Origin of the sequence: Povalibacter uvarum (genome assembly GCF_014202975.1) — a bacterium.
In the GTDB taxonomy this organism is placed as follows: Bacteria; Pseudomonadota; Gammaproteobacteria; order Steroidobacterales; family Steroidobacteraceae; genus Steroidobacter; species Steroidobacter uvarum.
Map to the genome: position 1 here is coordinate 572,927 of NZ_JACHHZ010000005.1, position 57,671 is coordinate 630,597.

Annotated in this window: 46 protein-coding genes and 1 pseudogene (1 of these 47 cut by a window edge); 23 read left to right on the forward strand and 24 right to left on the reverse strand. The window is 63.0% G+C overall.

Annotated elements, in window-relative coordinates:
* The 4 genes in view from xdhC to uraH are tightly spaced (each overlapping or abutting the next) and all read right to left on the reverse strand, a layout consistent with a single transcriptional unit that may run on beyond the window.
* Positions 1–151, reverse strand: the 5' end (the start) of a protein-coding gene (xdhC, locus tag HNQ60_RS21870; protein ID WP_184334889.1) for a xanthine dehydrogenase accessory protein XdhC. It extends 971 nt beyond the left edge of the window; the window shows 151 of its 1,122 coding nt (coding positions 1–151); its start codon is at positions 149–151; its stop codon lies off the left edge, out of view.
* Positions 148–2,463: a xanthine dehydrogenase molybdopterin binding subunit gene (gene xdhB, locus HNQ60_RS21875; RefSeq protein ID WP_246433743.1), complete on the reverse strand. Its 2,316-nt coding sequence runs from the start codon at positions 2,461–2,463 to the stop codon at positions 148–150. Before xdhB ends, xdhC begins: the two co-directional genes overlap by 4 nt.
* The gene (gene xdhA, locus HNQ60_RS21880) at positions 2,460–3,893 is read right to left on the reverse strand and encodes a xanthine dehydrogenase small subunit (RefSeq protein WP_184334891.1); all 1,434 of its coding nucleotides are present in this window, start codon (positions 3,891–3,893) and stop codon (positions 2,460–2,462) included. The genes xdhB and xdhA overlap by 4 nt, the downstream gene beginning before the upstream one ends.
* Positions 3,883–4,236: a hydroxyisourate hydrolase gene (gene uraH / locus HNQ60_RS21885; RefSeq protein ID WP_184334892.1), complete on the reverse strand. Its 354-nt coding sequence runs from the start codon at positions 4,234–4,236 to the stop codon at positions 3,883–3,885. The genes xdhA and uraH overlap by 11 nt, the downstream gene beginning before the upstream one ends.
* A gap of 220 nt (positions 4,237–4,456) precedes the next feature.
* On the opposite strand from uraH, the gene HNQ60_RS21890 reads away from it, so the two are divergent.
* The 8 genes from HNQ60_RS21890 to HNQ60_RS21925 all read left to right on the forward strand — a co-directional run bounded on the left by HNQ60_RS21890 (position 4,457) and on the right by HNQ60_RS21925 (position 15,219).
* Positions 4,457–5,545 carry a BMP family ABC transporter substrate-binding protein gene (locus tag HNQ60_RS21890; RefSeq protein WP_184334893.1) on the forward strand — a complete coding sequence of 363 codons (1,089 nt, stop codon included), beginning with the start codon at positions 4,457–4,459 and terminating at the stop codon, positions 5,543–5,545.
* A 28-nt stretch (positions 5,546–5,573) separates the two neighbouring features.
* Positions 5,574–6,269 (forward strand): TetR/AcrR family transcriptional regulator, encoded by a 696-nt coding sequence (locus HNQ60_RS21895; protein ID WP_184334894.1) that lies wholly within the window; start codon positions 5,574–5,576, stop codon positions 6,267–6,269.
* A gap of 134 nt (positions 6,270–6,403) precedes the next feature.
* On the forward strand, positions 6,404–7,828 hold the full coding sequence (locus HNQ60_RS21900) for an adenosine deaminase family protein (protein WP_184334895.1): 1,425 nt from the start codon (positions 6,404–6,406) through the stop codon (positions 7,826–7,828).
* A 249-nt stretch (positions 7,829–8,077) separates the two neighbouring features.
* Positions 8,078–10,471 (forward strand): TonB-dependent siderophore receptor, encoded by a 2,394-nt coding sequence (locus HNQ60_RS21905; RefSeq protein ID WP_184334896.1) that lies wholly within the window; start codon positions 8,078–8,080, stop codon positions 10,469–10,471.
* Positions 10,472–10,670: 199 nt separating this feature from the next.
* Complete coding sequence (locus tag HNQ60_RS21910; protein ID WP_184334897.1) at positions 10,671–11,588, forward strand: phosphorylase family protein; 918 nt, start codon at positions 10,671–10,673, stop codon at positions 11,586–11,588.
* A 112-nt stretch (positions 11,589–11,700) separates the two neighbouring features.
* Positions 11,701–12,762 (forward strand): purine nucleoside permease, encoded by a 1,062-nt coding sequence (locus HNQ60_RS21915; RefSeq protein ID WP_184334898.1) that lies wholly within the window; start codon positions 11,701–11,703, stop codon positions 12,760–12,762.
* A gap of 7 nt (positions 12,763–12,769) precedes the next feature.
* Positions 12,770–13,828 (forward strand): purine-nucleoside phosphorylase, encoded by a 1,059-nt coding sequence (locus HNQ60_RS21920; protein WP_184334899.1) that lies wholly within the window; start codon positions 12,770–12,772, stop codon positions 13,826–13,828.
* 29 nt (positions 13,829–13,857) lie between these two features.
* Positions 13,858–15,219, forward strand: a complete 1,362-nt coding sequence (locus tag HNQ60_RS21925; protein ID WP_184334900.1) for an 8-oxoguanine deaminase — start codon at positions 13,858–13,860, stop codon at positions 15,217–15,219.
* A 31-nt stretch (positions 15,220–15,250) separates the two neighbouring features.
* On the opposite strand, the gene mtnN is transcribed toward HNQ60_RS21925, so the two are convergent.
* The 4 genes from mtnN to HNQ60_RS21945 all read right to left on the reverse strand — a co-directional run bounded on the left by mtnN (position 15,251) and on the right by HNQ60_RS21945 (position 18,433).
* Positions 15,251–16,087: a 5'-methylthioadenosine/S-adenosylhomocysteine nucleosidase gene (gene mtnN / locus HNQ60_RS21930; protein ID WP_184334901.1), complete on the reverse strand. Its 837-nt coding sequence runs from the start codon at positions 16,085–16,087 to the stop codon at positions 15,251–15,253.
* A gap of 327 nt (positions 16,088–16,414) precedes the next feature.
* Positions 16,415–16,894 carry a pilin gene (locus HNQ60_RS27700; RefSeq protein WP_184334902.1) on the reverse strand — a complete coding sequence of 160 codons (480 nt, stop codon included), beginning with the start codon at positions 16,892–16,894 and terminating at the stop codon, positions 16,415–16,417.
* A 12-nt stretch (positions 16,895–16,906) separates the two neighbouring features.
* The gene (locus tag HNQ60_RS21940) at positions 16,907–17,899 is read right to left on the reverse strand and encodes a type II secretion system F family protein (protein WP_184334903.1); all 993 of its coding nucleotides are present in this window, start codon (positions 17,897–17,899) and stop codon (positions 16,907–16,909) included.
* 15 nt (positions 17,900–17,914) lie between these two features.
* On the reverse strand, positions 17,915–18,433 hold the full coding sequence (locus HNQ60_RS21945) for a pilin (RefSeq protein ID WP_184334904.1): 519 nt from the start codon (positions 18,431–18,433) through the stop codon (positions 17,915–17,917).
* Positions 18,434–18,554: 121 nt separating this feature from the next.
* Here HNQ60_RS21945 and HNQ60_RS21950 point away from each other — a divergent pair, with 121 nt between their 5' ends.
* Entirely contained in the window at positions 18,555–19,559 is a 1,005-nt protein-coding gene (locus HNQ60_RS21950) for a cupin domain-containing protein (RefSeq protein ID WP_184334905.1), read from the forward strand.
* On the opposite strand, the gene HNQ60_RS21955 is transcribed toward HNQ60_RS21950, so the two are convergent.
* The 3 genes from HNQ60_RS21955 to HNQ60_RS21965 form a co-directional block, all read right to left on the reverse strand.
* Positions 19,549–20,514, reverse strand: coding sequence for an MBL fold metallo-hydrolase (locus HNQ60_RS21955; RefSeq protein ID WP_221304381.1), 966 nt, complete (start codon positions 20,512–20,514; stop codon positions 19,549–19,551). The genes HNQ60_RS21950 and HNQ60_RS21955 overlap by 11 nt on opposite strands.
* Positions 20,515–20,605: 91 nt before the next feature.
* Positions 20,606–21,211: a hypothetical protein gene (locus HNQ60_RS21960; RefSeq protein WP_184334906.1), complete on the reverse strand. Its 606-nt coding sequence runs from the start codon at positions 21,209–21,211 to the stop codon at positions 20,606–20,608.
* Positions 21,212–21,219: 8 nt separating this feature from the next.
* On the reverse strand, positions 21,220–22,194 hold the full coding sequence (locus tag HNQ60_RS21965; protein WP_184334907.1) for an alpha/beta hydrolase: 975 nt from the start codon (positions 22,192–22,194) through the stop codon (positions 21,220–21,222).
* A 176-nt stretch (positions 22,195–22,370) separates the two neighbouring features.
* Here HNQ60_RS21965 and HNQ60_RS21970 point away from each other — a divergent pair, with 176 nt between their 5' ends.
* Positions 22,371–22,529 carry a DUF3309 family protein gene (locus tag HNQ60_RS21970; RefSeq protein ID WP_184334908.1) on the forward strand — a complete coding sequence of 53 codons (159 nt, stop codon included), beginning with the start codon at positions 22,371–22,373 and terminating at the stop codon, positions 22,527–22,529.
* A 22-nt stretch (positions 22,530–22,551) separates the two neighbouring features.
* On the opposite strand, the gene HNQ60_RS21975 is transcribed toward HNQ60_RS21970, so the two are convergent.
* From HNQ60_RS21975 to HNQ60_RS22010, 8 genes are all read right to left on the reverse strand, one after another.
* Positions 22,552–23,442 (reverse strand): phosphatase PAP2 family protein, encoded by an 891-nt coding sequence (locus tag HNQ60_RS21975; RefSeq protein ID WP_184334909.1) that lies wholly within the window; start codon positions 23,440–23,442, stop codon positions 22,552–22,554.
* Positions 23,443–23,461: 19 nt separating this feature from the next.
* Entirely contained in the window at positions 23,462–24,928 is a 1,467-nt protein-coding gene (locus HNQ60_RS21980) for a PepSY-associated TM helix domain-containing protein (RefSeq protein ID WP_184334910.1), read from the reverse strand.
* Positions 24,929–24,934: 6 nt separating this feature from the next.
* The gene (locus HNQ60_RS21985) at positions 24,935–25,492 is read right to left on the reverse strand and encodes a hypothetical protein (protein ID WP_184334911.1); all 558 of its coding nucleotides are present in this window, start codon (positions 25,490–25,492) and stop codon (positions 24,935–24,937) included.
* 53 nt (positions 25,493–25,545) lie between these two features.
* Positions 25,546–26,550, reverse strand: coding sequence for a hypothetical protein (locus HNQ60_RS21990; protein ID WP_184334912.1), 1,005 nt, complete (start codon positions 26,548–26,550; stop codon positions 25,546–25,548).
* 91 nt (positions 26,551–26,641) lie between these two features.
* Positions 26,642–34,921, reverse strand: coding sequence for a two-partner secretion domain-containing protein (locus tag HNQ60_RS21995; RefSeq protein WP_184334913.1), 8,280 nt, complete (start codon positions 34,919–34,921; stop codon positions 26,642–26,644).
* A 17-nt stretch (positions 34,922–34,938) separates the two neighbouring features.
* Complete coding sequence (locus tag HNQ60_RS22000; protein ID WP_184334914.1) at positions 34,939–36,711, reverse strand: ShlB/FhaC/HecB family hemolysin secretion/activation protein; 1,773 nt, start codon at positions 36,709–36,711, stop codon at positions 34,939–34,941.
* 329 nt (positions 36,712–37,040) lie between these two features.
* A complete protein-coding gene (locus tag HNQ60_RS22005) occupies positions 37,041–40,772 on the reverse strand; it encodes a protein kinase domain-containing protein (RefSeq protein WP_184334915.1) in 3,732 nt (1,243 codons plus the stop codon).
* Positions 40,773–41,069: 297 nt separating this feature from the next.
* Positions 41,070–41,945 (reverse strand): dienelactone hydrolase family protein, encoded by an 876-nt coding sequence (locus tag HNQ60_RS22010; protein ID WP_184334916.1) that lies wholly within the window; start codon positions 41,943–41,945, stop codon positions 41,070–41,072.
* Positions 41,946–42,285: 340 nt separating this feature from the next.
* On the opposite strand from HNQ60_RS22010, the gene HNQ60_RS22015 reads away from it, so the two are divergent.
* The gene (locus tag HNQ60_RS22015) at positions 42,286–42,645 is read left to right on the forward strand and encodes a hypothetical protein (RefSeq protein WP_184334917.1); all 360 of its coding nucleotides are present in this window, start codon (positions 42,286–42,288) and stop codon (positions 42,643–42,645) included.
* Positions 42,646–42,814: 169 nt separating this feature from the next.
* Here HNQ60_RS22015 and HNQ60_RS22020 read toward each other — a convergent pair whose 3' ends face one another.
* Positions 42,815–43,522 carry a DUF899 domain-containing protein gene (locus HNQ60_RS22020; RefSeq protein WP_221304383.1) on the reverse strand — a complete coding sequence of 236 codons (708 nt, stop codon included), beginning with the start codon at positions 43,520–43,522 and terminating at the stop codon, positions 42,815–42,817.
* 112 nt (positions 43,523–43,634) lie between these two features.
* On the opposite strand from HNQ60_RS22020, the gene HNQ60_RS22025 reads away from it, so the two are divergent.
* Positions 43,635–44,216: a GNAT family N-acetyltransferase gene (locus HNQ60_RS22025; RefSeq protein ID WP_221304384.1), complete on the forward strand. Its 582-nt coding sequence runs from the start codon at positions 43,635–43,637 to the stop codon at positions 44,214–44,216.
* Between the two features lie 94 nt (positions 44,217–44,310).
* Complete coding sequence (locus HNQ60_RS22030) at positions 44,311–44,577, forward strand: DksA/TraR family C4-type zinc finger protein (protein ID WP_184334919.1); 267 nt, start codon at positions 44,311–44,313, stop codon at positions 44,575–44,577.
* Between the two features lie 194 nt (positions 44,578–44,771).
* Here HNQ60_RS22030 and HNQ60_RS22035 read toward each other — a convergent pair whose 3' ends face one another.
* Positions 44,772–45,779: an adenosine deaminase gene (locus HNQ60_RS22035; protein ID WP_184334920.1), complete on the reverse strand. Its 1,008-nt coding sequence runs from the start codon at positions 45,777–45,779 to the stop codon at positions 44,772–44,774.
* Positions 45,780–46,048: 269 nt separating this feature from the next.
* On the opposite strand from HNQ60_RS22035, the gene HNQ60_RS22040 reads away from it, so the two are divergent.
* Positions 46,049–47,002 (forward strand): PI-PLC domain-containing protein, encoded by a 954-nt coding sequence (locus HNQ60_RS22040; protein WP_184334921.1) that lies wholly within the window; start codon positions 46,049–46,051, stop codon positions 47,000–47,002.
* A gap of 40 nt (positions 47,003–47,042) precedes the next feature.
* Here HNQ60_RS22040 and HNQ60_RS22045 read toward each other — a convergent pair whose 3' ends face one another.
* On the reverse strand, positions 47,043–48,587 hold the full coding sequence (locus HNQ60_RS22045; RefSeq protein ID WP_184334922.1) for a S15 peptidase family protein: 1,545 nt from the start codon (positions 48,585–48,587) through the stop codon (positions 47,043–47,045).
* A 202-nt stretch (positions 48,588–48,789) separates the two neighbouring features.
* Between HNQ60_RS22045 and HNQ60_RS22050 the strand changes: the two genes are divergently transcribed.
* The 6 genes from HNQ60_RS22050 (at position 48,790) to HNQ60_RS22075 (ending at position 52,669) form a co-directional block, all read left to right on the forward strand.
* Positions 48,790–49,269: a VOC family protein gene (locus HNQ60_RS22050; protein ID WP_221304385.1), complete on the forward strand. Its 480-nt coding sequence runs from the start codon at positions 48,790–48,792 to the stop codon at positions 49,267–49,269.
* 7 nt (positions 49,270–49,276) lie between these two features.
* Positions 49,277–49,699, forward strand: coding sequence for a VOC family protein (locus HNQ60_RS22055; protein WP_184334924.1), 423 nt, complete (start codon positions 49,277–49,279; stop codon positions 49,697–49,699).
* A gap of 48 nt (positions 49,700–49,747) precedes the next feature.
* Complete coding sequence (locus tag HNQ60_RS22060) at positions 49,748–50,452, forward strand: nuclear transport factor 2 family protein (protein WP_184334925.1); 705 nt, start codon at positions 49,748–49,750, stop codon at positions 50,450–50,452.
* A 108-nt stretch (positions 50,453–50,560) separates the two neighbouring features.
* Positions 50,561–51,019, forward strand: a complete 459-nt coding sequence (locus HNQ60_RS22065; RefSeq protein ID WP_184334926.1) for a DUF1801 domain-containing protein — start codon at positions 50,561–50,563, stop codon at positions 51,017–51,019.
* A 40-nt stretch (positions 51,020–51,059) separates the two neighbouring features.
* Complete coding sequence (locus HNQ60_RS22070) at positions 51,060–51,929, forward strand: NAD-dependent epimerase/dehydratase family protein (RefSeq protein ID WP_184334927.1); 870 nt, start codon at positions 51,060–51,062, stop codon at positions 51,927–51,929.
* Between the two features lie 209 nt (positions 51,930–52,138).
* Positions 52,139–52,669, forward strand: coding sequence for a hypothetical protein (locus tag HNQ60_RS22075; protein WP_184334928.1), 531 nt, complete (start codon positions 52,139–52,141; stop codon positions 52,667–52,669).
* A 135-nt stretch (positions 52,670–52,804) separates the two neighbouring features.
* Here HNQ60_RS22075 and HNQ60_RS22080 read toward each other — a convergent pair whose 3' ends face one another.
* On the reverse strand, positions 52,805–54,061 hold the full coding sequence (locus tag HNQ60_RS22080) for a hypothetical protein (protein WP_184334929.1): 1,257 nt from the start codon (positions 54,059–54,061) through the stop codon (positions 52,805–52,807).
* A gap of 152 nt (positions 54,062–54,213) precedes the next feature.
* Here HNQ60_RS22080 and ggt point away from each other — a divergent pair, with 152 nt between their 5' ends.
* Entirely contained in the window at positions 54,214–55,947 is a 1,734-nt protein-coding gene (ggt, locus tag HNQ60_RS22085) for a gamma-glutamyltransferase (protein ID WP_184334930.1), read from the forward strand.
* 83 nt (positions 55,948–56,030) lie between these two features.
* Here the strand turns inward: ggt and HNQ60_RS22090 are convergent, their stop codons facing one another.
* Positions 56,031–56,363, reverse strand: a complete 333-nt coding sequence (locus tag HNQ60_RS22090) for a hypothetical protein (protein WP_184334931.1) — start codon at positions 56,361–56,363, stop codon at positions 56,031–56,033.
* Between the two features lie 124 nt (positions 56,364–56,487).
* Between HNQ60_RS22090 and HNQ60_RS22095 the strand changes: the two genes are divergently transcribed.
* A complete protein-coding gene (locus tag HNQ60_RS22095) occupies positions 56,488–57,093 on the forward strand; it encodes a helix-turn-helix domain-containing protein (RefSeq protein WP_184334932.1) in 606 nt (201 codons plus the stop codon).
* A 5-nt stretch (positions 57,094–57,098) separates the two neighbouring features.
* A pseudogene (locus HNQ60_RS22100) lies at positions 57,099–57,617 on the forward strand (GNAT family N-acetyltransferase); the annotation flags it as partial.
* Positions 57,618–57,671: the final 54 nt, after the last annotated feature.

A 57,671-nucleotide genomic window follows, 5' to 3' on the forward strand; every position in this document is an offset into this window, starting at 1 on the left:
CGGAGCCCCGGACCGATGCAACGACGATCCGTGCGACCACGCCTGCCGATTGCAGCGATCGAAGGGCGGCTGTCGGCCAATCGTGCAGCGGGTCGAGCCAGTCACCGCCGGTGAATCCCGGTTCACCCAGCACTGATGCAGCATTGCTCATGAGCTTTGCTCCTTGCGTGCCTTGTCGACAGCACGCAGCACGGCCTCTGCGGTTGCGGGTGCCGCAAGCGATATGTTCTGGCCCGAGCCGCAACTGGCGATCGCATCGCGGATTGCGTGCAGCACAGAAATGCCGAGCATCAGCGGCGGTTCGCCGACCGCTTTCGAACGGTAGATCGTCTCTTCGCGGTTCTCGCCTGCGAACAGTGAGATGTGTGCTTCGGCCGGCCAGTCGCTGACGCTGGGAATCTTGTATGTCGACGGCGCGTGCGTTTTCAGTTCGCCGCGTGGGTCCCACCACAGTTCCTCGGTGGTCAGCCACCCCGTCCCCTGCAGAAAGCCGCCCTCGATCTGGCCGAGATCGACGGCGGGATTCAATGAGCGGCCCACGTCGTGGAGGATGTCGACGCGCAGCAGCCGCGTCTCGCCGGTGAAAGTGTCGATGCTGACTTCGCTCACGGCGGCGCCGTAGGCGAAATAGAAGAAGGGCCGGCCCTGGAACCGCGTGCGGTCCCAGTGAATCTTCGGCGTTCGATAGAAGCCGGTGGCCGAGAGCTGGATGCGCGCTGCATGCGCCTGGCGAACGAACTCGGCGAACGCGACGCTGCGCGTGCCGATGTGCACCGTGCCGTTGTCGAATCGCACCGCGTCGGGAGTCACGTTGTCGGTCTGGCACGCCCACTGGACGAGTCGTTCGCGAATCGTCTGCGCGGCCGCCTGTGCCGCCTTGCCATTCAGGTCCGAGCCGGACGAGGCAGCTGTCGCCGATGTGTTCGGTACTTTCCAAGTGTCAGTACCGGTGATCCGGATCGCACTCAGCGGCAACGACAGTTCCGTCGCGACGACCTGCGCGACCTTGGTGTGCAGGCCCTGGCCCATCTCCGTGCCGCCATGATTCAGGAGCACCGTGCCGTCCGTATATATATGTAGCAGCGCCCCGGCCTGGTTGTACAAGGTGGCGTTGAATGAGATGCCGAACTTCACCGGCGTCAGCGCGATGCCGCGCTTCGTGGACTCGTGCGAGCGATTCCACTCGGCGACTTCGCGACGGCGCTGCTCGTAGCTCGCCGATCCCGCAAGCTCATCGAAGAGTGCCGGCAGAATGTTGTCCTCGACGACCTGGCCGTAGGGCGTCGTGTTGCGCTCGGTTATTCCGTAGAGATTGCGGTGCCGCACCGCGAGCGGGTCCAGGCCGAGCTTGCGCGCAATGTCATCGAGAACCTGCTCGATGACGAGCATGCCCTGCGGGCCGCCGAATCCGCGGAAGGCGGTATTGGAGACGGTGTTCGTTTTGCAGCGATGCGAAACGATCTCGACGTGCTCGAGGAAGTACGCGTTGTCGACGTGGCAGACGGCACGATCGTTCACTGGGCCGGAGAGATCCGCCGAATAACCGCAGCGCGATGCCAGCATCACGGTCAGCGCCTCGATGCGGCCGGAGCCATCGAAGCCCACATCGTAGTCGGCAAGAAAATCGTGACGCTTGCCCGTCATGAGCATGTCGGCGTCACGATCGATGCGCAGCTTGATCGGTCTTCCTGTCTTGTGTGCCAGCACCGCGGCGGCCGCGGCAATCAACGCCGGCTGGCTCTCCTTGCCCCCGAAACCGCCGCCCATGCGCCGGCATTGCACGTTGATGTCGTGTGCGCGGCGACCGAGCGCGTGCGCAACGATGTGCTGGACTTCGGTGGGATGCTGCGTCGAGCAGTGAATCAGCATCGCACCGTCTTCCTGCGCAAGCGCGATCGCAATCTGACCTTCGAGGTAGAAGTGATCCTGGCCGCCGACAACCATCGTTCCCTGCAGGCGATGCGACGCGCGTTCGAGCTTCTGTTGAGGTTCGCCGCGAACCAGGCGTTGCGTCGGCAGGACGAAGCTCTGGGCCGCCAGCGCGGAGCGGATGTCCAGGATCGGCGGCAGCTCCTCACAATCGATTTTCGCTCGCGCGGCAGCTTTACGCGCTGCCTGGTATGAAATCGCTGCCACTGCAAAGAGAGGTTGCCCGGCGTACTCGATGAGTGCATCGGCGAAGATCGGATCGTCGTTGATGACTGCGCCGTAGTTGTTCTCCCCGGGGATATCGGAAGCAACGGCGACGCCGATCACCCCGGGCGAGGCGTACACGTCCGTCAGATCGAGCTTCCGGATGCGACCGTGCGCGATGCGGCTCAATCCGAATGCGGCGTGAAGCGTGTTCGCAGGCAGCGGAATGTCATCGCAGTACAGCGCGCGGCCGCTGACATGAAGATGGGCGCTTTCATGCGGCAGCGGTTGGCCAGCACGCGACTCGTCGGCCGACGCGGGCTTTCTCATGAAGCACCGCCTGCACATTCCGCGAAGAATCGGCGCAGGAGATTGCCTGCGACAGTCGTTCGATACTCGCCGCTGGCGCGCATGTCCGTGAGCGGCTGGAAATCGCGGGCCAGTGCGAGCACACCATCGTCGATGGTTGTGTCGCCGACAGGTTTGCCGATCAGGGCTTGCTCCGTGTGCTTCGCTCTCGCGGGAATCGCAGCCATGCCGCCGAATGCAATGCGGGCGCTCCGGACGACTCCGCCGTCGATCTCCATCGCGAAGGCGGCGCAGACGCCGCTGATGTCCTGGTCGAAACGCTTCGATACCTTATAGCTGGCGACCTTGAGTGCCGGAGCTGCCGCCGGGATCGTCACGCTGACGATGAACTCGCCCGCATGCAGATCCTTCTTCTGGTAACCCAGATAGAACTGATCGAGGGGCAGGGTGCGCATGCGATCGCCACTGCGCAGTTGGATCGTCGCGCCGAGGGCAATGAGTACGGGCATCGAATCGCCGATCGGCGAGCCGTTCGCAATGTTGCCGCACAAAGTTCCTGAGTTGCATACCGGCGGCGAGGCGAAGCGCCGCGCAACATCCGCCAGTGTCGGATGAATTTCGACGATGGCGCTCAAGGCCTCGGTCAGGCGGACGGCGGCTCCGATGCGCAAGGCGCCCGCGGCACGGTCGATCCGCTTCAGTTCATCGATCGCACCGATGTAGAGGATCGGCGGCAGATCGCGCAACTGCTTGGTAGTCCACAGGCCGATGTCGGTTCCGCCCGCAAGAATGAGAGAACGCGGTGCCGCTGAGTACGCCGCCGCCAGTTCATCGACTGTGCGAGGTGCCATGAATCCATCGCGAGCGAGCGGCTGCGTACGGCGCAACGCCCGCAGCCGCTCGAGCCTCTCGTGCGACTGGCTGTCTGTGCGATTCCACTTCGGGGTGGCTGCATAGTCGTTCATGTGACAACCGGCATCGATAATTGGCCGATACCCGGTGCAGCGACACAGGTTGCCCGCCAGCGCATTCACGACATCCGCACGCTCCGGCGCGGAATCGTTGAGATACAGCGCGAACAGCGACATCACGAATCCTGGCGTACAAAATCCGCATTGCGACCCGTGCCGATCCACCATCGACTGCTGCACCGGATGCAGTATTTCGCCGGCCTGCAGACTTTCGACGGTGACGAGCTCGTGCCCATCGAGGGTGGGCAGGTAGCGGATGCAGGAGTTTATTGCCCGGTACTCGATGGAGCCCGACGCATCCAGTTCACCGATGACAACCGTGCAGGCCCCACAGTCGCCCTCTGCGCAACCTTCCTTGGTTCCGGTTCTGCCGAGCGTCTCCCGCAGATACTCAAGAACAGTCGTCGTGGCCGGCACGTCGCCAATCTGCACGATCTGTCCGTCGAGGATGAAGCGGATAGTGTCAGTCTCAGGAACCACGGTACACCGAGTAGCTCCACGGCGTGACGATCAGCGGCACGTGGTAGTTCTCATCAGGCGTCGCTATGCCGAACGGGACGACGACGTTCTCGAGGAACGCCGGGTCGGGCAGCGACACGCCGCGCGCGCGGAAATACTCGCCGACATGGAAAGTCAGCGAATAGCGGCCTTTGCGGAAACGAACGCCCTCGATGAGCGGGCCCGTGCACCGGCCGTCGTCGCCGGTCGTGCGTTCGACGATGGGTACCGGCCCTGCATCCGACACTTCGTGCAGCTCGACGCGGATTCCCGCGGCGGGCCGGCCTGTATACGTATCGAGAACGTGTGTTGTCAGTTTGCCCATGAAAGTGTGCGCAGAAGGGTCATGGTGGTGCGATCGCACATCGGCAGCCATTGGTTTTGGTGCAGCCCACTCTCCTGAGGATAGCGGCGTCCCGCGGGCGCACCAAAATTTTTGACTGGGAGATCATGTTTCCTGTGTACGATGCAAAAATCGTGTCGTAGGCTGTGTCCGAGTTCATGTCCGCGTCGCGAACATCCAATCTGTAACCGAACCTGTCACGATGAAATTCAACCTGAGATCCGCGCTGCTCGCGCTCACCCTGGGCTGCATGACCCTGGTCGCCGGCGCGAGCGAAGCCCCATCCGATCCGCTCAAGGTGGCCTTCGTTTATGTCGGCCCCGTGGGCGACGGGGGCTGGAGCTACCAGCACGATCTCGGCCGCCTGGCGCTGGAAAAAGCGCTGGGTTCGAAGGTCAAGACCACGTACGTCGAGAGCGTCGCTGAAGGTGCCGATGCCGAGCGTGTCATCCGTCGCCTCGCGGCCGGCGGCAACAAGCTGATTTTCACGACTTCTTTCGGGTTCATGGAGCCGACCCTCAAGGTGGCGCGCCAGTTTCCGAAGGTGAGTTTCGAACATGCCACGGGCTACAAGACTGCGCCCAACATGTCGGCTTATGAAGTGCGTTTTTACGAGGGGGCGTACCTGCTCGGCGTGCTCGCGGGGAAGATGACCAAGACCAATACGCTCGGCTTCATCGGCTCGCATCCGATCCCGGAAGTTATCCGCAATATCAATGCGTTCACACTCGGCGCCCGCAGCGTGAATCCGAAGATCCAGACGAAGGTGATCTGGGTCAACACCTGGTACGACCCGGGCAAGGAACGTCAGGCGGCGGAGACGCTGTTTGCCCAGGGTGCGGATGTGCTGAGCCAGAACACCGATTCCCCCGCGGCCGTTCAGGTCGCGGAAGAGAAGGGCAAGTACGCGTTCGGCTGGGATTCCGACATGTCCCGCTACGGGCCGAAGGCGCATCTCACGGCGAACACGCAGGACTGGTCGATCTACTACATCGACATGGCGAAGCAGGTCCTGGCTGGCACGTGGAAGGGCGGGCGCATCACGCGTACGGGCCTGAAGGAAAAGGCCATCGTCCTGACCAAGCTCAATCCCGCGATTCCCGCTGACGTGGCCAAGCTCTTCGAAGAAAGGAAGCAGGCGATCGCGACCGACAAGCTCGTCCCTTTCGCGGGTCCGCTGAAGGACAATACCGGCGTGCTGAAAGTGCCGGCGGGCAAGCAGATGAGCATGGATGAGCTCGTCGCGTTCAACTGGTATGTCGAGGGCGTCGCGAGCACCGTGCCGAAGTGACGGCGCGTTTCTTGAATACAACTGGCCCATGTTGTTCAAGATTGCCGCCCATCGCGGACGCAAGAGTCCGAGCCGCATCCGCCGCAAGAATGAACAGCTGATCCTCTCGGCTGCCGAAGAGGAGTTCGCCCGTCACGGGTACAAGGGCGCGAGCATGAACAGCATCGCGGTTCGTGCGGGACTGCCCAAGGCGAACATTCACTATTACTTCAACAGCAAGCTCGAGCTGTACGCGGCGGTTCTGAGCCGCATCATCGAATTGTGGGACGGCACGCTCAACAAGCTGAAGGCAGACGACGATCCGGCCGTGGCGCTGCCCGAGTACATCGCAGCGAAGATGCGCTTCTCTCGCGAGCAGCCCCTGGCATCCCGCATCTTCGCCATCGAGATCCTGAACGGCGCGCCGAACCTGGTCGGCTACTTCGACGAAGAGTACCGGCGCTGGTTCCGCAGCCGCACCGAAGTGTTCCGCGCCTGGGCACAGCAAGGCCGCATTGCACCGATCGATCCCGCGCACCTGATTTTCCTGCTCTGGAGCGCGACCCAGCACTACGCGGACTTCGCGTGCCAGATCCGCGCGTCGATCGGCAAGGAGGAGCTCACCGACGATGATTACGACAGCGCGACGCGGACGCTGACGCAGGTAGTTCTTCGCGGCTGCGGTGTTCTTGAGTCTGAGAAAAGATTCTCCACGGGGTGCACGGGGACCACGGGGGGAGGATGAGCAATGCGTTTCTCGGCGGTTGCGCAGACGCGCGGGATTTACGGCCAATCGCACCTGTTATTGATCTTCCCCGTGGTACCCCGTGTACCCCGTGTACCCCGTGGAAATTCTGTTCTCCGATCTTCGAGGTAAGCATGAAAGTTCGTCACTGGTGCATTCTCGCAGTGCTCGCGATGGGGCTGGCACGCACAGCCACGGCCGCCGAGCCTTGGTTCGAGGAGCTGAAAAAGAACGCTACGCCGCAGCAGCTCTACACATTCCTGTATGCGCTGCCCAAGGGCGGCGATCTGCACAACCATCTTCCGGGCGCGTACCTGTCCGAATGGATGTGGGACGAGGCGCTGGCGCAGAAGGCGCGCGGCTACACCTACTACACGAAGGTGAAGATCAACAACTGCGTCGACTTCGGAGCAAACGAGTTCTCGCCCGATCGATACCTGCTGCTGTTCCGGACGATCGGCGGCTCGAGCTACGCGAAGCTCGACGATTGCCAGAAGGGCGAATACAAGGCGCTCGGGGCGCTCGATGACCGCGAGCGCAACGCGTGGCTCAACAGTCAGCGGCTCGACAAGCCCCATGAAGGTCGTCACGAGTTCTTCGAAGCGCACTGGTTCCGGATCGACGAGATGATCCGCAATCCATACTTCGTTGCGGAGCTGCTCTACAAGAACATGGAAGCGTTCGGCAAGGAGGGGGTTGTCTACCTCGAGCTTCAGAACGGCCTCGATGGTTATCTGAAGGCCGATGGTTCGTCGTTCACCCGCGATGAAGTCGCCAATATCGTGCGTGCCCGGCTCAAGGCGAAAGATGCGGTCGCCACCGGTGTGACCGTGCGATTCCAGAACTCGCTGCTGCGCTTCACGCCGGATGCGGAAGAGCGACTGAAGGAGCTGTACGCGATCAATGATGCGTACCGCGACCTGTATGTCGGCGTGAACATGGTGGGCCGCGAGGACGACGACAAAGGCTATCCGCTGCGTTTCCTGCCGACGCTTCGCGAGCTGCGCCACAAGTATCCGGACATCAAGCTGTCGATTCATGCGGGCGAAGTCGACGAGCCGAATTCCCATATCCGCGACACGCTGCTGCTCGGCGCCGACCGGATTGGTCATGGCGTCAATCTGATCAGCGACCCGGAGACGATGCTCCGCATGCGTCACGGCCCGTATATGGTCGAGATCAACCTGGTGAGCAACCTTCTGCTCGAATACGTACAGAAGTACTCGCAGCATCCATTCCCCGAGTACCTGCGCGTGAACATCCCGGTGGCGCTGTCGACGGACGATCGCGGCATGTGGGATTCGAACATGACGGACGAGTACTTCGTCGCGGTGAGCGAGTTCAATCTTTCGTGGGAGGAGCTGACGCAGCTCGGCCGCAACTCGCTGAAGTATTCGTTCGTCGATGAACCGACGAAGCAGCGCCTGCTTGCCGACTACGAGAAGCGCGTGCAGGCGTTTGCGCAGCAATTCCAGAAGCAGGGATGGACAGCGCTCAAGGACGTGAAGCCCGTGAGCTATTCATTCCTGTGCAAGCAGTACAAAGTCTGCCTCCAATAAGCGCAGGCGCGGTGCGGGACACGGACGTCCTGCCGCACCATCGGCGCGCTTCGCGCCATTTCTTCTTCGGACGCTGTCGCGCGAGACCGTCGACTCAACGTTCAATCCCCTGATTTTCCCCTGATTTTTACGGCTGCCGCCCGCGCCGGAAAATTTTTGACCGGCCAGACAGCATTCTGGCCTCAAACGTGCTTGGGGGAAGGCGATCGGTACTGGCCGTACCTTCAAGCCACTAGGGGACTCATTTCAATGAAAAGCTCTTTGCTCGCTCGCGAGATTCGCGCGATCTGCCTGTTGTCGCTGGGTGTCGCGTCGATCGCTCACGCCGAACCCGATTCAGCCGTGCTGGACGAGGTGATCGTCGAAGGCGATCGCATCAACGTAATTCCAACCGAGAAGCTCGAGTCGGTGTTCGGCTTCGGCAAGACCGCAGTGGAAACGCCGCGATCGATCACGACCATCAGCAAGGAGATGCTCGACAAGGTGCTGATCACGGAGATCGATGACCTGGTCGCCCTGACGCCCGGTTCGTTCACCCAATCGTTCTTCGGCGTCGCGGGTTCACTCGACGTGCGCGGCACGCCCGGCGAAAACTACTTCCGCGGCGTGAAGCGCATCGACAACCCGGGCAACTATCCGACGCCCATCGGTGCGAGCGATCGTATCGACGTGGTGCGCGGCCCGGCATCGCCGATCTACGGGCCGTCGAAGATCGGCGGCTACCTGAACTTCGTACCGAAGTCGGCGCGCGCATCGACGGGGCAGCTGATGAACCAGGCGACCGGCGAGATCGGTGTGACGATGGGCAGCTGGGACAAGAAGGTGATCAGCGCTGAAGTTGGCGGCCCCGGAGAACTGTTCAACAAGCCGCTCGGCTACTACCTCTACACCGAGTTCGAGAACTCGGACAGCTACTACGACAACACCACGACCGATCAAAGCCTGTATCAGGCCTCGTTCGACCTGGCGCTCACCGACACGTCGCGCCTGGAGTTCGGCGGCATGTACCAGGACTACAAGGGAAATCAGGTGGCGGGCTGGAACCGCCTGACACAGGAACTGATCGACGACGGCACATACATCACGGGCAGTCCTCCGTCGCTCGATACCGATGGCGACGGCTTGCTGTCGGCAGACGAGTCCAACGCGGGCGCTGGCCTGGCGGCCTTCCTGTTCGGTCCGCAGACACCGCAGAGCATCCTGGCGGCGCTGCAGGCCAATCCGAATCTCAATCTCGAGAATCCGGGCACCGCGCACATCGACGGCAACACCGTGCTGGTACAGGAAGACGATACGCTGGAAAGCGAAGTGCTGACGCTGTACTTCGACTACATCTACGAGTCCGGGAACGGTCTCATGGTGACGAACAAGACGTTCTTCGAGTCGCTCGACAACGTGAACGAGAATGCCTACGGGTTCTCGCAGATGGCGGACACGTGGGTGGTCGAGGATCAGCTGGTCATCGGCTACGAGTTCTCGCCCACGGATGTGGTCGAGGCAAGCGTCCAGGTCTCCCCGTCGATCCGCCATCAGGACTTCGAGCACGGCGACAACTTCGACAACGAGTACTTCGATCGCCGTGACATCACGTTGCCGGGCTCGCCGATCGACCGACGCACGATGGCGACGCGCGGCCAGGAAAACTACTCGCAGCACACCGTCGGCGACTTCACCAACTACGCGCTTGCAGCGATGGCGGATGTCACGTTCTTCGGGAAGCTGAACCTCCTTGCCGGCGCCCGCTACGACTATCTGGACATGAAGTCGGAAATCCTCGCCGACTCCAACGACAGTCCCGGAACGCAGGCGGACGACACGGACAGTGCGACGTCCTGGTCGGCCAGCCTTTCGTATCAGCTGCCGTGGGGCTTGCGCCCCTACGTGACCCGGGCGGAGCAGTCGACGCTGATCCTCGGCCAGGGCGGCCAGATTCCCGCGCTCGCGCTGGCAGACGGCAACGCCGTCGCAGATTCGGAGCTCACGGAGTACGGCATCAAGGCTGCGATGCTGGAGAACAAGCTGTATCTCGCGCTCGACTACTTCGAGCAGGAACGTCTCGACTACAACGCGCAGGACACGGTGACGAACAACACCACGCGTGCCGAAGGCTATGAGTTCGAAGCCCGCTGGGTCGTGACGAACAACGTCACGCTCACGGGCGCCTACACGAACCTGAAGGTCTACAACATGGGCGCGCTCGACGCAGGCTCCCAGTTCAGCTTCGTGGGCGCAGCCGACCTGCAGGGCGTCGATCCGTCGCTGCTCTACGGAGGGGTGGGTCTTCATGTCGTGGGAGTCGACGGCAAGGAGGATGCGCGCAAGGCCGGCATCCCGGAGACCATGTTCAGCGTCTATGCCATGTTCAGCTTCGACGGCATGCTTTCGGGGCTGACCGGATCCATCGGCGGCTCGCACGTCGACTCGGTCTATTCCGGCTTCGCAAAGAACATCAAGCTGCCCAGTTACACGCTGCTCAACGCGAGCGTGTATTACGAAACCAGCAGCTGGAAAGTCGGCCTGCAAGGCAAGAACCTGACGGACGAACGCTACTTCCGCTCGAACTTCCCGGACCTGTTCGGGAATTCGGTGGTGTTGCCGGAGTTGCCGCGCAGCTACCTGGTGTCGGCGGCGTACAAGTTCTGATGAGCGGGTGATGGGGTGATGTCACTTCATCACCTCGCCCGTCTCCATGTCTGACTGTGGGTCCGGCTTTAGCCGGACGTCAGCCGAAGGCTCTGCTGTCCGACGCAGTCGGACAAGGGAGTCGCTGGCGCGATGACGTCCGGCTGAAGCCGGACCCACAGGAAGACGTCATCACCCATCACAACATCAAGATTCATCCATGCTTCGACTCGTCACCCGCATCGTCACAGCAGCCCTCGCTCTCTGCGGTGCCCCCGCGTTCGCCGCCTCCGTCAACGATTTCCCCAAAGCCAGAATCGCGATCGTCGGCGGCACGTTCATGAACGACGCGCTGCTGAAGCGCAAAGACCTCATCAAGGGGTCGTTCAAGATCAAGACCAAGGTGGGTGAGTCGCCGACGATCTATGCCTGCGAATCAGGCGGCGTCCCGTTCTACTACGTTCACGGCCACGGAGAAGGAAAGTGGGTGGAGACGTGGGCGGCGCTCTACGATCTCGGGGTTCGTGATGCGATCGGCGGCGCAACGGCCGGCGGGATCAACAAGTCGATGAAGCTGTACGACTATGTCGTGCCCGATGACTTCATCGATATGAACGTCGACCGGCCGCTCGCGATGCCGCTGGTCGTCTATCGCGATCCGAATGCGATTCCACTGCCGCGCTACACACCGGCGATGGATCCGTTGCTGCGCCAGATCCTGATCGAGGAAACGCGTGAAGCACTGCGCGCTTCGCACGACTACGACGACATCCAGATTCACGAGCAGGGCGTGGTCATCCAGGCCCGGGGCGGTCGCTTCGAGACGGCCGCCGAGATCCGCATGTTCGCAACCTGGGGCGCCGACCTCGTGACCATGAACGTGGGCACCGAAATGGCGTATGCCCGCATGATGGGCATCAACTATGCCTCGTTGGTCGCCATCTCCAATCCCGCGGAAGGGGTGGGCGAGTGGGAATGGGACACGCTCAAGAATGTATACCCGAGGCTGAATCCTCTGAGCCTGCGGATCGTGCTTGCCACGCTTCCGCGCATTGCCGCGATCGGGGATGATGTGCCCCGCGTCGGCGACGGTCTTCGGATGCATCCGGAAATGACCAGCGAACCGACGGCACATTAGTGGCCTCCGTCATGCTCGCGCAAGCGGGCATCCATCCGGACCGAGAAGAATGGATTCCCGCTTGCGCGGGAATGACGAAGTAGTACCGATAAGTCCCGGGGGACGTATTCCAATGACATCGAAATTGCCGCGACATCTGCTATCCACATTGCTGCTGCTATTTTCGGCAGTGATGGCTCACGCCGCCGAACCGCCGATCGAGATCAAGGTCGTCGTCGTGACGATGTTCGAGATCGGCAAGGACACCGGCGATACGGCCGGAGAGTTCCAGCTCTGGCACGATCGCCAGAAGCTCGATGAGAAGCTGAAGTTCGCGCATCACCACGATCTGTATCTGAACCGCAAGACCGGCGTGCTCGGCATGGTGACCGGCATGGGCACAGCGAACTCCGCAACCGCCGTGATGGCGCTGGCGCTCGATCCGCGCTTCGACCTGTCGAAGGCGTACTGGCTGGTCGCGGGCATCGCCGGGGTCGATCCGGAGGACGCGCCGATCGGCTCCGCGGCCTGGGCGGAGTATCTCGTCGACGGCGATCTGGCGCACGAGATCGATGCACGCGAGATTCCCAAGGACTGGAAGACAGGCTACTGGCCGCTGTTCTCCGCGGGGCCGTACGACCCGAAGCGTCCGGGCGGCAACGGCGAAGTGTTTCGCCTGAATCCCGATCTCACCGAGTGGGCGTACCAGCTCACGCGTAACGTGAAGCTGAAGGACAACGAGGGATTGCAGAAGACCCGCGCGAAGTTCAAGGATCACGCGAACGCACAGAAGCCTCCCTTCGTGCTCAAAGGCGACAACCTGGCCGGCATGACGTTCTGGCACGGCAAGCTGCTGAACGAGTGGGCGAACGACTGGACGAAATTCTGGACCGGGGGCAAGGGCAACTTCGTCACCTCGGCGATGGAAGACACGGGCAGCTATCTCTCGCTGTCGTACGTGCATCCGACCGGCAAGGTCGACAAGGAACGCATGATGGTGCTGCGCACGGCGAGCAACTACACGATGCCGCCGCCGGGCGTCACCGCCGCGCAGCACATGAAGGCCGAGAACGAAGGGTATTCGGGTCTGAACGATTCCGTCGAAGCTGCCTACGCCGTGGGCAGCGTGGTCGTCGACGAAATCGTCAGGAACTGGGCGAAGTACCGCGACCACACACCACCGCTGAAGAAATAGGAACGCAATGAACTGCCGATCGCTGCCGATCCTGCTGCCGCTCCTCGGTCTCGCTGCTTGTGCAAAGGAGCCGTTGCCGCGGGCGGCTGCGCCGATTCCTGTGAAAGTTGTCGTCGTTGCCATGTTCGAACATGGCAAGGTCACGGGCGATGAAGCGGGCGAGTTCCAGCTGTGGGTGGAGCGCGGCAAGCTCGACAAGAGTTTCGAGTTCCCGATGGGCGAGTACGAACTACGGATGAACGACGCGGGTGTTCTGGCGATCTGCACCGGTGGCGGCATCACGAATGCGACGGCATCGATCATGGCGCTCGGAACGGATCAGCGTTTCGATCTCAGCAAGGCTTACTGGCTCGTGGCGGGGATCGCAGGCGGAGATCCGCTGGATGTGTCACTGGGGACAGCGGCGTGGTCGCGCACAGTTGTCGATGGCGATTTGCTGTACGAGATCGATGCGCGTGAGATTCCTGCGGAATGGCCATATGGCCTTCTGCCGCTGGGCGCGAAGAAGCCGAACGACAAGGCCGACGGCTGGACGGTCGACACGATCAACTTTCCGCTCAACGGTGGACTGGCTCAGTGGGCTTACGAGCTCACGAAGGATCATCCCGTCGCGGACAGTGCGGGCATCGCTGAGTTTCGCGCGCAATTCAAAGGCTACGACAACGCGACGAAGCCGCCGTTCGTGACGATCGGAGAGAGCCTCGCCTCCAGCACCTACTGGCATGGCGAGAAGATGAACACGTGGGCAAACGACTGGGTGAAGCTCCAGTCCGGCGCCGACTACAATTTCATGATGACCAACATGGAAGACACCGGCACGCTGACGGCGCTGCGACGCCTGTCGCGTACACATCGTGCCGACCTGCAGCGCGTAATGGTCCTGCGCACCGCAAGCAACTACACGATGCCGCCGCCCGGAGAGACGGCGGCATGGAGCACGACGGCGCCATATCCGGAGAAAGGATTGCCCGCAATCGAGGCGGCTTACCAGGTCGGCAATCTCGTCGTGCAGGAACTGATCGGCAACTGGGCGAAGTACGAGCAGGCGGTGCCGGGCGGGACATGAGCCACCCGGCCGCGTGCAGGTGAACGTCGATGAGCACGCTGCTGGTCAGGAATATCCATACGCTGGTGACGATGAACGCGCAGCGCGAAGAGCTGCGCAACGCGGCGATCTTCGTGCGCGACCGCGTCATCGAGAAAGTAGGGCCGACGAGTGAACTGCCCGCCGTCGCCGATGAAGTCCTCGATCTGCATGATCGTCACGTCGTGCTGCCGGGTCTCGTCAACACACACCACCACTTCTATCAGACGCTGACTCGCGCAGTGCCGGCAGCGCAGAACTGTTCCTTGTTCGAATGGCTGAAGACGCTGTATCCGATCTGGTCTCGTCTCACCGCGGAAGGCGTGTATGTCAGCACGCAGATGTGCGCGGCGGAGTTGATGCTGTCGGGCTGCACGACATCGAGCGATCATCTCTACCTCTTTCCGAATGATGTGACGCTGGACGAGGAGATTCGCGCGGCGCGGGATATCGGGATCCGGTTCCATGCGTGCCGCGGCAGCATGAGTGTCGGCGAGAGCCTCGGAGGACTGCCGCCGGATCGACTGGTGGAGAACGAAGAGCACATCCTTCGCGACAGTCGCCGCGTCATCGAGCAGTTTCACGACTCAGCGCCGTACGCCATGGCGCGAGTAGCGCTTGCGCCGTGTTCGCCGTTCTCGGTGTCGCCGGCGCTCATGCGCGAATCGGCAGCGCTGGCGCGCAGTTATGGAGTCCGGCTGCACACGCACCTGGCCGAGAATCAGTCCGACGTCGAGTACAGCCTGGCGCAGTTCGGTCTCGAGCCGGGCGCTTACGCGGAAGCCGCAGGATGGGTGGGGCCTGATGTGTGGCATGCCCATTGTGTTCGTCTGAGCGATTCCGCGATCTCACTCTTCGGACAGACTGGAACGGGCGTTGCCCACTGTCCCTGCAGCAACCTGCGTCTCGCGAGCGGATTGGCCCCAGTACGAAAGATGCGCGCCGCCGGTGTGCCCGTGGGTCTGGGTGCCGACGGTGCTGCATCAAACGATGCTACACACCTGTTGGGCGAAGCCCGGCAAGCAATGCTGATTGCCCGCGTCCTGGACAGCGACGCTGCTGCTATGACTGCTCGCGAGGCACTGGAGATCGCGACGCTTGGCGGTGCCCGCGTACTCGGACGCGACGATATCGGTCGCATCGAGCCGGGTGCCGCCGCTGATTTCATCACCGTCGACATCGATCGACCGTCGTTCGCGGGCGCGCAGCACGATCCGGTCGCCGCGCTATTGCTGTGCCACGTGGACTGGGTCGACTACAGCTTCATCAACGGACGCCGGATTGTGGACCAGGGACGATTGACGACGGTGGAATTGCCTGCGCTCGTTCGAAGGGTGAATCGGCTATCCGCGGCCATGGTCAACGGCATGTGAGGCCTTTAGCTGCCTTCTTTCCGCGATCCGGTCACAAGTATTCCAGCAGGTGCAGCGAAAACCTCGCCGCCTCCCTCGCCGCAATCGGTCCCAGTCTCAGGTAGTCATCATTCGGCGCTTCCTGCGCGACATTGCTGCCGGCGCGCACGATCAGATAAGGCACCCCAAGGGTTTCGCACACGTGCCCGAGCGGTGCGGACTCCATCTCCATGATGTCCGTCTTGAAACGCGTCCGCAGAGTCTCGATGCGCTGCGCAGTGACGCCGAACAGATCGGAGGACGCGACGACGCCTCGACGGGCAGCGACGGTGTAGGTGGCGTCATTCGCGGTGACCTGCGGACCTTTGTATTCCGCCAGCGCCTTGTCGGCGATTCTCAGCAACGCTGCGGGCGGCGAGAACGCATTCTCCACCTCGTTGCCATCGTTCGGGCCGTTCATCGGCCGATAGACCATGTCGTTGCGGGTGAGGCTGCCGTAGTCGTGCTCATACGTGACTGTGGCGACGATCACATCGCCCGTTCGCAGCTCGCGATTGATCCGCGCACCTGTGCCGCTCATGAGAACGAGCCGCGGCTTGAATTCCGCGATGAACAGCGTCGTCGTCATTCCCGTGAAGGTCTTGCCGATCCCGGTGATCGCAACGACGACCGGCTTGCCCGCGATCGTGCCGCGATAGTACGGAATGCCCCAGGTCTCGCTCTTAGGCGGATTGCCCATCGCTTCCCGGAACAATGTGATTTCCTGCGGAACGGCGCCGAGGATGACGATCGTGTCGGAGGGCTTGTAGTGGGCAGGCGTCGCGGGCGCCTCACCAGCGAGCGCGATGGTGGCAGTGAGCAGGCAAAGAGCGGTCAATAGGAATCGCATGGGGCCTCCGCGGATGAGTGGGAGGGAAGTGCAAGTTTCCGACCAGCGGCGAGCGATGAGCTGTGAGCCGCGAGCCAGGCGGAGAATGTGTGTTTTTCCTTCTGCCGTTCGCTCGGTAGTCGCGGTGGTCTGCTCTGCGTTGAGGCGATGCGATGAGTGGTTGGGCCGAATGGGGGCGCGGCAACGCTCCCGCTGTGGGTCCGGCTTTAGCCGGACGTTAGCCGAAGGCTCTGCCGTCCGACGCAGTCGGACAAAGGCATCGCTGGCGCGATGACGTCCGGCTAAAGCCGGACCCACAGCAAGAGGTGCGTGCCCTGCGTCGTCCCCTCACGTCCCCCTGCACGCCGCCGGCACGTACTTGTTGTCCACCGTCGTGCGGTTCTCGCCCAGTGCTTCCATGCCTTCCGGGATCTCGCGCTTGCCGCAGCGCCAGGACATCGGGCTGGTCGGGCTGCCTTTGACGACGAGCGGCTGCAGTGTGATGACTGAACCTTTCAGGTTGCTGTTGGCGAGCTGGCCGAACGCGATATGCACCGCGCCGTCGACCACGTCGATGCGTGAGACGTAGTTGCCGATCAGGAGCTGTGCTTCCGGGACACCTGCGTCAGCATTGGTCGCCGGGAACCGGCCGTGCTCCTTGCGATAGTCCTGGATCGAAGGCTTGAGCTCGCTGGCCAGAGAAAACGCTTCGACCACCTGCGAGCGGATGGTGTAGTCCTGATACGCCGGAATGGCGATGCCGGCGAGGATGCCGATGATCGCGACGACGATCATCAGCTCGATCAGCGTGAAGCCCCGGGATTTCATCTTCTCTCTCCTTCAGATGATGCTGCCGAGCTTGAAGATCGGCAGGTACATGGCGATGACGAGCGTCGCGACCAGGAAGTACAGGAGACCGCGCATGAGTATCGCGGTCCGCAGCTGCAGGCCTTCGATCGATTTCGCAATGGCGTCTGCTTGCAACCCACGCTGCGTTGCCAGCTCTTCGCGCAGATGGCCGAGACGGTCGGCACTCATGAGTTGGGTCGGCAGCGTTGCCATCATTGCGGAAGCTTCCGCGCTTTCGAAATCCAGATCGGTGTAGATCCCGGCTTCCCGGGCCGCGGCGGCCAACGACTTGCGCGGATGAATTCCCGCGGCGACGAGCGTCGCTGCATAGCAGACGAAGAGAAACCGGCGGTAGTCGTTCGCCACCGCGCGGCAGAACACGGCGCGTTTCGAGAACAGGTCGAGGCGCCATGCTCGTCGATGGCGGCCGATGCCCCAGCCGGGTTGGAGCGGAAAGGCGAGGATGGATGCGGCCATCATCAGCAGCACCAGAATCAGCACAATCCAGCCGCCGCCACCGAGCACTGCGGCAGTCAGCGAAGGCAGCTCGGCACCCATGGCTGCGTACGTCGACGCGAACTGCGGCAGAACGAAGATCCCGTAGATGAAAGCGATCACGAGCGCGATGGCCGCGGTCGCCGACGACGCGACCAACGTATTCAGCAGGCCTCGTACGAGACTGGAGGAGAGCTCGAATCCAGCGAGCTGACGCCGGTCCAGCTCGGCCCATAGCTCGCTCGTGAACTGGCCGTCATGCTCCTGAACGAGCTGGACGCTGCGAATGGCGACGCGCAAGCCGTCCCGTTCGAAATCGCCGGTGGGCTTCGCGGTGCTCTCAAACTCGCTCTGCAGTCGCGCGCACGCGGCCAGCAGATCGCCAGTCAATACGTCGCGCAATCGCGAGAACGCTGCCGACAGGTCCGCACCTTCGTCCCGCAGTACGCGAATGACTTCGCGACCGGCAAATGCACTCAGCTCGTCCATCGCCGAATCCTTCCTTCAGTATTTTGTCGTGGGCGCGAGTCCTTGCCGGCAAGGCGAGGGCAGCAGGGCATCGGCGAAAGTCGTTTCATTCGTGCCGGGAGCAACGAATCCCTCGCGCACCGGAGCGAAGCCGCAGGTCCAGATGATGGAAGACGAAGCATTCCCTGGCACGACGGCTGCACGGTAGGAGAGCACTCCGGCGTCGCTCGTCGTCATCAGTGCCATCGTGAAATGCAGAGCCGCTTCGCCGCCTACCCTGACGTTGTTTGTGCCGCGCTCATCCTCGATGCTTCTGCTCGAGGAGTGAGAGGAGACGCCGTCGCGATCCGGCCAGGCCCCGTGAGTCGCCCGATACTCGTGAAGATCGACGCGAATGCCGGAAACCAGGAAAGGCACCTCGATCAGCTCGACATGAGTCAGCGCGCGCCGGTAGTCCCCCAGCGCAATTGTGACCACGACACCGATGATGCCGATGGCGACCAGTACATCGGTCAGCTCGATGTAGCTTTGCACGATGGAGCGCGTGACCCGCATGCCGTTCCCCGATGCTGCGTGCGTGTTGTTGGGGGAGCCTTGCGACCGATTCTGCCACAACACGTTCCGCCGTCGCTGCAGAGGCCGCATACTGGATCGAAGACTTGCCATCCGGTGCGCCATGACCTCCATCTCCGCTCGATCCGTCCTTTTGCTACTGCTGGTATCCGGTGTCGCCGTTGCCCGGCCTTCAGACACGGCGACGAAGCTGATCGAACGACTGCAAATGCAGAAGATCCCTGAGGAGGGCGCATGGTTCGCGGCGACCTACCGCAGCGACGACGTGCTCCCTGCTGGTGCAATCTCGCGTTACAAGGCCGGCCCTCGTGTCGCGGGCAGTGCCATCTACGCGCTGATCACGCGGGAGGACTTCTCGGCGTTGCACCGATTGCAGACCGACGAGACATGGCACTACTACAAGGGTGATCCGCTGGAGCTGCTGCTCCTTCACCCGGACGGTCGTACGGAAGTCGTGGTGCTCGGCCCGGATGTTCTGAACGGCCAGCAGCCGCAGTACACGGTGAAACGCAGCGTATGGCAGGGCGCTCGGCCGCTCGGATCCGGCCGCGATTCATATACGTTGTTCGGGTGCACGCTGGCGCCGGGCTTCGAATACGGCGATTTCGAGATCGGCTATCGTGACGAGCTTCAACGCCTGTATCCGCGGGCTGCTGCGCAGATCGAAGCTCTGACGCGCAGCGAGTTCGCAAAGCGTCCTGGAACTGCAATGAGTGTCGTCACCGAGGTGCCGCTGGCCCCGTCGAAAGTCTTCAGTCCGTCGGACGTGAAGAAGATCGATGTCGCACCGGGCACGGAGCTGCGCGAGCTCATCGGCCGGCAGGCAGTCATCAAGACTGATCTCTATAGTGTCGCGCTGTTCACGCTGGCGGCCGGCCGATCGATGCCGGTCAGTCACAACAAGACGTCAGAGGAAGTCTTCCTGATCGCTTCCGGTGATGGAGAAGTTACGCTCGGCAGCGAGGTCGCGCGCGTGGAAGCAGGCAGCACCGTCGTCATCAAGCCAACGGTCGCGCATTCAATCAAGGCTTCGCCGAAGGGGCCGCTGAGCTTCTACGCGATCTCGGTGCCCGCGTTCAGTCCCGAAGACTATGTGATCACGCAGTAGCGGCCTGCTTCTTTTTCTTGTCCAGCCAGACGCCGGCGCCCTGCGCATTGAGCTCGACGTCGGTCGCGAGCAGCGCGTCCAGGGTTGCATCATCCAGCGTCGAACCGCAGCGGCGCAGTTCGTTGACGTAGATGTCGCGGAACGCAGCCTTGAGCCGGGCATGCCGATCCGGCGTCCCATCGAGCGCCAGAGCTGCTTCGACCATTGCGTCGATCTGCGACAGGAGCTGCTTTGCGATTCGCTCGGGTTCGCGAACCGCACCATAGTGCGTGAGGTACAGTACCTGCGGATTCGCTGCCAGTAGACGCGCAATCGATGCGTGCAGTGCCTGCGGATCGAATTGAACGGGTGCCGTTGCAGGGATCACGTGCGGCCCGCGCGAAGTTGCGAGTGCGGGATAGCAGAGTCCCAGAGTGTCTCCCGTAAACCAGCCCCGGCTCGCTTCGTCCCAGATGCAGTGATGATGCAACGCGTGGCCTGGCGTCTCGGCAAACTTCAGCGGACGTCCCGCAAGGTCGATCGTCATCCCATCGGCCGTCGTGATGACTCGCGACTCTGCAATGGGCGCGAGCTCGCCGTAATCGCGATCCGCGATCTCTCGTCCGTACACCGCACGAACGGCATCCATGAGTGCGGAGGGATCGATCATGTGTCGCGCACCGCGCGGATGAATGACCAGCTTTGCGTTCGGCAGGTGTCGCATGAGCAATCCCGCGCCACCTGCATGATCGAGATGCACGTGCGTGACGATCACGTAATCGATGTTGTCGCGGGCGATGCCCAATTCGTCGAGCGCCGCGAGCAGATGCGGAACGGAGTTGTTGGTGCCGGTATCGACAAACGCACCGCGCCCGTTCGACATGATCAGGTGGCTGGCATCGAACAGCTCGCGCACGAAACCCGTGTCAATGACGTGGATATCGTGGGCGAGGGATTGGGTGGGGGCGAGGGGCACGGGAGGCTCCGGGGAGGTGAGGCCGGAGAGCGTAGCACCATCGAGACATGGACTCCCGCGTTCGCGGGAGTGACGGCATAGGCGTGCGGAATCAGCGTGCGCTGTCGGTTTCCGGTGCCTGTCCCGGAAACGCTGGAATCTTCTGTCCCGGATACCAGAATTTCAGGTGGCAGCCTTCGCAGACCTGATCCATCGTGTCGCCGGCATCGACGATCGCCTGCGGATTGCGATCGTCAGAGGCCTTCAGCATCGATGCGCCCACATCGTGCAGCGCGCGGGCGAAGGCAACGAACGAAGCGCGGTCATTGCGGATCGCTTCCTCCGACTCAGTCGCTGTCAGGTTGCCTGGCGTGCCGTGGTCTTCGAGCGATTGGCCTTCCCGGGCAACGTGACGGTTCTCGACCAGCAGCAGGTTCGCGGATTCGGTGAGGATGATCGCGTGCTTGCGCACTTCGCTCCATTCTTCGTCCGTGCGCGGCTGCTTTTCGTCGACACCTTTCTCGGTAACGGAGGTGCTCACCGATTCCCAGAGAAAGTCGGCGGCGGGATCGATCATGAACTTCATGATGTCCTGCACGCCGGCTGTCGGTTGGATGGGCGAGACAATGGCCGGGGCAGGTGCCGCTGGTGGAGTTTGCTGGCTGCATGCAGCGAGCAGCGCAACGACTGCGAGTAAGGGAATGGGTTTGCCAGTCATAGTCTGCTTCAGCTCTTCAGATACTTGTCGAACCATTCCCGCGCGAGTGTATGCGCCTGCTGCCAGGCTTCCATGTAGATTCCGTAATGCTTGATCTTCGGCACGACGACGAGCTGCTTCGGTCCCTTGTAGCGCTCGTACGCAAGGATGCCGTGCTGCCGGTTGTCGAAGAGCTCTTCGTTTTCAGCGACCACGATCATCATCGGAATCTGTCCGGCGTCGTTGATGTGATCCACTGGTGCATAGTTCGCGAACCGCGAATAGATCGGCGCACCGCGCAGATTGCCGAGCACACGGATGCCCGGTTCCGGATAGCCGATTTCTCCGCGCGCCCGCTTCGTCGCATCGACGTACGCTTCCGGCGTCGTGCCGAGGCCGTGGCCACTGAATGCGCCGACCTGACTGTAGACCACTTTGATCCGATGATCCCGCGTTGCCATCTCCGCGACATAGCCGCCTGACTGACTGCTGCCCCAGATGCCGATGCGGGCGGTGTCGACTCGTGGTTCGCCCTGCAGCCAGTGCAGTGCGTTCTGCCAGTCCGTGAGCATGTCGACCGGATCGACGACTTCACGCACTTCCCGCACTTCCGCGGTGAAGCGTCCTTTGTTCTTGGCTGCTGCATCTGGCGCAGGCTGCGTGAGAATGACGCGCGAATCGCTCTTGCCCCAGCCGCGATAGTCGAATGACACGACGAGATAACCGGCCTGTGCGAAGCCGACAGCGTCACGAGTAAGTGCGGCTGCAGTGCCGCCCCAACCGTGCGCCATCAGGATCGTCGGCAGCTTGCCGCTGCCCGCATCATTGCGGGTGAAAACAGTCGCGGACATGCGGGTTCCTTCGCTCCAGATGTCGACTGCTCGCGTCGCGACGTCGGGCGGGATGGGGAAGTTTCGCGGGCCATCCTGTTGTGCGAACGCGCATGCGGACCAGACGAAGGCCAGCGACAGGAACAGAGCCGATCGCAGCGTCGATGAGAACATCGTGGAGATCCCCTGATTGAGCGGTGCCGGCGAAGACTAGCGGGCGCGGCCGGGGTGCAAGCGATTTTCCGACGATTCTTTGCAGATTCGGCGACCCGCGGCGCTGATTGAACATTCAACCCGTCAGGCGCGTTGTGTGCGACATCGAGGGATGTTCGTTCCTTCGCGAAGAGGGCATGACGTTGAGTACCATCCTGCTGATCATTCTGATTTTGCTGCTGGTCGGTGCGTTGCCAACGTGGCCGCACAGCCGCAACTGGGGCTATGCACCGAGCGGCCTGCTCGGCACGGTCCTGATCGTGATCGTCATCCTGTTGTTGCTCGGGATGATATGAATGAGCCGCGAGCGGCGACGGATCAGCCGTTGCCGTTCGCGGCTTTCGCCCGCCAACGTGCTGTTTCCAATCCGGCGATGCACAGCGTCGTCCATGCTGCCGCTGACGCATAGCCCGCGAGTACATCGCTCAGGTAGTGAACCTGCAGCAACACCCGGCTGAAGCCGACGAAGACGATCAGTGCCACGCTCACGATGGCCACGGGCAGATGCCACTTCGCCGGAGTGTGCCGGACGACTATGTAGGCCAGCAGCCCATACACCAGCATCGCACCGGATGCGTGACCGCTCGGAAAACTCCAGCCTTCCACGAAGACGACTCCGTGTTCATGAACGGGCCGTGCCCGTTCGAAGAGCACCTTGAGCAGACTGTTCAGCAGTGCACCGCAGCTCGTTGCGATGACCCAGGCAGCCGCCAGGAGTTTGTCGCGCCTGACGAGCAGAGCAATCATCACGACGATGACGATGGCGGTGAGGAAGTTTCTGTCACCCAGGTGCGTGATCATCGCGATGATCTGAAGGAACTCACGCGAGAGGTGCGTTGCCAGCGCCTGGGCAAGCAGCGAATCGAAACGCGCAAAGTCTTCGTCGATGCCGATCTCGTCGGCGAGCGCGAAGAACAGTGCGACGAGGGTCAGCGATGCGGCGAACGCAATCAACGCGTAGACGCCGAGATAGCGAGCCGCGGTCATCGTATGCGTGATCATGTGCCCGAGCCCGGGTATGCCGCGCAGGGAGCCGATCACCCTGCTGGATCGCAGCGCGTTCCATAGCCCGACCACGAGACGCCCGAGCGAGGCCCCATGGCGTTCGATCGAACGCCACAGCACGTGGGTCATGCCGAGCATCAGAGTCGCCATTCCGAGCAGCACAGCGAGTGCGTGTCGGGCGATCGTGTCGGCGAGCGACTCCATCAATCCAGGGCGGGCACGATCAGGTGCGGCCTTCGCTGAGATCGGCGGGCGTGGATCGGGATGCGCTGATCAGTCTTCCGCGGCGTGTTGCTGCGTATGCGAACGTGATTGCAATCGCAGCGAGCGTTGCGTTGACGGTGAGTGCGAGCGACGAGAAGGCAGCAGCACCGAACTTGACCGTGTAGGCCACGATCAGCACGACGATCGATCCGGTCGCGGCGAACTCGAATCTCTGCTTCGCCAGCCGCTCATCGTTCCACCATTGAGCGAGCGCCGTCGCGGCGGCGATGCCGATCCAGAGGACGGCAGTGGCGGCTGTTCCAAAGATCACCTGTGCAATACCTGAGAGCGCCAGTGCGGGGACTGTTCCCCAGACGAATCCCGCCCACAGATTGTTCCAGTGATCGCGATGCTTGCGCCGCGCAAGCCAGATGTTGAATCCGGTGACGCACACGATCGTCATCGCGAGACCGAGCACGCCGTAGAGCACCTTCACGCTGAAACTCGCGAAGTGTCCGAAGTGGAGCCGGTAGACGGAGAAGATCGCCTGCTGTCCGGTTTCGCCATCCGAGAAGCCGACGTTGTCGAGATAGTTGCCGGCGCTGTCGAAGCGATACTGCTCCGCATAGATCAGTCGACCCGGATGTTCGGCGCCTACGATCATGAAGCGTTTCTCCGGGACGTCCGCTTCCTCGACCGTGATGTAGAAAGGCGTCGCTCCGGGCGCGATGGTCTTCATTGCTGCCAGCGCTTTGCCGATGGCGAGCGGCTGTGCGGCCTGCTCGAGCTTCGGCTCGGCACCGTACACCCTGGCCATCAGCGCCTCGGTGTCGCCGTCGGTGTAGACATACGACAGCAGCAAAACCATCAATTGCGCGAGACCGAAGAAAGCGCCGGTGATGGCGATCATGAGCTGGAACGGCAGGCTCCAGACGCTCAGGCGATTGTGGATGTCGGCCTGTTCGAGCAGGCGTGAGCCGCCGAGCCGCAACGCGAACGCGTCCTTGAAGATGCGTGGATGGGCCAGGATGCCCGAAACGATCAGGCCGCAAAGCAACGCTCCGAGCACGCCGACGAGGATGAGACCGAACGTTTCCGGCAGGTGCAGGTAGAGATGCAGGTTGATGATCAGGTGCGTCCACTCATGCTTCACCTCCTGCCCCAGCGATCCGTCGGTATTGACGAACCAGCCGGTCTTCTCCGTGGAGATGCTCGTGCGCGGGATCTCTTCCGTCGGCAGCGAGATGAACATGTGATGCGTGATGTCGCTGGCGGGAACCTGAGCGTAAGCGCGTTCCAGTGTTGCTGCGTCGTAGCCGAGCGATTCGGCGATCTGCGGCTGCTCCCACCGCTCGAGCTCCTGATAGAAGACAGCGATCGTGCCGCTGAGGCAGATCAGATACATGAGCGCGCCCGTGAGCACACCCAGCCACGAATGGCCGGCGAGCGACTGGCGAACGAGACCGGCGGGAAGGGAGAGCTTCATGGCGGATCAGAGAAAGAGCAGGGCCGCACCGATCGCGCCGGCGGCAATGACGGTCACGGTCGGACGTGACAGCTTCGGGTCCGCAACGATCCAGTACGCGGCGCACCCCCAGAGGAGCGGCATAAGGAAGATCGCGAGGACCATCTCATTCGTATCGCTCCACGGCAGCGATTGGCAGAGGGCGACGCTGACGACCGCAGAGGCTGCACCCGACAATGGCACCGTCGATACGAAGAACCAGAAATGACGCAGCCACGAACGTGCGTCGGTGATCTTCGCGGCGGGCTCGACCTTGGCCAGCGGCTTGCGCGTTCGCACACGCTGTTCGCGCAACTCGGCGCTTCGCAGCGCGAAGATCCAGGCAATGATCCCAGGCACGCCGAGCGCGAGCGTCGTACCGAATTCGGCGCCGCTGGCGATGCTCCAGGCGATGACGGAGACCGTGAGCAGCATCCAGCCGAGGCCATTGATCCAGGCCTTGCGCGTCGTGGCCCCGTTCCAGGACCCGAACAGGCACGCGACGCCTGCGACTGAAAGTGCGGTCCCCGCCAGAAGCGGCAGCATCAGTGTCTCCAGGGAATCAGCCCAATGGGGCGATGCGGGCATCGTATCGGACTTCAGTCACTCCCGCGAACGCGGGAGTCCATCTGCACCAAGGTATGGACTCCCGCGTTCGCGGGAGTGACGGGGACGGGGCGGAAGGCAAACGCGGCGATCTGCGACCCGATGCAGCTGGCGACGAACACGAGCTTGCGGTTGGCGGCGAGCGTACCGACCCAATCGAACGAGCCCCCGTCGATCAACGGGATACCGTCGCCGTGAATACTGCCCGCATTGATCAGGAACCTCAGTCCGCCGTTGTAGTACGTCTGCGTCAGGGGTTCGTGCACGACGCGTACTCCGGGAACAGCCGCGGCAATGCGCCGGGCGATCTGTTCCCGCTCCGGTGTCGAACGCAGCGTCACGAAGCGATCCGGAAATCGATAGCCGCACCGCTCGAGGCGATCGAGCCCTGCCAGGTGCGTGCGGATGTGATGACTCATCGAATCGACGACGAGCGCCTGATCCGCGGTTTCATGGCCGGCGGTCGCGAGACAGAACAACCGGAAGTGCGCCGCGAAGCCCGGCAGATCCGGATACGGCTGCGCACGCACGCATCGATGGCTCGTTGCGAGCCTGATCCGCCGCGAAGGATCTTCTCGAAGCCGCCGGGCGCATTCGAGAGCAAGCACGTTAGTGGGATCCGAAACGACTTCCGTGCCGCGAACAGTAGTCACCGTGCGGTTCTGCGTCGTCAGGGCAACGGCCGAGCAACTGGCCAGCGGAGCGAGCGGCGACAGCTCGATCCCTTCGAAATCGTGGGCAGTCGCGAACAACTCGGTGTCCAGTGCGAGCAGAATGCGCTGATCGATGACACAGGGCTTCACGAAGCGATCGGTCACCCATTGATGCTGCACGGCTGAAGCAGCACGTCGCGCCGTCCGTTGTTCCATCACCCATAGGAGTAGCGACCAGAGCTGCGAGGGCGGCAACTTCTCGGTCAGCGCGGAGAGCGCCTCAGCATCGAGACCGCGAGTGACCCAGCGCTCGCGGTGACTGCGATCGGTTTCGTTGGGGGGCATGAGGGAAGACTAGGAACCGGGGTTCGTCCTGTCCAGTTTCCCCGTCTCGCGCTCGTCATTCCCGCGAACGCGGGAATGACGGTCACCTCTCTTACGTTGCTGGCTTCAGCCGCCAGCCGTCGCGCGACACCAGCAGTACCGTGCCTTCGGGAATCAGTGTCGCGGCTGGTGCAGCTTCGTCGACCTGGTCGGCTGGCAGGCGCAGCGACGGGTCGAGTGTGCCGAACAGGGATACGTTGGGGTCGAAGGCGGCCCAGTCGACGTTGACGCGGGCGATCACGCCTGACGACAACGCCTGCTTGGCGGCTGCGAGACTGTCGCTGTTGACGGCGACGCGGCCATTACGCAACGGCACGATCGTTTCGTCGCCGCTCAGGATCGTCTCCGGCGAGAACGTGCTCGACATGTCGAAGAGCAGTACGCCGGCCGAGCCGGTGTAGCCCTTCAGCAGCAACGAGCCGCTCGGGCCCGAGTACGTGATGCTCGGTGTCGTGGTCTGGATGCCGTTCAGTGCCGGCACGATCAGGAAGACACTTTGCGGACCGCCGCCGCCCGCGGCTGCTATCGCGATCGGCGCATCGAGTGTGCCGATCTCACCGGTGGCGCCATTCAGACCGCCTGCCCGGATCTCGATCCCGGACGCCGTGAGGTTGTTGACGCCGGAGTTCGCTGACAGAGTGCTGTAAACGTTGCCCGAGCCCATCACGAGGGCGCGACCGTTCGACGCATCGATCGCCGAGAGTCGCACGTCGCCGTTGTTGGCGACGTATGCGATGTTGCCTCCGCCTGAAACGGTCGTCGAGCCGGCCTGCATGTTGATGCTGCTGCCGATGAGCGTGATGTCGCTGCCATTGCTCGTGACGCCAGCGGTCTGAGTCAATGCGCCCGTCGTCACGAGGCTGATTTCGCCGGCGGCGCTCAGTGTGCCGAGTGTCAGGCTGCCGCCGTCATTGATGTAGATGCCGCCGCCGGTTGCCGTCGCCGTGAGGTTGTCGACTTCGATGTTGAGCGCCTGGTCCGGGCCGCCGATCGAACGCGCCGACATCGTTGCCTGTCCAGCGGTGAGACTGGTGTCCGTGCCGTCGGTAATGGCGCCGTTGTTGGCAGTGACCGTGACGGTGCCGCCGGCGGCGTTGATCGTGCCGAGCGAGACGTTGCCCGTGTCGCTCGTGATCGAAACCGAGCTGGCCGTGATGGTGCCGACATTCAGGTCGTTGACGGTGCGCAACACGACTGCGCCGCTGCCTGTGTCCAGGCCGGGGAGTGCAAGTGCGTTGCCCGAGGTCAGGTTCACCACGCCATTGTTGGATTCGATCGCGCCCGTCACCGTCAGCGAGCCGGTGCCGCCAGCGGCGAGATTCACTGCACCGCCCTGCGTGACGAGCGTCTGCACGCTCATGCTGCCGTTGCCGCCGGTGCGCCCGTCGACGGTGTTGCCCGTGCCGGAAGAGCGGGCTTCGGCGAGCGCAACGTCATCCTGCTCGGCGAAGTAAATGCCGCCGTTCGATGCAACGAGCGTCAGCGACCCAGCCGCCGTATCAACGCGATTGTCCCCTGCACCGATGCGTGTACCACTGAGGCGCACGTTACTTGCGGTAACGCGCGTCGAGTCATTGCTGTCGTCCGTCAGCGCGCCCGCTGCATTGATGGAAACGTCAGTACCGGAAATGGCGTTGAGCTGCAGGTCGTCCGCTTCGTTGACGTAGACACCGCCTGTGCTCGTAGCGGTCAGCGATGCTACCTGCGTACCCAGTTCAGCGCCGGCCGCGCCGATCGAGCTGCCCGAGAGCGACAGCTGGTTGCCAGCGATGCGGGTCGCGCCGTCACCGGTGATGGCACCCGAAGCTGTGATCGCGATGTCGTTGCCGGCGCCGGCCGCAGTGATCGTTCCGAGCTGCACGTCGCCCTGTTCGCTGACGAAGATGCCACCTGCCGTCGTGCTGGCGGAGAGCACAGCAACAGCAGTGTCTACTTCGTTGCCTGCCGCACCGATGCTTCCGCCGGAAAGCGTCAGCGTCTGCGCCGACACGCGGGTGCTGTTGTCGGAGTCGTCAGTCAGCGCACCATTCGCGCCGATCACGACAGTCTGGCCTGCGATGCTGCGCAATTGCAGCGCGTTGGCAGCCTGCAGATGGATCGCATCGGCGGTCGCGTTGACCGAACCGCCGCCGATGCTGAGTCGATTCGCCTGCTCACCGATGGCCGCCGCCGACAGCGACAGTGTCTGTGCGGTGAGATGCGTCGATGCGTCGTCGGTGTCCGTGATCGTGCCGCCGCCGAGCGCCGAGAGGGTCGCAGTGCTTCCGCTGCTTGCCGCGCCTGCGAGCACGATGTTGCCCGCTTGCGTCGCGGAGCCGGCAGTCAGCGTCAACGGTCCACCGGCCTGCAGGGTCGACGCGACGGTGATGTTGCCGCTGGCCGCTTCGACGTCGATGCCACCCGCGGTCGCTGCGCCGCTCACCTCGACGTCGCCGGCGTGCGAGAGGAAGACGGAGCCGGTGCCGGCCTGGACCGCGACGGCGGTGCCGTTCGTGTCGATGCGATTCGTTGCGCTGCCGATGCTGCCGGTGGCAGTCAGCGATACGTTGCCCGCGTTCACGCGTGTCACGCCGTTGGTGTCGCCGTCATCGGCAATGTTCGCGGCGGAGATCAGGACGTTGCCGCCTGCGCTGATCGTGCCGAGCGTCAGGTCGTTCGCATCGGCGATCGTGAGGTTGCCGATGCCGCCCAGATTCGCGTCGAGAAGGCCCGCGTCGGTGTTGAGCGTGACCGATCCGCCCTGGCCGCCCGACTCGAACACGAGCGTATCGGCGCTCAATGCGAATGTACGGTCCACGCGAGTGATGTCGTTGCCGCCCCGCAGGTACAGCGTCGCGAGCGGGCCTGCGATCAGGTCGGCTTGCGCGCCGGGCATGCTGAGGGTGCCGTCGGAGCTGAAACCGACTTCCGAGAAGCCGGCGATGGCGGCATCGAACGCATCGAGCGACAGGTCGCCGCCGGACTGAATGAGCAGGCGGCCGTTGCCGCCCGAAGTGATCGAGGCTGGCGCCGCCGAGGGATTGCTGCCACTGGCGAGTGCGAGATTGATCTGGCCAGTCGTGCTGGTGACGTTGGCACTCAGCGTACCGGTGCCGGGATTCACAGCGATAGCGGTGCCCTGTCGCGTACGCAGGTCGGTCACGGTACCGATCGTGTCTCGCGCCCGCAGCTCGATACCCGTATTGCTCGAGATCAGCGCCGCGGAGGCATCGCTGACGTCGTCGACGATCGAGCCGTTCGTCGCTTCGAGCCGGACGCTGCCGTTCGAAGAGACCTGCCGCAGGTTCATGGTGCCAGCGCCCTGGGTGATCGCGAGAGGACCCTGGCTCGAGGCATTGATGGAGCCGAACTCGTTCGCACCGCTGAGTGTGATGCCGCCGCTGGCAGCAAGATTCGCGGTGCCGCCGACGTAGAGATTGCCGGACTGGCTGACGGAGCCGCCCGAGCTCACGTTCAATGCGTTCGAAACGGCGAGCCCGCCGAAGTCGATGTTGCCCGCCGAGGCGACCGTGACGCTGCTCAGCGTGCCGTCCGCGCCGAAGCTGACGCTGTTGCCGAACGAATTGGCGCTGTCGGCGAGCGTCACCGACTCGCCACCGGACGCAGTGAAGGCCGATGTGCCGCCGACGTTCAGGGCGCCGGATTGTCCGATGCCGCCGCCGAGCGATCGGACTGCGAGATTTCCTGTCACGTTGCTTGCCAGCAGATTCACAGGGCCGGAATCCGTGACGCTCACAGTCGCACCGCTGAGGGCGATGCCGGCGCGGAAATCATTCGACAGGTTATTCAGTGTCAGGTCCTGGCCCGTGGCGCTGATCGTCGCATCGTCGGTGACCGTGAGGGCGCCTGTCTGGGTGACAGCGCCGCCAGCGGTGACATTGAGTGTCCCGGTATTGATCGTGTTCAGAGCGATCGCCGAGCCCGAGTTCAGCGTCGTCGCGCCCGTCGTAGTCAGCGTTCCGCTCTGAGTGATGCCGTTGACCGCAGTAACGTTGAGCGTCGTCGTATCGATCGTGTTCAGAGCGACCGAAGCACCGCTCAGCGTGATCGTGTCGCTGACGTCGAGCGCGCCGGATTGCGTGATCGCGCTGCCTGAGCTGACCGACAGGCTGTCGCTCAGCGTGCTCGCGAGCAGGTCGGTGGCGACTGAGTTCGTGATCGATGCGTTGGCTGCGGTGACTGCGATGCCGCCCGACAGCGCATTGTTCGATCCGAGAGTCACGTCCTGCCCGGCTGCGGTGATCGTGGTCGTTCCCGCGACCGTGAGTGCATTGGTCTGCGTTACCGCGCCGCCGGCGCTCACGGTCAGCGCTCCAGCGTTGCTCGTGTTCAGCGCGACGCCGGCACCCGAGTTCAGGGCCATCGTTCCGCCGGTCGTCACTGCACCTGACTGAGTGATTGCTCCAGTGGAGTTCACAGTCAAGCTGTTGCCGACCGTCGCGCCTGCGAGCGTTGTGGCGAGAGTATTCGTCAGCGATGCATTCGCGGCGGTGACAGTGACGTTGCCGGTCAGTGCATTTGCGGACGAAAGAGTGACCGTCTGGCCTGCTGCATTGATCGCAGTGCTGCCCGTGACGGTGAGCACGCCTGTCTGGGTAACGGTGCCGCCCGCATCGACACTCAATGAACCGGTGTTGATGGTGTTGAGCGCTACGCCAGCGTCGGAACCGAGAATCGTACTGCCCCCAACGACGTTGACGGTGCCGCTCTGTGTCAGCGCGCCGGTCGAATCGACCGACAGGCTCGTCGTGAGCGTGCTCGTGCCGAGGTTGGTTGCGCCGGTGTTCGCCAGCGATGCGGTCGCGGCAGTGAATCGGACTGGGCCGGAAAGCGCGTTGGCGGAATCGGTCAGCGTGACGTTTCGTCCCGACGCGATGAAAGTCGACGTTCCGCCTGCGCTCAGCGAGTCAGACTGCGTGATGTCGCCGCCCGTGGAAGTTACTGTGAGGTCGCCAGTGACATCGATCTGCTGGAGCTGGATCGCCGTGGTGTCCGTGACTGCGACGCTTTGCAGCGTGCCGCTGCCTGCCGAGAAGTCGACGGTGCCGCCGAAGGTGTTGTTTCGGTTGACCGAGATCGAGCGTGCATTGCCCGCAGTGAAATCCGCGGCGCCCGTGGCATTGATTGCGCCGCCGGTCTGATCGATGTTGGTGCTCGCGGTGACTGTCAGTGCGCCGGTCGACAGATTGTTTCCGAGCGTGACGCTGTTGCCGGACGAAGTCAGTGTGGTGCTGCCAGCAGAGACGATGCCGGTCTGGGAGAGCGCTCCGGAGGAAGTGACGTTCAGCGCGTTCGTCACATTGCTCGCGCGCAGTTCCGTGGCGCCCGAGTTGGTTATCTGGGCGTCCGAGGCGGTCACGCCGATACCGCCGCTGAACGAGTTGGCTTCCGTCAGAATGATGTTCTGAGTGCCGGCGCCGGCGCTCAGCGTCGTTGCACCGGAAGCTGAGATTGCATCGGACTGTGTGATCGCCCCGTTCGCATTCACATTGAATGTGCCCGTGACCGTGGTGGCGCGCAGCTCGACTGGGCCGCTCGTGGTGAGCTGGACCGCGCCGCTGTCGAAGCCGACACCACCGCTCAACGCGTTGTTCTGGCCCAGCGTGACCGTCTGTCCGGTCGCATTGAACTGCGTGACGCCGGTGACGTTCAGCGCGCCGGTTTGCGTCACAGCACCGCCGGCATTCGCCGTCAGTGAGCTTGCAGTAAGCGCGCCGAGTTCGAGAGTGCCGGCTGACGTCAGCGTCGTTGCTGCGGCGGTCACTACTCCGGCCTGCTCGATGGTTGCGGCCTGCACGTTGAGGCTGCCCGTCACGTCCAGTGCCTGCAGCTCGAATGCCGTCGAATCGCGAACCGCAACGTTCTGGAGCTGACCCGAGCTCGCGGCGAACGTCACCGTGTCGCCGAAATCGTTCCCGGACTGATTGACGCTGATGGAGCGCGCGTTGCCGGCCGTGAAACTGGCGGCTCCGGAAGCGTCGATGGCGGTTCCGACGTTCTGGTTGATATCCGTCGCGGCCGTGACCGTCAGTGCGCCCGTCGTGACGTCTTCGCCGAAGATGACTTGAGCGCCGGAGGTCAGCGTGAGGGACCCTGTGTCGACGACGCCCGTCTGGACCAGCGTTCCCGAGCTGTTGACGCTCAGCCCGTTCGTGACGGTGCTCGCGCGCAGCACCGTCGTTCCGGTGTTCGCGATCGATGCGCTGGCAGCGTCGACCCCGATCCCGCCGCTCATCGCGTTGGACCCCGTGAGCGTGACGTTCTGGCCGCTGGCGTTGACTTGTGTGAGGCCCGTGACCGTCAATCCGCCCGACTGCGTGACCGCGCCGGCGGAGTTCACCGTCAACGTCGCGGCATTCAGCGTATTGAGCGCGGTGGCGCCGCTCGTCGATGTCAGTGTCACGTCGCCTGTTGTGGCATTGACCGTGCCCGATTGCGTTATGGCGCTTGCAGTGATGTCGAGATCGCCAGTGACGGTAAGTGCCTGCAGCGTGAGCGCGCTCGCATCGCGCAATGCGACGTTGAGCAGCGTGCCGCCGCCGCTTGCCGCCAGATCGACGGTGTTGCCGAAATTGTTGCCGACCCGGGCGACCTCGATCGAGCCTCCATTGGCTGCGGTGAAGGTGGTGGCGCCCGTGGCGGAAACCGTGCCGCCCGTCTGTGTGATGTTGCCGCCCGAAGTGACGGAGAGCGTGCCCGTCGAGCTCAGCGTGTTGTTGAGAACGACGTTGTTGTTCGAGCTGAGTGTGACTGAGCCCGCGGACACTGCTCCGGACTGGGTGAGCTGACCCCCGGTTGAGTTGACCGTCAGGCCGGCGCTCAGGTTCGTTGTGCCGAGCGTCGTCGTGGCCGCATTCGTCAGCGATGCGCTCACGCCGGAGAAGCCGACACTCCCGGTGAGAGTGTTGTTCAAATTCAGGGTGGTCGACGCGCCGGTGAACGTGATATTGCCCGCCGCCGTGATTGCATTCGATTGGGTGATCACGCCCGCTGAGTTGACCGACACGGTCTGTCCAGCCGCCGTTCGAAGATTGCCGCTGAGCGTGGTGTCGTTGCCCTCACGGATCGTGATCCCCGCGTCTGTATTCGCGGTGTCGCTGGTATTGCGGACCGACGCGCCGATCGAGGCGAAGCTGTTGGTGTTCGTGCCGAGCGTGATGGACGCGCCGCCGTCGTTGAGCGTCGTAAAGCTGGCCGCGCCAGCCGTGATGCCGCTGCTGTTCTGAGAGATCGTTCCGCCCGCGGTGGCGTTCAGCGTTCCCGCCGTCGTTGCGCCGAAAACGATCGTGCCCGCTGCGTTGAGCGTCGTCGTGCCGTCGGCCGCGAGCGTGCCCGCCGCGTTGATACCCTGGGCGGAGTCGACCTGCAGAGTGCCGGTGGTCGCGCCGGCGACATCGACGACCGTTGCTGCTCCCAGGTTGACGGAGCGCCCGTCGATAACAACGCTGCCGGCTGCATTGCCGCCGCTGCCCGAGACGTTCAGCGTGCCGGTGTTGGCGACCGCGCCTCCATTGCCGACCAGCCGGATCGTGCCGCCGTCGGTGCTGATGCCCGTCGCGATGATCGTGCCGCCGTTGTTCACGGCATTGGCAACGATGCTGGTGGCCTGGCGCGACGTGAGCAGAACCTGCCCGCCTTCGGCCTGGAGCGTGCCTGTGTTGTTCACGAGCGCACTTGCGCCGCTCGTGTCGGTTGCGAGCGCGGTATCGACCTGGAAGTTGATCAGGCCGCCGGCGTCGAACGAAACCGTTGCCGCACGACCGGCACCGAGCGAGATCGAGCCGAGGTTGGCCAGGATCATTCCGTTGTTCAGTACCGACCCGCCGAACAGGGCTACCGAACCCGCGGTGATATTGCCCGCGTTGGAAATCTCCCCCCGCTGATTCGCCGCATCGAACGTGTAGATGCCGCTGACCGCATCGGCGGTATCGAGATCGAGCGAGGTGGCAACCAGGGAGCCGACGTTCACGGTCGCGGTCGAGCCGAAGATGATCCCGTTCGCGTTCATGAGGAAGATGCGGCCGTTCGCCGTGATGCTGCCCATGATCGAGCTCGGATCCGCGTCCAGGATCCGGTTCAGTGCCACAGCCGTCGAGGAGGGCTGCACGAACACGACGCTGTCGTTGCCGTCGAGATCGAACGAATCCCAGCTGATGCTGACGCTGTTCGACGTCTGGGTGACGGTCGTGTCGTTCGCGTTGGGCTGGTTGATCGTGGCGGACCCGGCCGTTACGTTGCCGTTCTGGGGCGAAGCCTGGGCCGAGGCCGCTGCGAACGACAACACTGCCGAAATGGCGGCGGCGAGATAACGTGAGCGCTTGTTCGTGTTCATGCGTTGTCCCTGCGTCCTTACAGCGTGAATCCGAAGCGGAAGAAGTACTGCGGATCGCGTTCGTTGCTCGGCTCCTGCTCGCTGAGCGGCGTAGCGACGTCGATGCGCGCGAAATAGCGGTTCGGCAGGTTGAGCTGCAGTGATCCGCCCCATCCATAGAGATCGAAATCGTCGTCCTCGCCCGGCAGCGCGAGATTCAGCCGGCCCGTGGCGTAATCAGCGAAGAGGGAGACCTGCAGGATCTGGCCCCACGTCTTGCCGCCGAATGCCGGCCGCGAAGCGAAGCCGGGCGCGTTGATGATCCATTCGAGCGACGCGAAGCCCGCGGTGTCGGCGAGGAACTCCGCGGTCGGATAGGCGCGCACGGTGTCCGGGCCGCCGATGGAGAATTGCTCGAGCGAGACGAGGATGTCGTCGGAGTACTGGCCGGAGAGCCGGACGAGCAGGGCGTTGTTCTGCGTGATGCGCTGGTAACGCTGAACCTGTCCCGTGATCTTGTCGAAAGCGCCGCTGGCGTCGAGCCGGCTGGCCTTCACGCCGGGTTGTTCATCGTAGTCGGCAAGCGAGCCGAGCAGGTCGCTGAAGCCGTGGCTGTAGTTGAACGAAAGCTGCGTGATGCCGCGCGAGCGCAGGCCGATCTGGCTGAACCGGAAACCGAGTCCGCCGACGGAGAGCACATCGTTCGCAGTGATGGCGCCCTGCTGTTCGAACTCCGCGTCCTTGTGCGCGAAGGATGCGAGCGCCGCGGCGTCGGTAAGACGCGTCTTCACGAGATTGCGTGTGTACGATACCTGCGCGATGTCGGTCGTGCCTTTGATGCCGAGCTGGCGCAGGAGCTTTCCGACTTCGAACAGATTGTGCGAGTAGCTCGCCTGCAGCTCGTTTCTCGGGCCGAAGAGCGGCGTGACGTAGTCGATGCCGCCGTACATGCCCTTCGAGTCGCTGTCGTCCGGATCGAAGGCGTAGAGCCCGTACACGTTGAGCTTGTCCGCCTGGCCGAGCGGATCGTTGATCGTGAGGCCGAGATTCGCGCGGTATTCGCCGCTGTATTGCGATCCCTGGTTGTCGATCGTCGTGTCGAGCGTGAAGCGTTCTTCGCGCTGCGTCTTGATGAGCAGGTCCGTCGTTCCGATGCGATCGCCCGCCTGGAACATGCCGAACGCGGAGAGACCGGGATAGTCGGCGAGATAGAGCAGGGCGCTTTCGATGTCATCCTTGCGCACGGGCCGCTGCAGCAGGTTCTTGAACGGCCGCGCGAGCGTATTCGGCGAGTACATCGACTGGCCTTCGAAGTGCACGTCGTTCAGCGATCCTTCGAGCAGCAGGACGTTCACGACGCCGCCGTGGATCTCCTGAGCCGGGATCACCGCCTGCGCGAGGATCAGGCCGTGTGCGCGATAACGCTCGGCGACCTTGCCTGCAATCTCATGAAGCTGATTGACCGTGTAGCCTTCAGCGGGCTGTTCGGCGATTGCCGTCGTGAGAACGGAATCGACCTCGTGCCGGGGTACATCGGGCTGCGTTGCCGCACCGACGAGCTCGAAGCGGGAAACGCGCACGCGCGGGCCTTCGTCGATACCCAGCGGCCGATCCGGAACGCGCGGCACCATGAAAGGCGTGAACGCGGCGTCATTCGGAAGCTCCTGGGGCGGCCGGGGCTGCAGTCCGCCGGGTGTTGCCGCTGGCGGAAGGGGCTGCTGCTGAGCCCAACAGGTCGAAACGGTCAGAAAGACGAACAGCAGGGTTCTGCACACGGCTGTCACAGCCGAGTGGGCGGTTGCGGCGCTCACCAGTGTTGCTCCCTCATGCCCCTGATCTGCGAGGCTCTGTGCTGAGACAGGAATGGTTGTTTTCCGCGAGGCTACGGCCCGATTTCACGGAATGCAATCGAACGTCTTTGAGCTTCGCACTGATGCCCCGCTCGTGCGGCGACGTATCTCACAAGACGGGGTTTCGCCCGATTGGCGGGTAGGTCGATGGGCGTAGGACCTGGGTCCAGGACCGGAGAAGATTTTCCACGGGGTACACGGGGAACCACGGGGTCGGAATCTTCATGAGAAATTATTCTTCCCCGTGGCTCCCCTGCTCCCCGCGGAAAATCCTTCTCTGAAATCTTCTCTCAACGCAGGTCGCGCACGACCCGGAATCCGGTCGCCGCATCCGCTGCGCCGCCGACCGCTCTGGTCAACGCCGGGCTGCATTGCGAGATCGGATCGCTGAACGCCCCGCCGCGGGCATTCCAGCCATCACCGTTTTTCGCCCATTCCTGCGCATTGCCTGCCAGGTTGTAGAGGCCCCAGCTGTTCGGCCGGCCGGCGCGGACGCTGCCGAGGCCGAAGCCGCGGATCTTCTGGCCGTTGATCTCGACGACGCAGTTGAAGTCGCGTTCCGTGCTGCCGCCCGGGGCACTGGCGGCGTATGACCATTCGGCATCGGTGGGCAGGCGATAGGTTGCGCCGGTCGTCATGCTCAGCCAGTCGACGTAATTCTGTGCGTCGCTGGCCGCGATCGACGTCATCGGCAGATCGGCCTGTGCGGCGGTGTTGCCGCACTTCCCCGATGCTTTGCAGAACGCGGCGAATTCGCCGGCGGATACTTCGAACCGGCTGATCGCGAAAGGCTTCGCGGCACCGGCGCCTGCGGGGACGACGACCAGTTCGGGGCCACGACCGCCGGTCGGCAGGGAATCGAAGCAGACACCACGGCTGCGTGTCCCGTAACCAGCCAATGCGGGCGTGCATGCGGTCGTCGGCGCCTGCGATGCCGCGGGCGTCGTGGCGGCAGCTGTTTGTGCGGGTGCCTGAGCCGCAGGCTGCGAGGCTGTCTGCGAAGGCGGGTCTGTTTTCGCCGGGGCAGGCGCTGTCGAGGAGGGCGTTGCAGCCGCTGTCGGGGCCTGCGCTGGCGGCGTCTGCTTCGACGAGGCCGCGAGTTGCTGCGAATACTCTTCGCGAGCAGCAACGATCTGCGGATTGGTGCGATCGAGCTCGAGTGCCCGATCGATCTGCGACATCGCTGTGTCGAATCGTCCGTTGCGAGCCGCCGTTGCGGCCAGTCGCACGTACGCACCAGCGATCGCTTTCGGCGCCGTGCTGAGGAAAGGATCGTTCGCAGGCAGGCCGGCGCGCAGGTCACGCAACGTTGCCGTTGCGCCCGCGACATCGTTCGCCGTCGCCTGGTCGGAGAGCTTCTGTCTCAATGCCGCGAGTTCGGCGAGGCGTTTCTGTTCGCGATCCTTCGCGTCCTGCTCCGCGCGCATCTGGGCGAGCAACTGCTGCTCCTGCGCGATCGCCGACAAGCCGGGCGCGAAGGCTTTCGCCTGCTGCAGCGTGCGTTCTGCTTCGCTCAACCGGCCCTGCGAACGCAGCGTCGTCGCGGCGGTTACGTGCACCTCAGCCGCCCGCTGCCTTGCGGAGACGATGACTGAATCCTGCGGTGAAAGGTACGCCGACAGCTTCGCGAGCTGCGAATGGACCTTGATGTCCCAGGCATCGTCGGCCGCGGGTGTCTGCAGCAATGCGTCGAGTGCGCGATTGATTTCAGCGCCGCCGTTCGAGCTCGGTTGCCCTCGGGCCGCATCGATCGCTGAGCGTCTCGCGTCCACGAACTGCGGCTGGACGATGTCCGCGTATCTCGCTAGCAACGCTTGCGCATCGTCGTACGACTGGCGCGAAGACAGAGTCTGGATTTCGTTGCCGAGCAACTCTTCGACGCGGCGCCTCGCCACCGTCAAGGCAGCGTCGTCGTCCGCTGCGGACTGGAGCAGCAGCAGATCTTCGTGCACCGGATCGAACGCGCTCAGCGATGTCGCGGCGGACAGCTCGCCCGCCAGTTTGCGGCGCAGATCCGCCATGCGTGTTGCCTGGCGTTGCGCTTCGAGCTCGCGTGCAACTGTGTCGTTCAGGTCTTTCAGCGTGCGGTCGGACGGCGCCACGATCAATCCGGCCTGCGTGAGCGACTGTGCGAGCGCGACGTCCTCCTTGCGAAGCGCGATCTGCGCCTGTTCTGCGTAGGCCGACGGCAAGCGGGGATCGATGAGCAAAGGATGCTTCGGATCGATCTGCGCGACGATACGCAGCACGCCCGCGACGCTGTCTGCGTTCTGGGTGTCCACCAGCCAGCCCTTGGACAGATATTCGTCGAGACGGTCGCTCTGCCGCTTGATCTCATCGTTCTTGCGCGTCGTGAGCGCTTCGCCGATCTGCGAAACCGCCTGCGAATCCGGGAACAGTTTGCGCAGTTCGACGAGCTGCGCTTCCGCTTGCGGATAGTCGTAACGCTGCTTGCTCGCATCCGTCGCCGAGTCGATCTTCGAGTTGAAATGACCGATCAGGGCACTACGCAGATTGTCGTCGAGCAGCAGCGTCACGCGCGCATCTGCCGGCAGTGCTTCGATGCCGGGCAGCGCCTGCTGGATCGATTCTTCCGTGCCTGTGCGGATCAGGCCGGCCAGCGCTTCCTCGCGACGGCGCTGGAGATAGTCGGGAACGAGCAGTGCCGCGACCGCGCCAAGGACGAGCACGCCAGCTGCAATGCCGCCCCACAAAGCGGGCGAACGCTTTTCCGGCGAAATCTCTTCGAGGAACTTTGCGATGCTCGGTGTGCGGGCATCCCGGTCGAACGCGAGCGATCGCCGCAGCGCGCGCCATTGCCGGCTCGTGAGTCCACGAATCGGCTTCGGCTTCATCTTCGCATCGCGGGCCTGGACGGCCGTCTTGCGTTCGAACGGATGCGTGCAGGTGAGCAGCTCGTACACGACGCAGCCAAGCGCATAGATGTCGTCGCGAGGATCGGGTTCGAGCCCTTCGATCATTTCGCAGCTCGCGTACGCTGGTGTCAGCGCGCCGAGCGTGCCTGGATCGAACAGCGTCATCGCGCTGGTATCGTCGGCATTGGCGTCAGGCCGCTTCGCGGCGCGCGCGATTCCGAAATCGAATACTTTGATCGTGCCGTGCTTCGTGATGAAGGCATTCGCGGGCTTGAAGTCGGAGTGCACGACCTGGTGTTCGTGCGCGTAGCCGAGTGCACCGCACAGACCGCGAACGATCGGCAGCGCCTTCACCATCGTGAGACCGACGCCTTCGAGTCCCTTGATGTAGCGATCGAGCGGCTGGCCTTCGAGCAGCTCCATGACGATGTAGACATTCGCGCCGTCGCGATCGAAGTCATACACCGTGACGATGTTCGGATGGGCGAGCGTCTGCGCCTTGCGGGCTTCGCGCTGCAGCGCCTTCAGCGATTCGGGATGGCGCTTGAAATCCTCACCGAGGACTTTCAGCGCGGCGTAGGGATTGCGGTCTTGCGCTTCTTCCTTGCGCAAGTCGCGCACGCGGAAGACGACGCCCATGCCACCCTTGCCGATGATGTCTTCGAGGATGAAACGCTCTTTGACTGTGTCGCCGGGACGCCAGGGGCGCGCCTGGCTCGACGCGGCCTGCAACGAATCCCAGTTCGGGCCGGTCGAGTTGCCGCTCGTGCGGGGACGCTCTTCGGGAGGGGCGAGAGCAGTCGCCTGGTCATCGGCGAGAATCTTCTCGCCAGGGCGATACTTGGTTTCTTCTTCGTCGCTGACGGAAACCGCGGACGGGCGGTACCTGGTTTCCTCGTCTTCGGGTGCCTTGGCCGGAGGCGCTGGCGGAATGACAGGGGGCGTCGTCGAACGAACGACTTCCATCAGGTCGAGATAAGCCGGTCCGTTGATGCGTCCCTGGCGATACGTGTTCTCGATGAGGGCGCCGAGCACAGGCGCCAGGGAAGGCTCCCGCGACAGATCGGCCCGCAATTCACCCTGCAGCGCGGGCAGGTCGGTCTGGCCTTCGACGAAGGATTCCAGCGCCGGTCGGAACTGACTCATCCGTGATCACCCGCGACCTGCGAGTCCCCGAAGGCCCTGGGATCGACGCTCATATTTATGTCCAAGAGGCTCAACTTCGGCCCGCGACCCGCGTCGCGCTGCCCACCCGCTGCTTATTTGCGGCGAATCATAAGCCTGCGCATCGATTCGCACTATCGACCAGGTCTCGGGGGAGGGGGCGCGGCCGGTTTTGCCGGGACTTCGGGGTCGACAGCCGCGCGTTCGAAGCTTCTTGTTGGGATCGCGGCGACGGGTGCGGCGTCAGCGAGGCGGCCTGGCCTCGCTGACGCCCGCAAATCAAGCGAGCGCTTCCTTGAACAGCGCCAGCAGGCGTCCCCACGCCTTTTCAGCCTGCTCTTCGTTGTAGACCTGCGAATCCGGAGGGCACCAGCCGTGCATTGCCGGGTAGACCTCGATCTCCGCGGGCAGCTTTGCTTTCGCGAACGCTTCGCGCAGTGCGTCCTTGGCTTCCGGCTGACGCTTGTCGTCGTTGTCGGCGATCGCGAAGAGATAGTGCGCCTTCATCTGCCCCACGAGCAGATGCGGACTGTCGGGCTTGTCAGTGACGAGACCGCCGCCGTGGAACGAAGCGCCCGCGCCGATCCGCTCGGGAAACGCAGCCGCCGTGCGCATCGTGAACGGTCCGCCCATGCAGTAGCCGGTGGTTCCGATCTTGCGCTTCGTGTCGACGGAGGATTGCTTGTCGAGATACTCGATGAAGGATTTCGCATCGGTGAGCACGGTCTGCGGACTCAGCGTTCCTGCGAGCGCCATGAGTGCCGAGCGCGTTTCGGGATCCTGGAAGTTTGCTTTCTCGGGCGCTGTAGGCGCTTTCTTCGTGCGGTAGAACGGATTCACGACGAGGACCGAGTAGCCGGATTCAGCGAGGCGCTTGCCCATCTGCCGGAACGTGGGGCGCAGGCCGAAGATGTCCGGCCAGATGAGCACGCCGGGATGCTTGCCCTTCGCGGGATGAACGAAGTACGCATCGCACACGCCGTCAGCCGTCTTGATCTCGATCTCCGATTCCTTCGTCTCGGCGGCGTTCGCGATGCCGGGCATCATGGCTGTCAGCCCCGTTCCAACCGCCAGCGCACCGAACGTTCGTCGCGAGAGCTCCTTGGATCGCAGCTGATACTCGATCATGTCGTCCATCGAGTCGTTGTCGCACATGTCGTATCCCCCTTTGAATTCGCATGAAGGTTGGACGGTGAAGCCGCCGGTGCGGATGGTACAACCGGTGGGCCCGGCCATCCGTGTGTAAACGTCAATCCGGCAGGGCGTGGGACATTCTGCCTGCGGCGGGCAAGCGACGAGCGACGAGTTGCGAGCTGTGAGCGGTGAGCCGGAAAGTCTCTTCCGGCGCTGGCTCGTGCTCGTCGCGCGCAGCCCGCTGAAGAGAACGACCACCGCGACACTACGTTCGTCCTACGCAAACACACTGGGCACCATCGTACGCGCGGAACGTTAGGAACTCGCCAATCTGGCAATTTCCGGTACGAGGGTGATGCACATGGCGAATCCACAGGGGCCCGGCACGGGAGGCCAGCGGCCGTCGAAGCAGAAGCAGGGAACGTTCCGTCCAGAGCAGCAAGGCTCGGATGAAGATCAGACCCAGGTGGCGACTCCACAGCCCCAACGAGCAGACAAGCAAGCAGGCAAGCGAGCAGACGGGGCCGATCGCGGCGGCGAGTCTGATCGCAAAGCCGCCGATCGTGTCGAGATCGGCGATCCGGTGCCTGAAGGCGATCGGACGATCAAGGCGGATCGGGGCTCGGCTCGCGCCACCGGCCGTCAGGGCGAAACCGGCGAGGATGAGGATCTGCCGGATGCCGATAGAGGCGTTGAAGGGACGAGAGGTGGGAAGCACTGACGTCTGGTGCTGCCGTCATTGACGTCTGGTGCTGCCGTCATTCCCGCGAAAGCGGGAATCCATCCGCCTTAGGCGTCTGCGCTAAAGATGGACTCCCGCTTTCGCGGGAGTGACGGAGAGGCCCGCGCAGAGGTGACGGAGAGGCCTGCGCGGGAGTGACGGAAGCTCCTCACCCGTAGGTCGGCTTCTGAGGCCATCCCTCCGGCGAATCCTCGAAGCTCTCCTGCCGGCCATACGGCGTGCGATCGAGCAGCGCGTATGAATCAGTGATCGACTCGGTGCCACGCGCGTAGGTTGAGTACGTGTGAAACACCTCGTTGCCCACTCGGAAGAACACACTGAGGCCATGCTCTTCGCCCTGCGTACCGCTTGGGGCGCCGAGGCTTTCGATTTCAGCCTTGCTGCGATAGTTGTATTCGACCGGCCGGACTTTCTCATCCAGCGTCACGTGAAAGTCGTAGTTGAAGTCGCTGCCCTGTGACGAATACCAGGTGCGATTCCATCCCTTCTGGGTCTTGAAGCGCTGCAGCTTCTCCAGCGGCGCACGCGACACCAGCGCAAACGTCGTATTGCGCGCATTGAGCAGCGACAGATCGCCCATCTCATCGACGAGACCCGTGCAGCCGACGCAGCCCTTCTCCCAGCCCGGATCGAACATGAAGTGATAGATCACGAGCTGGCGGCGCCCCTCGAACATGTCGAGCAGGCTGACCTTGCCGTTCGGGCCGTCGAAGCGATAATCCTTCGTGACTCTCGTCATCGGCAATCGGCGCCGCGCGGCGTTGACGCGATCGAAGTGCTGCGTCAGTTCCTTCTCTTCCTCGAGCAGGGCTTTGCGTCGTTGCAGCCATTCGTCCGGCGAAACGATTGGTGGCATGGGGACGGTTTCGGTGCTCACGGCGAATACCTCTCAATGAGTGTGGAAGCCCGAGGACGCGTGGCCCCCAGTCCTTCCGACAAATCCGGCCGCAGAGGGCGGATCCTTGACGATGATCCTCGCAACGCCTGAGATCGATCCGGGTTCGTTTACATTGGCAAGCATGATGAGTTCAGCCACCTTGAGCATCGCTGCCGCCTCGCTCGCCGACGTCGCGGTGCTCAGCGAAATCGGTCGGGAGACTTACAGCGACCATTTCAGCGCGATCTGGACACCGGGGAACCTGTCGCGGTTTCTCGAGCGTGATTTTTCGGAGAGTGCCTTGCGAACGACGCTCGCTGCGCCCGATCGTCATTCCTGGTGGATCGCGACCGAATCGCCGGATCGGGTCGCGGGGTTCGCGAAGGTCAACTGGAATGCGATTGAACCCGTCACCGGCATGCGCGGCGCGGAGTTGCAGAAGATCTATTTCCGTCGCGGCATCACCGGCAAAGGCCATGGCGCCCGGCTGGTGAACGTCATCATCGAAGAGGCCGTTGCTCGCGGCAGCGGACTCATCTGGCTGGACGTGCTCAAGACGAACGCTGGTGCCCAGCGCCTTTATGCGCGGCTCGGATTCCGCATCTGCGGCGAGCAGCCTTTCGCGGCCGATACGGGAGAAATCGGGATGTTCATCATGCGCCGCGACATCTGAGGCCGGCTTGCATTCCGGGTGGCAGCAGCCATAAATAAGTGAGGCCGCCTCGCTGATTGAAGGGGGCTGTAGTGATTCGCAGGCGGAGAGGGTGATGGCGACAGGTTGGGCAGGCGATGGCGCGGTGCAGGATCAGATCGATGCCACCGTGAAGGACGGCATCAGCCGGGCCAAGGCGCGCCTGCCTTCCGGGCCGAGCCTCACTCATTGCGAAGAATGCGGAGCGACTATTCCCGAAGCCCGTCAGCAGGCTGTTCCGGGCGTGCGCCTGTGCGTCGTTTGCCAGGAGGCGGAGGACAAGGAGGAGGCGCAGTTCGCGGGATATAACAGGCGGGGGAGCAAAGATAGTCAGCTACGCTGACGTGCGCCGGATAGCCCGCGGGCCGCTGGTCAGACTGTGTGCCCCCGCCGTCATTCCCGCGCAAGCGGGAACCATGCCTTGAATGAGATGGACTCCCGCTTTCGCGGGAGTGACGGAAAAAGATGGACTCCCGCCTGCGTGGGAGTGATGGAGTAAAGATGGATTCCCGCTTGCGCGGGAATGACGGGACCTGCCTACGCCGCCCGTCGCAGGTAGTTCTCAACCTGCTGCAGATACGCCGCGCGCTTTTCCTCCGGCAGCCACGCGACGACAAAACTGTTCTTCACGAGTTGCACGATCTCCGCGAGGCTCAGGCCGCCTTCATCATGGAGCGCCGTCAGGTTTTCGTTCAGGTACGCGCGGAAGTATGCCGGATCATCCGAGTTGATCGTCGCGCGCATTCCCAGCTGCAGCATTCGCTGAATCTCGGGGGCGGTCAGGTTCTGAACGACGAAGCGATTCGAGATGGGGCAAACCGTCAGGCCGAGGCCGCGTTCGCGGATCGTCTTGCAGAGCAACGGATCCTCGAGTGAGTTGACGCCGTGATCGATGCGGTCGACGCCGATGACATCGAGACATTGGTCGATGTGCGTGAGCGTGTTCTGCTGGTTCACGTCGCAATGCATCGTGAGTCTCAATCCCTCTCGCCGCGCGCGTGCGAAGACTTCCGCGAACTTGACCGGCGGATTGTTCTTCTCGTCCGAGTCGAGCCCCACGCCAACGATCCATTTCTTGTACGGCAGCGCCTGTTCGAGCGTCTGCATTGCCGATTCCGCGCTCATGTCGCGCAGGAAGCAGAGGATGAGCTGAGTGTCGATTCCAAGTTCCGCTCGCGCACGTTCCTGCGCGCGACGGATGCCTCGGATCACCGTATCGAAGGCGACTCCGCGGCTCGTGTGAGCCTGCGGATCGAAAAACATCTCCGCGTAGATGACGTGTTGCTCGCGTGCTTTCGCGAGGTACTGCCAGGTCAGTTCGAAGAAATCGTCTTCGTGTTGAAGAACGTTCATCGCCTTGTAGTAGATCGAGAGGAACGAGGGCAGATCGTGGAAGTTGTAGGCGGCCAGCAGCGCTTCGGGAGTGTCGTAGTCGAGTGCCACCCCGTTCTTCCTCGCGAGTGCGAAGCTGAGCTCGGGCTCGAGCGTGCCCTCGAGATGCACGTGAAGCTCGGCCTTGGGCAGGTGGGCGATGAATGCGTTCATGAAGAATCCCCGGTGTTTTTTCTCTCCGGCAGCATCGCTGCAAGTCCGGGGCCACGACGATTCGGCGGCCGAATCGGGCTATCCTGTCCGACGACAGTGCGGCGTCATCGAATTGACGCTCCAAGTCTGGGCGACGCGTGTTACGCGGGACAGGTCTCGAATCTGTGACCTGTGCATGGAACGCACCGCGGGCAGTGCGTTGCAATCGGTCCGATACCGGCCCTTCGTCGAAGGCCGGCCGCTCCCACAAGAAACGAGGATCGCCCGCGATGACCAACGCCAATTGGATGAGCCGGATACAGGACAACCCGCAGTTGATCGAAATGGTCCTGCCTGCGAGCCACGATGCCGGTGTCTACGGCGACAGCCTCACCCGGGTCGCGTGCCCCAAGCGATACGCCCGTTGCCAGGGTTCCAACATCTACAACCAGGCGTACTCCGGATCGCGCGTCTTCGACGTTCGCGTCTTCCTGAAGCGCGTCAAGGACGAGAAGGGCAAGAGCATCGTGCAGCCCACGATGGGTCACTTCGCGGCCGAGAAGTTCAAGTGGCCGAAGATCGGCAAGAGCACCGGCGCGTTCGGCGGCTACGGCGGTTCCTTCATGACCGCGGTCAAGGATGCCGTGGCGTTCGTGAAAACCTATGAGAGCGAGTTCGTCATCCTGCGCGTCTCGCACACGTACTGCCCTCAGGAAGTCGGCAATGCGCTCAACGAGTTCATGGCGACGGGCGACAACGCCAAATACGTCTACAACAAGGATGGCAACGTGGCGCTGTGCACTCTCGACGACCTGCGCGGCAAGGTCGTGATGGTCTTCGCTTCCGAATTCCACAAGGGGTTCAGTGCCAAGGACGGATACCTGCCCATGTTCAAGTATTCCGAAGGGACGTCGAACACCTCCGGCCTCTGCTTCTGCGGTACCTACAAGGGCAAGAAGGAAATGAAGGACGTGCTCAAAACCGCGCAGGGCGCCGCCGACGAGCATCACGGTCACCGCCAGGACCATCTGCACTGGGTCTATTGGCAGCAGACCGGCGGCAACGTTTCATCGAACACGAAGGGCGGTGACGGCGCTCACGCGAAGCTCGGCAGTTTCCTCACGGAGATCAAAGCCAAGATGAGCATGAGCCGGTGGTCGTTGCCCAACGTCATCGGTCACGACTTCGTGAACGAGCAGACCTGCAAGCAGATCTTCGAGCTCAATCCTTCGTACGGCAAGTAAACACGTTCGTCATTCCCGCGCACGCGGGAATGACGAGCGCTTACCTGTCATCGAAGTACTCGGTCACCGCCGCCAGGCAGAACGGTGACACGAGCGACGTGTGATACGCCTCGAGCACGGCCGTCGTGCCGCCGCTCAGTTCGAGCGCTTCCTTCGCCGCTGCAAATCCCGCCTTCAATTCCAGATACGGGTCGTCGAGCGACGGCTCGTCGTCGACATCGAGCACCGTTACGCTCGTGGCGCCGTTGTCTGCCCAGTACTGCTGCATCAGCGATGTGTTCAGGTACAGCACGACGGGATCTTCATTGCCGGCACACAGCAACGTCGGCGCAGCCGGCACCCAGGTTCGCAGATCGTTGGCCTTGAAGGCCTGACGCAATCCATTCGCTGGCGCCGCCGCCGGCCTGCCGTCGGTTCGCGTCGGGAAGCCGCCATCCGGATTGGTTTGGGCGTCCTGCAGGTAATTCAGCCGGTAGCTGTTCAGGATCAGCGCGTCCGGGCCGAAGCCAAGTGCAAAGACTGGTGCCAGATCCGCTGGTGATGTTGCTGGTGTGTACGCGGCGAAGGCCGGGTCGGGCGGCGTACTGCTGAACAACTGCTCGCGTGGCAACCGGCCCTGATCGTAAATTGCTGAGCGGCTTGCGGCCGTCGGCAGCAGCGACTCGATCGTGGGCGCATAGCGGGCATCGAACATGTCCGCTGGCGCTGCGTAGATGTTGCCGTAGGCGCGTTGATACGACGTGGCCAGCCAGCTGACGAATAGCGGCGCACTGCCAACCACCTGCCCCTGAAAGACGGCGTCGCCGAATGCGCCGAGCGCGTAGGGCCCGGACATCGGCGCGGATGCCGTGACAGGTGTGCCGTTCTGTTGCAGAAGCCGATGAGTCGCCATTGCCACGAACCCACCCTGCGAATAACCGGTGATGAACAGCTTGCCGCTGTCGCTCACCGCAGGCGCTGTGCTTGTTGGCAATGCACTGCGAGCCGCTGAGAGTGCATCGGCGGTGTCATCCGCCTGCTGCTGCGCGTGCAGGTATGGATGCCAGGTCAGTGAAGAGGTGTCGTAGCCCGCATAGTTCGGCGCCACGACGATGTAGCCACGCGCTGCAAACGCCAGTGCCATCAGCAATCCTTCGCCGCTGCTCGAGTCCGTGATGTTCGCGATGTTGAATGAGCGTTCGGCGTTCGTCCCGTGCGCGTACACGACGATCGGTCGCGGGCCCTGGCATGCGGCGTCGGTGCCGGTGGGAATCATCAGAGCGCCTGATGCCGTTATCGCATTGCCCGCGGGATCGAGTGTGTTGTAACGCAGCTGGTGAACGTCGACCGCGCAGACCGGATCGACGATGAGCTCCAGCAATTCCTCGGCCGCCGAGCCGGCGTCGACCAGCGCCAGCAGTTGCGACGGATCGTATGTGGCCAGACGTTCGGGTGGACTCACGACCAGTGTGCCGCGTCCCGTTACCGGCGGCGGCGGAGGTGGCGGCGTTTCGCCTGATGAGTCGTCGTTGTTGTCGCCGTTGCTGCAGGCGGCGAGAAGAACGGTCAGAAGGAGGGCCGTGAGCGGCTTGCGTGCGTCGGTCATCGCCTTTCAGAATCCTGTGCAGTACCTGACGGCTGTAACGCACGAGATCGCCGGAAGGGTGGGCCCGCGGAGCATCTTTTTCGGCTCTGACGTCGAACGGTGACGCAATGGCGGAACCGCTGGGAAGTTATGTCGGTTTTCGTATCGCCGACCCGTCCTAGTTCCAGCAGTGCGGATCAACCAACACAAGATGGAGACAACGATGGCCAGGAACGTGATTTGTCTTTGGTATGACGCAGCGGCAGAAGAGGCGGCCAGGTTCTACGCCCGGACGTTTCCCAACAGCGCAGTGACGGCAGTCAACCGTGCTCCCGGCGACTTCCCGGGCGGCAAGGAAGGGCAGGTGCTCACGGTGGAGTTCACTGTCGCCGGCGTGCCCTGCCTGGGTCTGAACGGCGGCCCGGCCTTCAAGCACAGCGAGGCGTTTTCGTTTCAGATCCTCACCGAGGACCAGGCGGAGACGGATCGTTACTGGAACGCCATCGTCGGGAACGGCGGCGCGGAGAGTGCGTGCGGATGGTGCAAGGACAAATGGGGACTGTCCTGGCAGATCACGCCGCGCGTGTTGATGGAAGCAACCACCGGTCCCGATCAGGCGGCCGCAAAGCGCGCGTTCGAGGCAATGATGAAGATGAAGAAGATCGACATCGCCACCATCGAAGCCGCGCGACGCGGATCCTGAAGCGCCGATGAAGCCTCGAATCACGCTGATCACGCTCGGGGTCGATGACCTCGAGCGTGCCGTTCGCTTCTATCGCGACGGTCTTGGCTGGCGGACGCAGGGCATCGTCGGCACCGAATTCGAGCATGGGGCGGTTGCGTTCTTCGATCTGCAGTCAGGGTTGCGGCTTGCGTTGTGGCCACGGGCGAGCCTGGCCCACGACGCTGGCATCGCAGTGAGCGCGGCGAGTCCGACGGATTTCTGTCTCGCGCATAACGTGGCGTCGAAGGCTGAAGTCGACACCGTCATGGCGCAGGCGCGCGCTGGCGGAGCGCACATCGTCAAACCGGAGAAGGAGACGTTCTGGGGTGGCTACGCCGGCTACTTCCAGGACCCTGACCGGCACCTGTGGGAAGTGGCCTGGAATCCCCAGATGCTGCCTGCCGACTGAACCATTGCACGATCAACAGCCGCGCATGCCGCGGCTACAATTCGCCGAATGAAGATCACATTCCTCCCGGCGATCCTGACGCTGTGCCTGATTTCCGCATCACAGGTGTTCGCCGCGACGGACACCGAAATCGCACAAACCATCCGCTCGCGGCTCGACGCCTATCGCCAGGGCGATGCTGCCCGATGGGGCTCGTTCGTCGATGACGACTGCCTCTGTGCCGGCGAGACGAAGGCAGACATTCTCAAGGCGATCGCCAACCGTCCGTCCACCGTCCGAAGCTGGTTCGGCGATCCGGGGGACATCCAGGTGCGTTTTCACGAAGGCGTCGCGGCGGTTCGTTACCGCATCACGGAATTCACCGAAGTGAATGGGCACGTTCAGACACTCGAACAGCGCAGAATGGAAACGTATCTGCGTCGCGCGGACCGATGGATTCTCATTGCCGCTGCGGAGAATCTCATCCCCTCCGATCCTCAGCCCATTGCACTGCCGCGCCAGACGCTTGCAACATACGTGGGCAAGTATCAGTACGCGCCGGGCTCCATCGACGATGTGACGCTGGAAGGTGATCGGCTCTTCGTCGAATCGACCGGCGAGGCGAAAGTCGAGATACTGGCCGAGAACCCGACGACGTTCTTCGCCCGCGGACGGGAGTGGCGTCTCGTGTTCCGGCCCGATCAGCGCGGCGCGGCGAAGCAGGTCGTGTTCCGGCAGCAGGGACAGGAGTTCGTTGGCGAGCGTGTTCCGTAGGCCCGCCATCCGTCATTCCGGCGAAGCGGGCATCCATTCCAGTCGAAGACATGGATTCCCGCTTTCGCGGGAATGACGGGGCGTCGGGTCTTTTCAGAAGGATCTTTCATGCAGAAGACACCCCCCGCAGCCAACCCGGACGCCTACGTCGAAGGCCTTTGCGGCTGGCAACAGGAATTCGTGATCGCGCTACGCCGTGCGGCTCGCTCGATCCCCGCGGAAGAAGTCGTGAAGTGGGGCCATCTCGTTTACCTGTCGAACGGGCCCGCGTTCCTCATCCGCGCTGAAGCTCATCGCGTCCTGTTCGGCTTCTGGCGCGGCCAGCGCTTGCTGGATATCGAGCCTCGTCTCAAACCCGGTGGCAAGTACGAGATGGCGACATTGGAGTTGCTGGAAGGCATGTCGGTGAGCGCGGCAACCGCACGGAAGCTCGTGAAGCAAGCTGTCGAACTGAACGAAACAGTCGGTGATCCGACACGCATCGCTCCGCGCCCGAAGAGAGCGAAGAAGGCAGCGAAAAAAACGCCGCCTCGGGTTTCGAAGAAGACCATCAGGAAACGACGCTGACGAGATCGTCGCCGCGTCCGATATCAGGGGAACAACACGTATGCATATCGCTGTGCTCGGAGCGAGCGGAGTCTATGGACGACATCTGTTGCCGCAGCTTGCCGCTGCGGGTCATCGAATCCGCTCGTTGGTCAGGAACCCGGCCGCGGCAACGGTCGCCGCGGCTTGTGGTGCCGAAGTCGTCGCAGCGGATATCTTCGACGAAGCATCGCTCCGCGCGGGAGTTGCGGGATGCGACGTTGTGATCAACCTGGCGACGAGTCTGCCGCGGCCGAATGCGCAGGGCGGCGACTTCGCGGCGAATGATCGGCTGCGTCGCGAAGGAACACCGTTGTTGATTCGTGCATGCCGTGATGCCGGCGTCGCCCGATTCGTTCAGCAAAGTATCGCGATGACGCACGGAGGTGGCGGCGATGCGTGGGCCGATGAAGAGACGTTTCATCCCGTCGACGAGCAGAGCATTTCCGGCGCGGCCATTGCTGCCGTTCGTTCGATGGAAGCTGCAGTCGAATCCTGCGATCTCGACTGGCTGATCCTGCGCGGCGGGCTGTTCTATGGTCCGGGAACGGGATTCGACGACGATTGGTTCGCGCGGGCAGCAGCGGGAAAGTTGCGATTCCCTGGAGAAGGGCTCGACTACGTGTCGCTCTCGCATATCGCTGACATGGCAGCTGCGACAGTGGCCGCGCTCGAACGTTGGCCGTCGCGTCTCGCATTGATCATTGCTGACGATCAACCAGCGCAGTGGCGCGACGTGTTCGCGTACGTGTGCTCAGTTGCCAGAACTGCTCCGCCATTGTCCGGCGGACGCCCCGGCTTTCCTTCCTTCCGCGTGCGCAACGCCCGAGCCCGCGAGTTGCTGCACTGGCGTCCTCGATACACGGATTATCGAGCAGGCCTTGTTCGCTGAGTCGTGCGATGACTGCGCAACGACTGAATTATGGAAAGCACATTCGTCAGGAGTTGTCGTAGCCGGCCGGAACATTCATCCTGCGGCAGCGTTCTGCGGCGTGACTGTTCTCACGCTCTTCGGCTCAGGATGGGCGTGGTGACATAACTCCTTTGAGGTCTGTCATTTCATCGTTTAGTTTGTGCAAAGCTCCCTGGTAGAGGTGCCGCATGAAAGAGTCCGGGTACATCGACTTTACGGACACGTCCGAAACCGAAGTCGAACTGACTGCACAGGATTTGTTGAGCCTGCCGGTTGCCGCTGCTTCCGCCAAAGGATCGGAGCCTGTCGCGGCGAGTATTGCTGTGACCAAGGAGCAGCCAGCGGTCCGCGTGCAAGCTGAGAAAGCAAAGGCAGTGCCATCGCCCGCTCGCAAGCAAGGTTTCTCACTGCCGAAGATGGCGTGGGGCGTAGGGCTCGCTGTCGTCGGCGGCGTCGTTGTCGCTGCCAATCACATGTACTCCGCGCCGAAGCACATCGAACCGGCGCCGGTCATCGTGTCGACGATTCCGCAGGAACCTGATCCAGTGGTCGACGAGCGTCCGCCGACGCTGGTCACCAATCCGTTCGATCCCAGCGAAGTATTCGAGCTTGCACCCGACCTCTCGGAAGAGGAAGCGCGCATAGCGGTCGAGCAGTTGCTGCTCGAGCGCGCATCGCAGCGTCATGCGGGGATCGGCGGGATTCGATCGAGCCGTTGAACGCTGAGCAGAGTTTCAGAGCGGAATTTCACACGGAGCTCACGGAGTACACGGAGATCGAAAAGATCGGACGACTTCCTTCCGGCCTTTGTAGCTCCGTGTTCTCCGTGAACTCCGTGTGAAATCTTTTCCTCTTTACTCACGCCCGCCCAGCTTCCGAGACGCCGGCTTCGACCCCGGCAGAATCACGATTGCATCATAGCCATGCAGCAGGCACTGCAGTTCCCACTGCTGGGCCGCTTCCACCTGTTGGCGAAATAGCCGCTGATACGGCCGCAGCGCACGCAGATCGATGACGACCGGATTCTGTGGAGCATTCATGGGCAGCAGCGGCCGCATCCACGCCGGGTAGTCGTCGTAGGACGCATATCCCTCACCGAGCATGATGACGAAGAGTCCGTAGGCGTCCATGTCGTTCACGATCGCGAGCTCGTGAGCGAGATTGCCGATGGGAAAGGCTTGCGTCGGATTCTTGCCGCGATAGAGATGATTCGCGCCGAACTTGAACAAGGCTTTCGGTAACTTTCCGTCTTTCGCGATAGCGCGATATCGCGTGAGGAAATGCTTCTTCAGCACCTCTTCGCGGACGGTGTTGTTGTAGAGGCCGACGAACTCGCCGGCTTCGGCGCGACGGTAGTAGCCGAAGATCTCCGACGACTTCGCCAGGTTCGACAACAGATAGTCAGCGCGCGATCCTGGCGTCGCTGCGAACGCCTGGCGTAGTGAGTCGACCGCTGCAGGCGTACGCGCATCGATCAGCCAGTGCACGCTGTAGGTGGGACCCGTATCGACTGCTTTGGCGGCAGCGAGCGTTCGCTTCGCTTCGTCGCGTGCAGCGTCGTTGGGTGCGAGTGCGACGAGTTCCTCCAGGTATCGGACAGCGCCCGTCGTCTGCTCGACGCCCCAGATGGCATCAGGACCCTGCTCGATCGATCCGGCGACAGCCAGGAAGGTCAGGTCTTCGTCGCTGTCGAACTCGAACAGTCCCGGGTTTCGCCGTGCGTGCAATGCCAGCCGCTCCGCATCGCCCCGACGGGGTGGCTGCAGTGCCTCATCGATCGCGACCGGATCCTGTTCGACTACGACATGCCGAAAGCCGTGCCGGTCGTGAAGCATCCTGTAGAGCGCGGCAGAGAAGATCGGGATGGCATGATCCATATGCTCTTCGCCCAGCAGTACGAACTGACTTCGCGCCGTCTGCGCACGAAGGAACTCCGCTCCGGAGCCTTCGAGCGTCGTGCTCGTATAGGAGAAGGGATGGCTGTTCCGCGAAACCAGCGTTGACGGATCGGGTGGCGTTGCCGTTTGAGCCGCAGTCGTTTGAGCCGGCGCCCACTGAGCGAGCGCGGCGAATGCGCAAAGCAGTGCCATCGGGCGGAAAGCACGAGTCATCGGGTTCTTCCTCTCTCTTTGCAGGTGGGCTTCAGACGCAGGCGGAATCCCGAGGGTTGCAGTGGGCCCGTCCGTCTGGCTCCGGGCCTGACCTGCCCGTCAAACACTGTTACATTCAAACGCTCGTTGCTTCATGTCCGCGTAGGTCATCCATGAAATTGCGCCTGTCGTTCCTGGTCTTCATCTTTTCCCTGACCACAGTCCAGATTGCTGCCGGCGCGGGCATGCGCCCCGAGCGCGCGGAAAAGGGCATGGTCGTGAGCGTTCACGGGCTGGCATCGGAGGCCGGTGTCGAGATGATGAAGGCGGGCGGGAACGCTATCGACGCGGCGGTCGCGACAGGCTTCGCGCTCGCAGTCGTGCATCCGACCGCGGGCAACATCGGCGGCGGCGGCTTCATGCTCGTTCGCCTGAACGACGGCACCACGAACTTCATCGACTATCGCGAGAAGGCGCCGGGCAAGGCGAGCGAGAAGATGTATCAGGACGCGCAGGGCAACATCGTCCCGAATCTGAGCCGCGTCGGTTACAAAGCGGTCGGGGTCCCGGGATCGGTGAAGGGTCTCGTGCACGCACAGAAGCGTTACGGAAAGCTGACGCTTGCACAGGTCATGGCGCCGGCGATTCGCCTCGCGCGCGATGGGTTCACGCTGGACTACGGCGACGCGCGTTCGCTGACCGAAGACAAAGGCCTCGCGCAGTTCGCCGACTCGAAGCGCATCTTCCAGAACGGCGGCAAGGGCTGGAAGCAGGGCGATGTGTTCAAGCAGCCGGAGCTTGCACGCACGCTCGAACGCATCGTTTCGTCACCCGACGATTTCTACACCGGCAAGATGGCGCGCGAGTTCGCCGAATTCATGCAGGCCGGTGGCGGATTGATCACGGCCCAGGATCTCGCGAACTACGACGTGAAGGATCGCAAGCCCGTCACCGGCACGTATCGCGGCCTCGATGTCATCAGCGCACCGCCGCCGTCCTCTGGCGGCATCGCGTTGATCGAGACGCTGAACATTCTCGAAGGCTTCGATCTCGCGAAGGCTGGCTTCGGCTCCGCTGAATCGATTCACCTGATCACTGAAGCGTATCGTCGTGCGTTCTACGACCGCGCGCAGTTCCTCGGCGACCCGGAATTCAGCGAACTGCCTGTCATGGAACTCGCCGACAAGAAGTACGCCGTCGAATGGCGCCAGTCGGTCGATCCCGCGCACGCCTCCCCTTCGCAGAAGATCGTGCGGCCCAAGACTTCCACGAAGCTCGAACGCTATGTGAAGGAACATCCGGTGTTCGTGCCCGGCTTCGAGCCGACGCAGACGACTCACTATTCAGTCGTCGACGCCGAAGGCAACGCGGTCGCGGTGACGACGACGTTGAATGGCGGCTACGGTTCCAAAGTCACCGCCGGCTCGCTCGGCTTCCTGCTGAACAACGAGATGGATGATTTCTCGTCGAAGCCCGGCGCGCCGAACATGTTCGGCCTGATCCAGGGCCAGGAAAACGCGATCGGTCCGAACAAGCGCCCACTCTCCGCCATGACGCCGACTATCGTGCTCAAGGACGGCAAGCTCTGGCTGGTGCTGGGTTCACCGGGCGGCCCGACGATCATCACGACGGTCACGAACATCCTCGTCGGCGTCGCGGACTTCGGTCTCGACATCCAGCAGGCGGTGAATGCGCCGCGGTTCCATCATCAGTGGGTGCCCGATCGCATCATGCTCGAGCGTAACCGGTTCTCGCCCGACACGATCAAACTGCTCGAAGGCCGCGGTCACGCCATCAGTTTCGGCGGCGTCGGCGACGGCGAGTGCATCCAGATCGATCTCGCGACCGGCATGCGGCTCGGCGCGAGCGACGGTCGCAACGAGTCGGGGAAGGCCGTCGGGTATTGAGGTCCGGAGAAGAGAAGAGCCGGACTTTCCGCGGGGACACGGGGATACACGGGGACTGAAGATCGTTGATCCCAGTCCGCTCTTTACACAGTTGCAGAGAAGTCCAGCACGGCACCCAGCGTGCCGAGCGCGAAGACGAATACCGTCACGGCATCGCCGATCAGATCCACGATGTCGAGCGCCTGCGTCGCGACGTCGTGGTCCGCGTTGTGTCGCTTGATGAGTTGTCGTGCAATCAGCAGCACGAGCTGCACCGCGACGCCCACGAAGAACAGCAGTCGCGCGGATGCGAATCCGCCCAATCCCTCGGCTGCTTGGTGAAGCGGTGAACGGGAGAGCAGCCATGAAAGGCCAGCGACGCCGTATGTAATCAGCGCCGTGCGGACCAGGCCGGAATTGCGGCGGGTGGAGAACACGGGGTTTTCCTTGTCTGCTGGTCCAAGCCTCTCACGATCACGGACGCGACGATGCGCTACCGCGCACGGAATGAGCCTGTCCCCATTGACAGTAGTCTCCAGAATACTGGATATTTAATCCAGTATGAAAGAAGAGCCCGGCAGCGCTGAACCGGATATCAACACCCGTATAGCCACGCGCGTTCGGGCTTTGCGTGCCGAGAGCGGACTGAGCCTCGACGCGCTCGCGGAGAAGTGCGCGGTGAGCCGGTCGATGCTCTCGCTGATCGAGCGGGGCGAAAGCAGTGCAACGGCAGTCGTGCTCGAAAAAATTGCGACTGGGCTTGGTGTTCCACTCGCCAGTCTGTTCGAAGATGCCAGCGCTCCGCTCAATCCGCTGTCGCGCCGCGAAGGGCGCACCTCGTGGCGTGATCCGCAGTCGGGCTACGTTCGCTGCAACATTTCGCCGCTCAACTATCCGTCGCCCATCCAGATCGTCGAAGTCATGCTGCCCGCGGGTGCGCATGTGGCGTATGAGACCGGCGTGCGCGATGCCCCGTTCGAGCAGCAAGTCTGGGTGCAGGAGGGCCGTATCGAGCTGACGCTGGGTGAGGTCACTCATCGACTGGAGGAAGGCGATTGCCTCGCGATGCAGATCAACCAGTCGACCGCCTTTCGCAATCGCACGCGCAAGCCGGCGCGCTACATCGTGGTGCTGGCCACGGACCGTGGTCGCACGAGCAGGAGATGAGTTGCATGTCGACCGATATCGTCGTTCGTCGCCTCGACGCGATCGCCGAGCGGGAAATCCGTGAGCTGAGCGACGTACTGATCGATTGCGTCGAAGGCGGCGCGTCCGTGAGTTTCATGTGGCCGATGTCGCGCGACAAGGCAGAGAGGTTCTGGCGACAGTCGCAGGCGAGCGCGGCGAAAGGCGAGCGTGCGATCTTCGCGGCACAGGAGGCTGATGGTTCGATCATCGGCACGGTACAGGTTGTCTGGGCGCAGGCCGAGAATCAGCCGCATCGCGCTGACATCGCGAAGATGCTCGTTCATCATCGCGGCCGCAGGCGCGGCGTGGGTGCGGCCCTGCTGATCGCGGCCGAACGATATGCGCTGGAGCAGGGCAAGACTCTGCTCGTACTCGATACAGCAAGCAGCGATGCCGAGCGGCTCTATGAGCGTCAAGGGTGGCAGCGGTGCGGAACGATCCCTGACTATGCGCTGATGCCCGACGGAACGCCCTGCGCGACGGTTGTGTTCTTCAAGTCGCTTTCCGCTGTCGCGGGTGGACGGGATGCCTTCGGCATGACGTCCGACGAAAGCCGG

Bases quoted from the DNA above. Each gene is read 5' to 3' on its own strand.
- xdhB (WP_246433743.1), bottom strand. From the start codon at position 2,463: ATGAGAAAGCCCGCGTCGGCCGACGAGTCGCGTGCTGGCCAACCGCTG.
- uraH (WP_184334892.1), bottom strand. From the start codon at position 4,236: ATGGGCAAACTGACAACACACGTTCTCGATACGTATACAGGCCGGCCC.
- HNQ60_RS21890 (WP_184334893.1), top strand. From the start codon at position 4,457: ATGAAATTCAACCTGAGATCCGCGCTGCTCGCGCTCACCCTGGGCTGC.
- HNQ60_RS21895 (WP_184334894.1), top strand. From the start codon at position 5,574: ATGTTGTTCAAGATTGCCGCCCATCGCGGACGCAAGAGTCCGAGCCGC.
- HNQ60_RS21900 (WP_184334895.1), top strand. From the start codon at position 6,404: ATGAAAGTTCGTCACTGGTGCATTCTCGCAGTGCTCGCGATGGGGCTG.
- HNQ60_RS21905 (WP_184334896.1), top strand. From the start codon at position 8,078: ATGAAAAGCTCTTTGCTCGCTCGCGAGATTCGCGCGATCTGCCTGTTG.
- HNQ60_RS21910 (WP_184334897.1), top strand. From the start codon at position 10,671: ATGCTTCGACTCGTCACCCGCATCGTCACAGCAGCCCTCGCTCTCTGC.
- HNQ60_RS21915 (WP_184334898.1), top strand. From the start codon at position 11,701: ATGACATCGAAATTGCCGCGACATCTGCTATCCACATTGCTGCTGCTA.
- HNQ60_RS21920 (WP_184334899.1), top strand. From the start codon at position 12,770: ATGAACTGCCGATCGCTGCCGATCCTGCTGCCGCTCCTCGGTCTCGCT.
- HNQ60_RS21925 (WP_184334900.1), top strand. From the start codon at position 13,858: ATGAGCACGCTGCTGGTCAGGAATATCCATACGCTGGTGACGATGAAC.
- mtnN (WP_184334901.1), bottom strand. From the start codon at position 16,087: ATGCGATTCCTATTGACCGCTCTTTGCCTGCTCACTGCCACCATCGCG.
- HNQ60_RS27700 (WP_184334902.1), bottom strand. From the start codon at position 16,894: ATGAAATCCCGGGGCTTCACGCTGATCGAGCTGATGATCGTCGTCGCG.
- HNQ60_RS21940 (WP_184334903.1), bottom strand. From the start codon at position 17,899: ATGGACGAGCTGAGTGCATTTGCCGGTCGCGAAGTCATTCGCGTACTG.
- HNQ60_RS21945 (WP_184334904.1), bottom strand. From the start codon at position 18,433: ATGCGGGTCACGCGCTCCATCGTGCAAAGCTACATCGAGCTGACCGAT.
- HNQ60_RS21950 (WP_184334905.1), top strand. From the start codon at position 18,555: ATGACCTCCATCTCCGCTCGATCCGTCCTTTTGCTACTGCTGGTATCC.
- HNQ60_RS21960 (WP_184334906.1), bottom strand. From the start codon at position 21,211: ATGACTGGCAAACCCATTCCCTTACTCGCAGTCGTTGCGCTGCTCGCT.
- HNQ60_RS21965 (WP_184334907.1), bottom strand. From the start codon at position 22,194: ATGTTCTCATCGACGCTGCGATCGGCTCTGTTCCTGTCGCTGGCCTTC.
- HNQ60_RS21970 (WP_184334908.1), top strand. From the start codon at position 22,371: ATGACGTTGAGTACCATCCTGCTGATCATTCTGATTTTGCTGCTGGTC.
- HNQ60_RS21975 (WP_184334909.1), bottom strand. From the start codon at position 23,442: ATGGAGTCGCTCGCCGACACGATCGCCCGACACGCACTCGCTGTGCTG.
- HNQ60_RS21980 (WP_184334910.1), bottom strand. From the start codon at position 24,928: ATGAAGCTCTCCCTTCCCGCCGGTCTCGTTCGCCAGTCGCTCGCCGGC.
- HNQ60_RS21985 (WP_184334911.1), bottom strand. From the start codon at position 25,492: ATGCTGCCGCTTCTGGCGGGGACCGCACTTTCAGTCGCAGGCGTCGCG.
- HNQ60_RS21990 (WP_184334912.1), bottom strand. From the start codon at position 26,550: ATGCCCCCCAACGAAACCGATCGCAGTCACCGCGAGCGCTGGGTCACT.
- HNQ60_RS21995 (WP_184334913.1), bottom strand. From the start codon at position 34,921: ATGAACACGAACAAGCGCTCACGTTATCTCGCCGCCGCCATTTCGGCA.
- HNQ60_RS22005 (WP_184334915.1), bottom strand. From the start codon at position 40,772: ATGAGTCAGTTCCGACCGGCGCTGGAATCCTTCGTCGAAGGCCAGACC.
- HNQ60_RS22010 (WP_184334916.1), bottom strand. From the start codon at position 41,945: ATGTGCGACAACGACTCGATGGACGACATGATCGAGTATCAGCTGCGA.
- HNQ60_RS22015 (WP_184334917.1), top strand. From the start codon at position 42,286: ATGGCGAATCCACAGGGGCCCGGCACGGGAGGCCAGCGGCCGTCGAAG.
- HNQ60_RS22020 (WP_221304383.1), bottom strand. From the start codon at position 43,522: ATGCCACCAATCGTTTCGCCGGACGAATGGCTGCAACGACGCAAAGCC.
- HNQ60_RS22025 (WP_221304384.1), top strand. From the start codon at position 43,635: ATGATCCTCGCAACGCCTGAGATCGATCCGGGTTCGTTTACATTGGCA.
- HNQ60_RS22030 (WP_184334919.1), top strand. From the start codon at position 44,311: ATGGCGACAGGTTGGGCAGGCGATGGCGCGGTGCAGGATCAGATCGAT.
- HNQ60_RS22035 (WP_184334920.1), bottom strand. From the start codon at position 45,779: ATGAACGCATTCATCGCCCACCTGCCCAAGGCCGAGCTTCACGTGCAT.
- HNQ60_RS22040 (WP_184334921.1), top strand. From the start codon at position 46,049: ATGACCAACGCCAATTGGATGAGCCGGATACAGGACAACCCGCAGTTG.
- HNQ60_RS22045 (WP_184334922.1), bottom strand. From the start codon at position 48,587: ATGACCGACGCACGCAAGCCGCTCACGGCCCTCCTTCTGACCGTTCTT.
- HNQ60_RS22050 (WP_221304385.1), top strand. From the start codon at position 48,790: ATGGCCAGGAACGTGATTTGTCTTTGGTATGACGCAGCGGCAGAAGAG.
- HNQ60_RS22055 (WP_184334924.1), top strand. From the start codon at position 49,277: ATGAAGCCTCGAATCACGCTGATCACGCTCGGGGTCGATGACCTCGAG.
- HNQ60_RS22060 (WP_184334925.1), top strand. From the start codon at position 49,748: ATGAAGATCACATTCCTCCCGGCGATCCTGACGCTGTGCCTGATTTCC.
- HNQ60_RS22065 (WP_184334926.1), top strand. From the start codon at position 50,561: ATGCAGAAGACACCCCCCGCAGCCAACCCGGACGCCTACGTCGAAGGC.
- HNQ60_RS22070 (WP_184334927.1), top strand. From the start codon at position 51,060: ATGCATATCGCTGTGCTCGGAGCGAGCGGAGTCTATGGACGACATCTG.
- HNQ60_RS22075 (WP_184334928.1), top strand. From the start codon at position 52,139: ATGAAAGAGTCCGGGTACATCGACTTTACGGACACGTCCGAAACCGAA.
- HNQ60_RS22080 (WP_184334929.1), bottom strand. From the start codon at position 54,061: ATGACTCGTGCTTTCCGCCCGATGGCACTGCTTTGCGCATTCGCCGCG.
- ggt (WP_184334930.1), top strand. From the start codon at position 54,214: ATGAAATTGCGCCTGTCGTTCCTGGTCTTCATCTTTTCCCTGACCACA.
- HNQ60_RS22095 (WP_184334932.1), top strand. From the start codon at position 56,488: ATGAAAGAAGAGCCCGGCAGCGCTGAACCGGATATCAACACCCGTATA.